This window comes from Eubacterium sp. OM08-24, from assembly GCF_003438075.1.
Taxonomy (GTDB): domain Bacteria; phylum Bacillota; class Clostridia; order Oscillospirales; family Acutalibacteraceae; genus Ruminococcoides.
Genome location: NZ_QSTA01000001.1, coordinates 576,713 through 634,383 on the forward strand (window position 1 = coordinate 576,713; position 57,671 = coordinate 634,383).

Genomic DNA, 57,671 nt, shown 5'->3' on the forward strand with positions numbered 1-57,671 from the left:
GCCAGCCGAAAATACTTGACTATCTGCAAAATCACAACGGCTGTGTGCAAAAAGAGATTGCAAAAGGCTGCCACATTGAGCCTGCATCCATAACTGTTATTTTAAAGGGTATGGAAAGCAAAGGCTATATTGAGCGCAAAATGTTAAACGGTGACAGGCGCTCGCTGTATGTTTTTTTGACAGAAAAGGGCAAAAAATATATTGAATACCTAAATGAAAAATTTGATAAGGTAGAAAACACTGCGCTTAAGAATTTCTCGGAAGATGAAAAACATCAATTAAATGATTTGCTTATGCGAGTTTATGAAAATATGATAGCAAATGAAAAGGAGGAAATATAAATGAATTTAAAAAATATGAAAGTGCGATTGCCTATGTACCTAATCGGCTTGTTTATAATGACAATAGGCATAGCGATTTCGGTAAAATCTAACCTTGGCGTATCGCCTGTAAGCTCTATTCCCTACACAATGACCTGCATATGGGGAATTGAAATGGGAAAAGCAACAATATTGTTTCATATTGTTTTGGTGCTTATTCAGTTAATTATTCTCAGAAAGAATTTTAAATTAATCAGTCTTTTACAAATTCCTGTCGGAGTTGTTTTTGGATATTTTACAACCTTTTGCAACTACTTGGCAAGTTTCTTTCCCGATACCGACAACTTGGTTATAAGAATCATTATGGTTCTCATAAGTGCTTGCATTGTAGCAATCGGTATTTTTCTGTATCTGCCTGCCGATGTTATTCCGCTTGCAGGTGAAGGAGTAATGAGTGCGGTTTCACAGGTTACAAAAATAGAATTTTCAAAGGTAAAGATTGCTTTTGATATTACTATGGTTATTGTTTCGGGCGTATCTTGTCTTATTTTCATTCATGGTCTTGGCAGTGTTGGCATAGGAACAGTAATTGCGGCTTTCCTTGTTGGATTTATTCTCGGCATTATAAATAAAGCATTCGGAAAATACAGAGATAGGCTCTTAGGCAAGATTGAAGTCGCAGACGATATTGCTGAGTCAGACGACAACAAACCGACATATGTAATTTCTATTTCAAGAGAATACGGCAGTGGCGGCAGAGAAATCGGAAAAATTCTTGCAGACCGACTTGGCTATAAATATTATGATACAGAGCTTATCAAGCTCGTAATGGAAAAAAGCGGTTATTCACCCGAATACATAAAAAAGAATGAGCAAACTCTCGACAAATCAATTCTTAATGACTTTTTTGAATGGTATCAGCCGAACGGTGAAGATGCAGTTCCGAATATTAACAGCTTGTTTAATAAGGAAGAAAATGTAATTAAGAGTATAGCAAAAAGCGAAAACTGCGTAATCGTTGGCAGACTTGCAAACTACATTCTCAGAAATAAAAAACATCTGTATAATGTGTTTATTACTGCCGATAAGGAGAGCGAGATTAAAAAGGTAAGCGAACGAGATAATCTTTCAAAGGAAAATGCAACCCGTCAGGTAAGGAAAGTAAATCAAGAGCGCTCGGCTCATTGCAAATACTTTACAGATACCGACTGGGGCAATGCAAAAAATTACAATCTTACTGTTAAATCAAATGACTTTGGATATGAAAAAACCGCAGAACTGATTGAAATTTTATTTAAACAAAAATTTTCATTATAACAAAAAGGGCTGTCCACTACATAAGTGTGACAGCCTTTGCTTTGCTATTATTTATTTGATGTAAAATAAACTTCGTAATCCTCATAATTAAGGGAAATAGAGTCTATTTCTTCGCCTTTTCTATGAATTTTAAAATCGGTAGTAGTTTCTCCGTCGTCAAAAATGGCTGTAATTGTATCTCCCGATACAGAATATTTACCCGAATGAGTGCCGTCCTCAGCAGTACCCGGAGTAAGCCACAACGAAAAAGTACCGTCATCTTTAAAAGACAGCGAGCCTTTATATGTAGTGTAGTTTGTGTTGTAAACCTCTGCCATTTCTACCTCGTCACCGCTTGCGTTTACGGCACTTGAAGATACCCACTCGGTATTAGAAATGTCACTTTTATTATTCTTAATTGAAAGCAAAAGTGCACACACAACTACCGCAATCAAAAGTACGGCTATTGTAGCGATAATCGCTTTTTTAGTATTTGCTTTGCGCTTAGAATTTACCACAGGATTTACATTCTTTTTCTTTTTGGATTTTTTACTTTTGCTCATTAATCTGCACTTCTAATTTTAAAATAAACATCATAGCCTACATAATCAATTTTAATCTCACTCGGAACATTTCCGTTATACGAAATAATCTCCGCCGATTTATTCTTATCATTTGAATATGTCATATTGATAACACCGTCAGTCACTGTATAAGCACCAAAGTTATACTCAGTTTGTGTAATGTTATCAGAGAAAAGTCCGTTTTTATCAAAGGTAATTCCCTCGCCGCCATAAACAGAACCGAACACCTCTTTTAGTGATGCGTCACGCTTTCCCTCATTATCAAAAGCCTTATACGGATACATCTCAGCATCAAAGTTAAGATCTTTATCCGCACTTTCAGCACCGCTTACCGCAATAGACTGTGTAGTCTGCTCGGCAGTAGTTTCTTCTGCTTTTGTTTCAGGCTGAGTAGTTTCAACTGCTGCATTCTCAGTAGCCTGCTCGGTTGTGGGCTGGGTAGAAATATTTGTAGTCTGCACCTGTTGTGTGGCAGTTGCAGTGCTGTTATTCTCGGCATTAAGCTCACGATTAACCGAATAAAAAGTAATACCTACAATAAGCAAAACCAACACGGCAATGATTGCAATAAAAAGCCAAAGACTGATTGTAATTTTATGCGTTTTTTCAGCGTGTTTAGCTTTCATCAGACTTTCCCTCTGCTTTCTCTCTTTTCATCTTTATAATTACACTTCTCTTAACCATTTTTCCGTTATAGAAAATATACTCGTCACCGTCTTTGTTTTCTTCAATGTCAAGGTCAAGAAATTCATCATTAATATGATTTTCCTCTTCCTCGTCATCAATAAACTGTCCCTTACGGCGATTATCCATTTTCTTATCAATCTTCTTAGAACGCTTTTCCTTTTCTGTCATAAGATTATACATACCGGGATATACCGAGGCATTAATTACATAAGAAACAATCGTAGGCACAAAAAACGCCATTAGGATTGCCGTTGTTATGATAAGAGCTATACTGCTGTTTGCATTGCCGACAAAAAGAAGTATTGTAGCGCATAAAAGTGCGACCACAAAAAGTCCGAAGGTGGCGATTATATTGTGCTTAAACTCACCAAATGACATAAGCGCACTGTTTTTATAGATATTTTTAAGCGACAGTTCAAAGGTTACCGTCATTGACGGCACATAGTAAAAAATAAAAAGAAAGGCTACCGTAATAATTATTGAAATAATCAAGCAAACATAAAGCATTACCAAAAAGAAAGAATCCATATTCGGATTAGAAATCATAGCACTGTAAAGCCTTATAGAAAAATAGCTGAAAATTACAGCAAAATATGTAACCACACCATGGAACAAAAATCTTTTCCAGTTGCTTTTTACACCCTCAACAAATGTAGGAAATACCTCAAGTTCCTCTTGCCCTCTTGCAAGTCGAGAAGTAACAAGCGTTACACCTGCAAAAAACGGTGAAATAGGAATTATTGCAAGTAATAAAATGAAATATCCGTTTAACTTGAGCGCACTGTCAAGAAAATAAAAAGCCACGGTGAAAACCGCAAGCGGCACTGCAAAAATAAGATTGGTAAGAACGATTCTGCCAAAATTAGAAAATAGGTTGCTGAAAAAATCAGCCAAAGCAAACTTTGCTTTTTTACCTGCCATTGTTCGACCTCCAAAGGATTAAAAATTAAAATTCCCCGCAAAAACTCCCCATAACGCAGCGTCAAGGACGGCAGAAAGAAAAGCAAGTATCAAACAGCTTACTCCTCTTGAAAGAAAGTCTGAAATATACCTGTGCGAAGACCCACCGCCGTTTTTATCTGCAATAATCTGGAAAAAGATTTTTCCGGACGAATAAAAAGCGGCAGCAGCAAACAATATAAGTGCCAGACAAAACAAAAATGTGCCGGGAAGTAATACAAAAAGATAAAAGACTATTCCCTTAACAGAATGCACCGAAAATAAATATCCGGCTGTTATTCCCGTACCAAATCCTCTTAAAAGTACAACAAAAGGCATAACAGGTATTCCCCAAGGGGTTAATCCAAGTAAAAATATTGAAAACAAAAATACAAAGTCTGACGCAAAGCAGGCGCAAAATGTACTTATAACATTTTGTGTAAGCCTTGCATCAAGGTTTGTAAAAAACAAAAAATCAAGCGAACTGAGCATTTGACTGTCAGTTGAAATCGCATAAACAGTACCGCAGGCAAGTCCGACTATCAGCACAAAAATAAAAGCTGCATATACCCCATATCTTTTTATGTAATATTTAATATCCTGCGCCGAAAATGAAAACCTGCTGTTGTGTATTAAATCTGTTTTTCTTTTAAGTGAAAATATAAAGCCTTTCACAAAACATTCCTCCATATAATTATCCTAAATAAAAATATGCAGAATGTTTTGCGTGTATGCTCATTATTTAACGCTTATTTGCCAAGCTCCTCTGCTCGCTTTGTGCAGGCAGCCATACCTTTTTTAACGGCATCATAAAAGCCGAGGCTCTCAAGGCAGTCAAGAGCCGCTATTGTAGTGCCGCCCTTAGAGCTAACCTTTTTAATAAGTGTATCGGCGCTGTCGCCACTCTCTTTGAGCATTTTAGCCGAGCCCTCAAGTGTAGCGCAAATAAGGTTCATAGCCTTGTCATAATCTATGCCGCACTCCTGAGCATAATCAGCCATAGCCTTTGCGAAAAGATAAATATAAGCCGGACTGCTGCCGTTTACAGATATAATCTCGTTCATATGCTCCTCTGTAATGTATTCACATACACCGCTGCCTGCAAACATATTATAAACTATCTGCTTATCTTCCTCAGAGATATTGTCTGACGGGCAAAGAGCCGAGGCGCCCTTGCCGAGCAACAACGGAGTGTTTGGCATAACTCTGACAACAGGGCATTTGCAATCAAGAAGAGTCTGAACATAAGCGATAGAAATACCTGCCGCAATAGAAACAAAAACTTTATTCTCTGTAACCTCAGGTTTTAACACCTCAAGCACCTCAGGATAATTCTGTGGCTTAACTGCAAGTACGGTAATGTCGCTTGCAAGCATTACATCGACCGCAGATTTTTTGATATTAATACCTTTTTTGCTCATAATATCACATTTGTCTTTATCAAGGTCAAATACATTGATAAAATCCGCTTTGCCGTCATTTTGTCCCATAAGGCTGCCGATAATGGCTGTTGCCATATTTCCTGCACCTATAAAACCGATTTTCTTCATTACAATACTCCCTTTCATTATATCATTGCGAAAAAATCCGAAATGATTTATAAACCAAAGCTCGGGTTACTTACACAAGTATAACTAAAGCCATATTTGTTTTCGTAGCCGTCCCTTATGTAGTCACCGTAAAAGAACACCTCTGCCTCGTCAACTCTGCGGTACAACAATCCCTCATAGCATCCGCCTGCGGCATGATGATATGCAAAAAAGTTTCTCGCAAAAGCCGACTTACTTACATTATCAAGGCTTCGGCTTGCCGATACAACCGACGCATAATCGGAATATATGTACCCGACAGTACCGTCTGTAAGTCTTATTTTATACCAATTACCGTTATACAGATTTCCGTCTGCAAATGTAAAGCTTGTGCCGTAAGACATAACGGTTACAACCGAGTATGAAGTTGACGCACCGCTCCTAAGATTTACGCCGTCGCCGCTTACATAACCCTGCACATCTGCGGCAGGACTTTGTGAAGGCAAAGCCGTTGTGTTAAGCAAAACATCAGATAAGTCGCTGTCATTATCTATTGCATATGCTCCTACATTATATGTAAAGCACACAAGTGCGTCAAATTGCTGTTGATTGCATTTTACATTATTTGTAAGCAAAAATCTGTTTACTCTTGTTGTGTAGCCGCCGCTGTTCACCGTCTGACAAAGGTAGGCATATGCCTCTGTTCTTGTAAGATTATTATAGAACTGTTCGCCTGACCATACCACCTTGCCATAACCCAAGGTTGCGTCACCTGTGATATAATCGGGAGTTACATTTGGTAAAAATCCCTCATAGTTTGCAATAAGAGAAATTATATCATCACTTGCTCTGCGTTCGCCGAGTACCGCAGTGGTAGTATCGGTAGATGAGGTAACAAATACCTCACCATCTGCGTCATCCTCTACCGTTTTATAAGAATTTTCATTCTCGGCAAGAGAGTAAGCTGTGTAGCTCCACTTGCCCGATGAGTTAAGAACTACTCCTGCCGACCATATATAGTGATTTCCCTCTTTTTGAATGGAATCTGCATGAAGTGTATAGCTTTTTGTGCCGTTTGTAATAATAAAGTACAAACCTCGTTTTGTATTATCAGTAATGGCATTCAGCGTAACAAGGCTGTTCAGCGGAGCTGAATTAGGAGATGCGTAAACAAAACGGACAGGCGCAGTTTTAGTTACCGTTACTATGCAAGTACCAGCACCGTCGCTTGTTTCTGCCGAAATTACGGCAACACCTTCATTTTTTGCATAGACAATGCCGTCATCAACAGTGGCTACATTTGGATTAGAGGTTTTCCAATCAACATATGAATCTGTGGTAAGGAAAACTGACTTATCTTTGTTTATGCTAACGGTTGAATCTGAAATACCTACATAACTGCCGCTTGAAACCGTTACATAGCATGACTCAGAAACACCGCCATATCTTGCGGTAATAACTGCCGAACCTGTGGCATTTGCATACAAAAGTCCGTCTGATGTAACCGACACAACGCTTGAATTTGACGAAGAATAGCTTACGCTGTTTGCGCCGTTTACATACAAGCTGCTGTAATTGCCACGATACATGGTAAGACTTGTTTTAGAAAGTCCTTTTCTTTGCGGCTCGTCACTCTTAATTGTTACATAATCGGCATAAACATAGCCTTTTATGCCGCCGTCAAGCTCAACATAATACCAGTCGCCGCTCTTTGAAATTGCCGTCAAAGCAGTGCCGTAGTCAAGAGTAGTAATAACAGAATAACCCGTACCTGCTCCCGACCTCATATTTACATCGCTTGCATTTATGTAGCCACTGCCAATAACCTTATCGTTTTGGCTTTCCTTTACAGAGGCGTACTCATAGTAAATATAGCCTTTTGTGCCATCGGTAAGGGTTATTTTGTACCACTCGCCGTTGTAAAGTGTTGCGTCATCAAAGGTAAACTCCGTATTGTACGGCATTACAGTCACAACGGCATAGCTTGTGCCTGCACCCGAACGAAGATTTACACCGTCATCGTTTACATAGCCTTGTGCTCCGCTTGTAACGCTTGCACTTACGGTTTGAACCGAATCGTTAATCTCAGCCGCATTTACAGGCAACGAAAAAAGCAGTAAAACAGCAATAAGAAAAGGAATTATTAATTTTTTGGCACTTGCTTTTTTCATAAAATTACCTCTGTCATTTTCTGTATTTAGGTTTAATAAGTTTGTTTCTCAAAATAACTATGTAGTATGTTACGAGCTTTGTTGCCGCAAGGTCGTAAATTATAAAGAATACATTACCTGCAAGCAAAAACAGCCACGGAACATACATACCGGCTATTGTATATTCCTCCATAGGTACAGCCAATAAAAATGCCGCTATAAAAAACGCACCGATTACAGCCGCGTTAAACACAAGATATTTTAAGACATACTGCGTGATTTTGTTTTTAATTTTTCCCTCTATTGCTCCTTTTATTATCGGATAATAGCCGAAAAACATTATATAATAAACCACTGCCTCCTTGTCACCCGCAAGGAAAAGCGACAGTAGAGAAACGCATAAATACGCTCCCCATGCCCAGCTGTGACCTGCCTCAATTACAACAACCATCAGCACAATGCCTGCCATACATGGAAATGCAAATGTGCCGAGCGGCACTAAAGATGTTAGCATCATCAGTACAAGTGAAAACGCACAAAGCACCCCGGAAATTGTAACCTTAAAGGTTGTTTTTAAAGGACTTGAAGATGATTTTTTCATATCAGCAACCCATTCTGCAACAGTTGCAAAGGCAATTAGTAAGACAGTTTATGCACAAACAGGTTGTGCAGGCATCACACATTGCACCTTCGCTCGTATTTGGAGTGCCCTGAGTATAGCCGCCGTAATTATAGCCCCTTTGACTGTTCATATTGTTGAGTGCGGCACGATACTCCTGATTATTAGGGTTCATATTTACAGCCTGTGTAAAATAAGAGTATGCCTGATTTGCCCAACCCTTGCGATATGCGCACATTCCCTTGAGATAGTGCCATTCGGCATCACGATACTGCTGTTCTGTATTGTCGAGAATTTGCTCAGCCTCGCTTATCATATTGCGCTGAATATAAATTCTTACTCCATGAAATCTTGTAGACTGATTAGAATATCCGCCTGCATAATTAGACGAAGAGCCTGTACCTCTGCCCTTTTGTCTTAACTGATTTATAGTATCATACGCCTCATTGATTTCCTTCATTTTCTGCTCGGCAACATCTGCAAGCGGACTGTCCGCATAATTGTCGGGATGATATTTTTTAGCTAACTTTCTGTAAGCCGCTTTTATTTCTTCATCGCTGGCATTTTCAGATACACCGAGTATCTCATAAGGATTATTCATCTTTACTTCCTTTCTTTGGCTCGTTTTTTGAGTTTGTTTTGCTTGTTATTTTATTCTGAATTTTCGGGAAACCTCTGAGCATCATATTGTCGAGTATTCCCTTAAATGGTTTTATATCAAGTAAAATATAAGCATCATATGCCCGAGCAAGGCATTGATTTAATGTAAAAGTAATTGTGTTGCTGTCGGCTGCCGAATTATCTTGCATTATAAAAGGGTTAAAGCCAGAAGATTTTAAATCTTTTTCTATATCGTCAGCCGCATCTATGAGATAAATCCACCTGCCTATATTGTAGCCGAATTCATACAAAACTCTGCTTTCGGTTTCATCTTTACCGTCATGTGCAAGAATTTTACCGAGCATTTGAGCGGTAGGGTCTGCCGAAATATCAACAGATGAATTACTGTCCTGCTCTATAATTGCCTGCTTGTCCATCATTTCAGCAACATATTCGTCAATCCATGGGTATAGTTTCTTGGCTTTTTTACGCTGATGAGAGAAAAACGGCTTTATCAATCTTGAAAAAAACGACTTAAAAAATCCGCTGTCATTTATATCGTCAATCAGCTTATAGTAAACGGTTATAATCGAAAAAGCCGACGCTTTCGAGAAATCATCGCTGTTACTGCAAGCAAAATTACAGCTTTTTAAAGGATTGCAGGTACACCTGCCCTTTTTAAAGCCGCCGCATGAGGAATGTAAGGACATTAAAAGCATTGCATAAAAAGTGCAGTCGTAGCTGAGAGTAAGACGAGTTAAAAATGAATAATCCTTACCCATTTGCTTGCACAATCCGCAATAAATAGCTTTGTATGTTTCAAATTCCTTTACAAGAAGTTCCTCTTTTTCAATCTGCAAATAACCGAACACTATATTACTCCCATATTATTACTCACAATATACTATACTATATTTTAAGGTAAAAAGCAACAGTAAGTATGCTGAAAATAAGTGATTATTAGGTGAACAAGGGTATTGCAAAACATTTGAATTGATTATAAAATATAAGTATTTGACAAACAAGAATTGTTATGGGGATTATTTATGAATGTTTATGACTTTGACAAAACGATATATGACGGCGATTCAACCGCTGATTTTTACATTTTTTCTCTTAAAAGGCACAAAAAAATACTTTTGCTTGCGCCATCGCTTTTCTGTGCTTTTTGTAAATTTTATGTTTTTAAAATTGGCACAAAAACTCAGTTTAAAGAAAAAATGTATAGATTTTTAAAATACTGTGATATTGAAAAGGATATAAAGGATTTTTGGAGTATTAATCTCGGCAAAATCAAGCCTTTTTACAAAAATCAGCAAAAGGAAGATGATGTTATTATATCCGCCTCGCCCGAATTTTTACTTGCTCCTGCCTGCAAAGAGCTTGGTATTAAATATCTTATGGCATCTGTGGTTGATAAAAATACAGGTACATACAGCGGAATTAACTGCCATGGCGAGGAAAAGGTAAGACGATACCGAGAAGTGTTTAAAAGCAAGCCGATAGATGAATTTTATTCTGACAGTTACAGTGATACTCCGCTCGCCAAAATTGCGGATAAGGCTTTTATTGTTAAGGAGAACAAATTATCCGAATGGGATTTTACAAAATAATTTACACAAACGAAAAGACAGACAGTGTGTACTGCCTGCCTTTTTGTTTATCAGCCGTTGCAACTGCACTCAAAATTACATTTTTCTCTTTCCTCTGCCCTTGCGTTAGGCGGGAAAAATGAATCATTCGGAAAGTCTACCCTATTAAATACTTCGCATGGGTCGTCGCTTTCAGGCTTACATTCCTTGCGAGGAATACAGAAATCATATGACGGAATCATTAACTGCACATTTCTCTCAAGCTGTGTAATTGTAAATATACCGATTGTTGCTCTTACGCCTGCATCTCCCGTAACGGCGAAATCATCACCAAAGTATGTTATTACACATTCGGGTATCGGAGCGCATGGAAGCGGAGGAACACAATCCTTTCTGAGCCTTGCGGAAAGTGCCATTGGCTCGGAAATCTGAACGGTGGCTTTTGGCATAATCTCTGAGCAAGCACACGCTGTCGGAGGCTGTGAGCAAACTATACAGCTGTCACTTGAAAAGCTCTTTGAATTTGATTCACTGCCATAGAGAACAGATCTTTTACCGTAAATTGCAAGTCCGTTTACCTTTGACGGAATGGTTGAGCCGCAGGTATAAGCCTCAAGCATTATATCAAAATAGAATGTAACATCAACAGCATAACAGCCTCGATGAAATGCAACCGACTCGACATTTACATCGGCGGTAATAACGCTTGCTTTACAGATTTTTACTGATGAGGCGTTGTTGATAATGCACTGATTGCAAGGAGTAAAAAAAACATCAAGATTACTAAGGCAATCCTTAGAGCCGCAGCTGTCATAAATACGGCTTGCGTTTATACATACCGCATCTGTGCATTTGTTTTCGGCAGACGGTTCACTGCCCGACTGCCTCGGAACTGTGCCGTATGATACATCTGGCATAAAATAACCTCCATAATAAGTATTAACAGGCTTACGCTCTGTAACAATACATTTTATGAAGGTTACGCTTAATTGTGAATATTCAGTTGATTATTTTAAATATGGCTGTAAAATTTCGTCAAGTTTTTGATTTATGTTTTTAGGGTTTGACAGTGTGTAATTTGAAAAGGTAATAAACACCTTGCTTTGGTCTTGTGCAAACAAGAATTTTGCATTAAACCTGTAAAATGATGTTTCATTGTAATAATTTCCGTATTCATCAACATACAAACCGTAAGCAAAACCTGACTTATAAGGTGTAAACATTTCTTCTCTGGACTCGGCAGTTAAAAACTGTGTATCGGTAAGTGCATCTGTCCATTTAAGCATATCATTAAGATTGGAAATCAACCCCATTGATGAATAAGCAACACCCGGATATAAATTCCACTCGTCATCATAAATATCTTGATAGCCTGTTGCGAGTTGATCTGTTTTTTCAAAAGTGGTAGAGGTCATAGAAAGCGGTTCAAAAATATTTTCCTTTAAAAAATCTTCATAGCTTTTACCGCTTGTCTTTTCGATTATGTCGCCGAGAATAAAGTAATCGGAATTTGAATACTTAAACTCATCTATTTTCTCTTTGTCTACATCCTGCGAAAAAATCCACTTCATTATAACCGAGTGATTTTCTTTAGCAGATTTATCATCTGCCACATCGTAAAGTGATGAATTTGCCCTGATACTTTCGTTTGATTTACCAAGATAGTCGGGCAAGCCCGTGGTCATAGTAAGCAGATTGCGGATAGTAATATCAGAACCGTACTTATAATCGGAATAATATTTATCAAGTGTATCTGAAGTGCTGAGTTTGCCCTGCTCCTGCAAAAGCATAATGGCGGCGGCTGTAAACTGCTTTGTAAGAGAACCGACATAATAATTTGTATTGAGTGAGTTATCGGTATGTGAGCCCTTGTCGGCATAGCCGTTATTGCCTATATATTCAAAGTCATTGCCTATTTTATAATAAACAGTGCCTCTGAATTTATTTTTTACAAGCGCATTATCAAACTGCGCCATAACAGTATCGCTATCTTGCTTAAGCTTTGCATAATTAAATACAGGATTGGTAGGCACTTCGTCAGCAGTGGCGGAAGCAGTAGTAAGTATCTGTGTAGACGCACCTGTGGAGTTTGTTGTCTGCGGTGCTGTTGTGTCGGTGGTCTGCGAATCTGTGCCGCAGCCTGTAAAAGCTACGGCTGAATATGCCGCCATAGCCACACACATAAAAGATTTTGCTAAAGCTTTCAAAAAAATCACCTCATCAGATTTTTTCCATTTTACTGAAATTAGCCATAAGAGTTTTTGTTCCTGCTTTATCGAAAGCAACCTCAAGCATAGTATCGTTACCCATTTTTTCGGTTTTCATAATCATACCTTTACCAAACACCTTATGGAATACGCAGTCGCCCTTTTTGTAAACAGTGCCTGATTTAACGGCAGGCTTTGTAAAGGTATTAAAGCTCTTATTCTGAGTATATTTTGAGCCTGCGCCGAAGCTCGATCCTGCTCCAATATTCACTCGACTTGCAGAAGTAGAAAATCCGTTTGCAGATGCAAAAGTTTTTCTCTCTCCTGTGTACTCAAGGAGCTCAGGCGGAATTTCATTTACAAATCTTGAAACCTTGTTATAGCTTGTATGTCCCATCAACATTCTTGATTTTGCCTTTGTGATATACAGCTTTTCTTTGGCTCTTGTAATACCTACATAGGCAAGTCTGCGTTCTTCGTTAAGCTCATCAGGGTTCATCATAGTAGCTATTGACGGGAAAACACTCTCTTCCATTCCTGCAATAAATACAACAGGAAATTCCAGACCTTTAGCGCTGTGCAAGGTCATCATAACCGATGAATCCGCCTCAGCGTCGTAGTTATCTATGTCAGTCTGCAAAGAAATTTCTTCAAGAAAGTTTGAGAGCGACGCCTCCTCGGCATAATCCTCCTCAAACTTAATAATGTTTGAAGAAAGTTCTTCGATGTTTTCTATTCTTACATCCGGATTATCTTTTTCTGTTTTAAGATATTTTTCATAGTCGGTATGCTCAAGAATTAAATTATATAATTCTGCAAGCGAATAATCGCCGCTCTGTTCAGCCTCGATAAGACCGTCAATGAGTGCAACAAAACCCTTGAGCTTTGTCGCCGCCCTTGTAAGCTGAGGATAGACATCGGCATCCTTAATTACAGAATAAATGCTTTCGCCAAGACCTGCGGCAATCTCCCCTGCTTTTTCAAGGGTAGTAGCGCCTATTCCTCGTTTTGGCACATTGATAATACGGCTAAGTCTTATATCATCGTGCGGATTATTGATAACCTGAAGATACGCAACCATATCTCTGATTTCTTCTCTGTCATAGAATCTTCTGCCGCCGATTACTCTATGCGGAATACCACTTCTTGACAATGCCTGCTCAATGGCATTTGACTGTGCATTCATTCGGTAAAGAATTGCAAAATCAGAGAATTTTCTGCCGTCTGCAACACCGTCAAGAATAGTTTTAGCTATAAATGCCGCCTCGTCACGTTCTGAATCCGAGGTGTGCACCTCAATTTTATCGCCAACGGCATTTTCTGTCCACAATGTTTTGCCTTTACGCATTGTATTGTTTGAGATTACGCCGTTTGCGGCATTAAGAATATTTTGCGTACTACGATAATTCTGCTCAAGCCTTATGATTTTAGCGCCCTTAAAGGTGTTTTCAAAAGATAAAATATTCTCAATAGTAGCGCCTCTGAATTTATAGATACTTTGGTCATCATCACCGACAACGCAAATATTACCGTACTTAGCGGCTAACATACTTACAAACTTATACTGTACCTTGTTGGTATCCTGATACTCGTCCACCATTATGTATTTAAACTGATTTTGATAATATTCAAGAATATCGGGACAGGTTTCAAAAAGATGAACCGTATTGCAAAGCATATCGTCAAAATCCATTGCGTCCGCTGTTTTGAGTCTTGACTGGTAAATTTCATACACCTTTGCAACAGACTGTTTAAGATTATCGTAACCAGCCTCTTTGAGCATTTCCTGTGGTGTAAGCATTTTATCCTTAGCTTTTGAAATCTCGTTGATAACCCTTTTTACAGGCAACATTTTCTCATCATAATTGAGCTGTTTTAAAATATCCTTGACGAGTTTTTTCTGATCGTCAGTACCATATACGGTAAAATGACTTGTAAAGCCTATTCTGTCACCGTATCTTCTCAATATTCTTGCGCAGGTAGAATGAAAAGTAGCCGCCCATATATTAGAGCCGCCGTCGGGAACAGCGTTGCAAATTCTCTCTTTAAGCTCGCCTGCCGCCTTGTTAGTAAATGTAATAGCAAGTATCTGCCAGGGTCTGCAAAGCTCAGACTGCAAAATATAGGCAATTCTGTTTACAAGAACAGTAGTTTTTCCCGAGCCTGCACCTGCAAGAATAAGCAAAGGGCCTTCTGTGCAAAATACAGCCTGCTGCTGCATATTATTCATATGTGAAAATTGTTTTTTTATTTCTGCTTGTACCATATCAAATACCCGTTTCGATATCATATGTGGCTAACACATATTTTAATTAATGATATTACCACTTGTTTTGGAATGTGACTTTGTTTTTACATAGGAAACGGGCGAACAGAGTCCGCCCGTATAATCTGACGATTTTATTTTATGTAACCGTAGAATGTTTCAAGAATTTCAGGACCCTGATCGGCTACGATCATTGTAACATAGTTACCGTCCTGAGTAACCTTGCAAGCCTCAACCATTGGGAGCTTTTCGGCATTATAACCTGAATACTGGGTAACGATTGAAGTGTATGTCTTTGAGAGAGCCTCGTTTACTCTTGCAGCTGCGTCTGAGTCAACAGCCTCTACAAGCACGATTTCTACTCTTGAATTACTGTCTGAATTGATTTCAGCTGCAAACTGCTTTACATCGGCAGTATCAATGCTGTAATACTTTTTAAGATCGTTTGCCTCTGTAAGCTCTTTTAAGTCTAAAGAATACTTAGAGTTAATGTCGGAAAGAACAGTTTTTAAGTCAACCTCTTTACTGCCCGAACAACCGACGAGAGCTGTAAGGCAAAGTACAAATACGGTTACCAAAGAAATTATCTTTTTCATAATTAACCTCCAAAACAAATTTAATAAAAAAATTACGCCGAATCTGATTGACTCGGCGTATTCAGATGGTCGAGGTGACAAGATTCGAACTTGCGACCCCATCGTCCCGAACGATGTGCGCTACCAAACTGCGCTACACCTCGATAAAAACAGCCCCGATCACTCGGGGCTATATTGGCTGAGGAATAGGGATTCGAACCCCAACAAACAGAGTCAGAGTCTGTCGTGCTACCGTTACACTATTCCTCAATGTTTATTGCTTATTGCTAACAGCCTTGCAATCAACGATGTACATTATATATCATTTGGTTTGATTTGTCAACACTTTTTTGAAAATATTTTTTAAATTTTCAAAAGTAAGTAATTGATTTACATCTGCTCACTGTGAACACCCTCGCAAACAACGATATTTATTATATAGCACAAAGTATGTTTTGTCAACACTTTTCTGCAATTTTTTCAAAAATTTTCCAAAAAGTTTTCAAAAAGCCAAAATTGCCCGATAATCACCGGCTTTTACTGAAAACTTCTTTTTAATCTGATATCGTCACCTACAAAATTCAGTCTTACTCCCTCGCCGTATATTCTTGAAATAAATCTTGCGGTATAGGTTTTTTCAAGTTCATTAACAGAAAGATTTGTATTTATAATCAAAGGTTTTCTTAAAAGCATTCTTGAATTGCAGAGATTATAAAACTGTGTATTAGAAAATGATGATGAAAATTCAGTGCCGAGATCGTCGATAATAAGCAAGTCGCATTTAGTAAGCATATCAAAATACTCTGAATCGCTTTGTTCCCTCGAAAAGTGCATATTACTTAATGTAGACATCAGCATAGGAGCAGATACATAGATTACTCCAAAGCCACGCCTTGTAACCTCATTGGCTATGGCAAGCGAAAGGTGAGTTTTGCCAAGGCCTGTGCCGCCACGCATAAGAATTGACTTTGACTGGGTTGTAAAGGTTCTCGCATACTGAACGCAGTAATTATAAATTTTCTGCATTTTATCGTACGGAGATACTCCGCTCTCTTTGTCAACTTCGTGACTGTAAAAATCAAGATTAAAGCTATCAAATGTAGAAAGTCTGAGAGGCGCAGTGCGGTTAAGCTCCTCACAGGCTGTGGCTACAAGCAGCCTTTTAAAGCAGTTGCAATATACGGTTTTGCCGTCTTTTTCTATATATCCCGTATCCTTGCAAAGCTTACAGTTGTAATGCGGTTCAAAGCAATTTTCATCGTAGCCGTTTTCAACAAGCAATTTTTTAACTTCATTTTGCATAGCAATGCTTTTGTCACGCAATTTTTCGGTATTCGCCTTTACATCTCCGCCATTAAGTACGGCACGAACCGCAAGTATTCCGCAGGAAGATATTTCCCTCTCAAGCTCCTCTATTTTCGGTACTCTTTTGTATACCTCATCACGCACCTGTTCTGCCCTTCTTTCGGCTTTTGTGCGCCTTTCTTCCATTCTTGCCCTTGTAGCTCTGAAAATTTCTTTGCTGTATCCCATTTATATCACCACACTAAATACTGTCGATTGTATCTAATCTTTGCAAATCATTTATATTATATGAAGCGTTAGATCCGTTTTTGCTGTTATTTCGGTTAGAATACTTACTTTGATTAGAATCAAGCCTTTTCAAATCATCAACATTAAATATTCCGCTCGAATTCCAGCGTTTTAAAATTCCGTTTATGTATCTGAAATCGCAGCTGCCCTTACTGTCTACACATCTTTCGTAAGCCTCTCTGAGCATTTCCGGCGAAAATTTCCACTCATTCACCCACAAATCAGCGTACTCCATCTGTTTTTTAGTAGGAGAGCCAAAATTTTTAAGACCGAAAGCCGCCGATACAACGGTAAAACTTTGGCTCGCCCTATGCGCCTGCTTAATTTTATTTTCGGCTGCCTCAATAGAAAACACTCCTGCATCTGACCAACGAACGCCTATGGTTTCTATTGCCCTAATATTTGATTTTCCTATGCTTATGCAATACTGAATAAGCATAATAATTACCTCGGCAGGAAGTCCGCAGGTGTTTTTTAGCATCAATAATGAAGACGCATCGGAATTTGATATTGTTTTGCCTAAGGCTGTCTGTGCCTCATTTACAAGCATTTTAAATTCTTCGTCCACCGCAAGCTGCTGTGCAACATAAACATAATCGGGGCGCTGTGGTCTTACAGGAATATGCTGTGGCTGCTCCTCACGCTTTTCTGTGCTGATTTCGTTATTTATGCTTTCTGTCTGATTAGTTACAGTTTCCGTTTCAAAATTTTCCTGCTGTGCAGGTGCAATTTCTCCGTTGCTTTTGCAGAAAATTCCTTTCATAACCCAATATTCAACTGCCTCTGGAATATCGGTTTCGTTTACACCTGTCGCTCTGCTAATATCTTTCTCACTTACATCTTCGCCGCTGTGCCTTAAAAGATACAAAAGCACCTTTAATTTAACTCCGTCCGAAAACTTAAGTCCCTCATCAACAACAGATGACGGAACGGCAAATATTGAATTCCAAGCTCCAAGATTAATTTTCATAGACATTTCATATACCTCTGACCAAATTTATTTATATCTTATCGTACCCATTATTATATCACACTAATTTTAAAAATCGACACATATTTTAAAATTTTATGGATTTTTTAAAAGAAATATGTTAGAATACATTTGAAATGTTTTAAGGAGGTAATATTATGAAATATACATACATCCCAAAGGGCGTTTGCTCAAGACAGATTAACCTTGAAATCAACAACGGTATTATTGATTCCTGCGAGTTTGTCGGCGGTTGTGCAGGCAACACTCAGGGCATTTGCGCACTTGTAAAAGGTATGGATGCTGAGGAGGCTGTAAAAAGACTTAAAGGTATTGACTGCCGAGGCAGAGGTACTTCTTGTCCTGACCAGCTTTCTTATGCTATTGAAGAGGCACTTGAGCTTGAATAAGCTAAAAGCCGATTTATAATTTAATATCAAAACTTAAAGCTCTCTTTATTTTGTGTAAAGAGAGCTTTGTTTTGCTTTATTTTGTACCTAAAACGGCAATTAATTTAAAAGTGCAATCAGTCTGCTTTAAAAGTGCCTGCCTCAATCTCGTCAATCATAGCAAGGCGCTTTAAATGTCTGTCGCCTTCTTCGGGAGTATTGAGGAAAATATCTGTAAACTTAACTGCGTCCTCTTCGCTTGTTACTCTGCCGCCCATGCAAAGAATATTTGCGTGGTTATGTCTGCGTGTCATTTCAGCGCAGAACTCATTGCTTACAACAGCCGCACGAATACCCTTGACCTTATTTGCAGCCATAGAAATACCTATGCCTGTGCCGCAGCAAAGAATACCAAGCTCACATTCACCGCTTGCAACTGCTGTTGCTACTTTGTAGCCATATACAGGATAATCTACACTTTCTGTGCTGTAAGTACCAAAATCCTTATACTCAATACCCTTTTCGTCAAGATATTTTTTGATTGCGCAGATAAGGTTATATCCGCCGTGATCACAACCGAGTGCTAACATTTCTTTTCCTCCATTTTCTTTTTAAGTTCTCTTTCAGCCTGTGGCAGTCTTAAATACATAGGCATTATCTCTGCCGCTGAAAGCACTTCCCCATTATTAAATTTTTCAATAGCTATTTCTGCTGTTGATGACGCTCTTTGAAATCTTACATTGATTGGTGCAAGCTCAACATTTGAGAGGGTTTCTTTCATTGCATTAAAGCAAAGCTCAGCGCCGTCACCCACAAGAATGATTCTTTCATTGTAGCCTTTAAGTTCTTCACAAAGCTCGGCAATAGATAATGCTCTGTCCTTGCAAATCCTTTCAAGTTTTTCGCCGTCACACTTAAAAAGTGCGTTATACACCTGTGCACAGCGAGCGTCCATAACCGAGCAAATTATACCTTTTGCAGACTGCAAATTATAGGCAAGGCTTTCAAGAGTAGATACCTCAATGCAAGGCAAATCATCGGCAAAAGCAAGTCCCTTTGCCGCAGCCACACCGATTCTAACGCCTGTAAATGACCCCGGCCCGCAGTTTACGGCAATAGCCGTAATGTCTGAGGTTTGCAAATTTGTATTTGTAAGCAGGCTTTCCACCATAGGCATAAGCGTCCTGCTGTGAGTGAGCTTTGTATTAATAAAGAACTCGCCTATTATTTTGTTTTCGTCACAAATTGCGGCTGACGCAGCTGTGGCGCTTGTATCTATTGCAAGAATTTTCATTGCAGATCAACACCTTCAATTTCAAAAATTCTGTCATCATCATTTTCGCCCTTGCTGATTCTTATTTTAATGCAGTCAGCAGGCAAAGCCTCTTCTATATTTTCGCTCCATTCAATTATGATTATGCCGTTGTCTATATAATCAAAAAAGCCTGTTGAATACAAATCGTCCCAGGTGTTGACACGATACATATCAAAGTGGAAAATATTAAACTTGCCAGAATATTCATTAACAAGAGCAAATGTAGGGCTTGAAACATTTTCTCCTGCTCCGAGCGCACCGGCAAGCCCTCTTGTAAAGGCAGTCTTACCCATACCAAGACCGCCAAAAAGGGCAATTACCTCTGTACCGCACAATTTTTCGGCAATTTTTGCACCGAGTGCCTCTGTTTCCTGTGCGTTATGAGTATTTATAGTAATCATCAGAATAAACCGTTAATTTTACCCTCGGCTGTAACATCAATTTTCTCTGCCGAAGGAACTTTTGGAAGACCCGGCATTGTCATAATGTCGCCTGTATATACAACTACAAAGCCTGCACCGTTAGAGAGTGTAAGATTTTTAACTGTGATTTCAAAATCCTTTGGAGCTCCGAGGAGTGTTGGGTCATCAGAAAGAGAATACTGTGTTTTTGCAATACATACAGGGAGCTTATCTCCGCCGAGTGTCTGAATCTGCTTTAATGCTTTTTCAGCAGCCTTTGTATAATTTACTCTTGACGCACCGTAAATTGTCTTTGCAATCTTGTCAACCTTTTCTTTAATTGTAAGGTCGTTTGAATAGATAGGAGCAAAATCGGCAGGCTTTTCGCAAGCCTCTACTACCTTTTTAGCAAGCTCTGTGCCGCCTTCGCCGCCCTTAGAGAATACATTTGAAAGGGCAAAGTCTGCGCCCTTAGACTTGCAGTAGCTCTCAATAAATTCAAGCTCCTCTGCTGTATCTGTACCAAACTGGTTGATAGCAACAACAACAGGAACACCGTATTTTCTCATATTGTCAATGTGAACGCCGAGGTTTTCAATACCCTTTTTAAGAGCCTCAAGATTTTCTTTTGAAACCTCTGTCTTTGGCACACCGCCGTTATATTTTAATGCACGACAGGTAGCAACTATTACAACGGCAGACGGAGTAAGACCTGCGTATCTGCACTTGATGTCAAAGAACTTTTCAGCGCCGAGGTCAGAGCCAAAGCCTGCCTCTGTAATGCAGTAATCGCCGAGCTTTAATGCGAGCTTGGTAGCACGAACACTGTTGCAGCCATGAGCGATATTTGCGAACGGGCCGCCATGCATAATAGCCGGAGTGCCCTCAAGTGTCTGAACGAGGTTAGGCTTGATTGCATCTTTAAGAAGTGCTGTCATAGCGCCGTCAGCTTTAATATCTTTTGCGTAAACAGGCTCGCCTGCGTATGTGTAAGCGATAAGAATATTGCCGAGTCTTTTCTTTAAATCTGAAATATCGTCTGCAAGGCAAAGAATAGCCATAACCTCAGATGCAACAGTGATAATAAAGTGGTCTTCTCTCGGAACACCGTTTACTCTGCCGCCAAGACCTACAACAATATTTCTCAAAGCTCTGTCATTCATATCAAGACATCTCTTAATGAGGATCTGACGAGGGTCAATGCCGAGTACATTGCCCTGCTGAATGTGGTTGTCAAGCATAGCGCAACAAAGATTGTTTGCTGAAGTAATTGCGTGCATATCACCTGTAAAATGAAGGTTGATATCCTCCATAGGCAATACCTGAGCATAACCGCCGCCGGCAGCACCGCCCTTAATACCGAATACAGGGCCGAGTGAAGGCTCTCTGAGTGCGATAACAGCCTTTTTGCCAATTTTAGCCATAGCCTGACCAAGACCGGCAGAAGTAGTTGTTTTACCCTCTCCGGCAGGTGTAGGGTTGATAGCTGTTACAAGAATAAGCTTTCCGTCCGGCTCATTCTCAAGTCTTTCGGCAAGCTCATCCGAAAGCTTTGCCTTGTATTTACCGTAAAAATCGAGTTCGTCCTCTTTAATTCCGATCTGTGCGGCAACCTCTTTGATAGGCAGTAAGGTCGCAGCCTGAGCGATTTCAATATCACTTAACATATTGAAAATACCTCCGTCTAAATATATTTCTTTAATTATAACAAAATAATCGGTCGCTATTATTCTAATATGTAATTATTTTTTACAATAAAATGCAATTTACACCGCTTTTTGCACTGTTATTTAAAATTAGTTCAATAAAACCATAGTTTTGAGATTACTATATCAAATTAAAATGAATTTCAAAAATTATTTTTTCTCCTCATTTTTACGCTCTTTCAACCATTTGAATTCCATTCTTAAGTCATGTATATTATCCTTAAAACATTCTATGGTTATGCGAGCAAACAAATAAGTGAGAGCTATCCCAAGCACTGCGATAAAAGCAATCATAAGAATTAATGATATTAATGAAGATATATCGTCAAAGCCTTGATTAACAAGTGTACTAATGCCAAGAACAGTTCCTAAAGCACATAATAGGACTTGACCAAAATACACTATATATTTAAACACAAAAAATAATATTTTTTTAGCCAATGCAAACGACCTCCTCATACTGTAAAAGACAAACTATAAGAGCACAAATCCATAGCGTAAAATTAAAGACTATTAATCTCTTTTGCCTTTTGTATAAGAATTGAGTTTTTATTTTCAAGCGTTTCGTCCATTACCATACCAAGCAGTTTATTAAGGGTTTCGCCGATTTGTTTTCCATCGGTTATTCCCATTTTAATTAAGTCGTGACCGTTAATGTCAAGCTGTTTTAATGTAAAGCAATCCTTTCCTTTTACGATTTCATCAAACGACTTGCAAGCCAAGTTGAATTTTTCGAGCTTTTCATCTCGCTTATACATTGACTGCGCCATTAGGTCGGCATACTGTACCTTTAACAAACGGCGCATATTTGTTTCACCGATTTTATTCATAACACGCCTAATCTGCGGTTTACTGCCTGTAAGTCTTACATCATGATAGGCAATCAATGTTACGCAATCATCAATAAACTCTCGTGGATATTTCAATCTTTCAAGAATTTGACGAGCCATTACAGCGCTGAATTTAGGGTGTCCTTTAAAATGCGACGTTCCGTCAGGATCTTTTTTGCAAGCCATAGGTTTGCCTAAATCGTGCAAAAGCATTGTAATTCTCAAAAGCGGTTCCGGGTCGATATTTGTCATTGCGCAGGTGGTATGCCGCCACAAGGTTTTATTGTGGTGCGGTGTGTGCTGCTCATAGCCAAACATAATGGTTATTTCAGGCAAAAATTCAGCAAACACGGTTTTAAATCTTCGCAAAATATACTCGCAGCTTTCTCCGCACACAAGTTTATTAAACTCGGATACAATGCGTTCGGCAGCAATGTTTTTCAAAAGATTTTTACATTCAAATATTGCTTGCGCAGTGTGCTTTTCTATTGCCATATTATAGCAAGACGCAAAGCGCAAGGCTCGCATAATACGCAGTGCGTCCTCATTAAAACGCAAAACAGGATTGCCCACGCAGCGCACTGCCATTAATTCAAGGTCATACGCACCGTCAAACGGGTCAACAAGACCCGTGCGTTCGCTGTAAGCCATGGCATTCACCGTAAAATCCCGCCGTGAAAGGTCGGTTATTAAATCATCTGTAAATTCTACATTTTCGGGGTGACGGTTATCAAAATATTCTCCGTCAATGCGAAAGGTTGTGATTTCATACACAACACTGTTTACCACAACAGATACAGTGCCATGCTTTATGCCGGTATCAAAGGTATGAAAATCTTGAAAAATTCTGAGAATATCGGTTGGCAAAGCATTTGTGCAAATATCCCAATCGTTAGGCTCTTTTTGAAGTAACGAATCACGCACACATCCGCCGACTGCATAAGCTGAAAAGCCGTTTCTCTCAATTCTGTCAATTATCATTCTTACATCAACAGGCATTTTGATTTTCATACCCTCAACCCCTTTCTTAGTTTTTATATTTATTTTTATTTTTTTCAATCAGCTTTTCTGCATAATTATACAGAAGATTGAAAAGCACAATAGTAAATGCCGATAATAAGCCGAAAAGAATTAATCCGTCAACCGAAAGCCATACAAGCGAGAAAAATCCGGCAAAGAAAACGCATCCAAGCACGATGCCGACAAAAGAAACCGCAAGCATGGCAATTCTGAGTGCATTAAACGGATAGGAAAGTCTTAAAATAAGCATATATGCACAAAGCGCTGTCATATATACGCAAATTGTAGAATATTCATCAGGCGCAAGTGTGGTAAATTTTGTAATTATAGCCATTCCGATAATATTCAGAACGGTGCAAAATGCCGCAGGAACGGCTCTTGCAATAATATTGTAGGTAAAATTGCCTTTGATTCTGTTTTTATTTGGCTGTAAAGCAAGTACAAACGACGGCAATCCTACTGTCAGAGCGCCTACAAGTGAAAAATGTATTGGCTCGAACGGATATGGCATATGGAAAAACACAAAGAATACAGAAAGTATAATGGTATAAATTGTTTTTACAATATACAGAGCAGAACTTTGCTCAAGGTTATTGATTGTTCGTCTGCCCTCTGCCACTACACCCGGCATAGATGCAAAGTCGTTATTAACAAGTACAAGCTGTGAAACATTCCTTGCCGCATCACTTCCTGCCGCCATTGCGATTGAGCAATCTGCTTCCTTGAGTGCAAGAACATCATTTACACCGTCACCTGTCATAGCAACAGAGTGACCGTTTTTCTTTAGCGCAAGCACAAGCTGCTTTTTCTGCTGAGGTGTAACTCTGCCGAACACACTGCAGGTTTCAGCAGCCTTTTCAAGCTCTTCCTGCGTTTTTACGGTTGTCATATCAACTGCATTTTCAGCGCCGAGAATACCTGTATCCTTGGCAATATTCTGAACGGTTTTCACGCTGTCGCCCGATATAACCTTTAGAGCAACTCCCTGCTCCTTAAAGTAATTTATAGTTTCATTTACATTTTCTCTCAGCTTATCTTTAATAAGCACAACGGCAAGCGGTGTAATGTCATCCGGCAAGCCGTTATTAAGAGATTTATCGGTAGACGCAAGCACGATAATTCGTACTGTATCTTTAATGTTTTCAATAGTTTTGAAAAGGTCTTTATACTTTTCTTTGTCTTTAAAAATAAACTCTGCCGCACCGATTATATAAGATTTGCCGTTGTCAAATTCTCCGCCCGACCATTTGGTTTCTGAGGAAAAGGCATAGAATTTTTTACAGCCTATATGCTTTTCATTCTTAACATATTTTTCGATTGCAAGCAAGGTAGCGTTTTTATCCTCGGAAAAATATGCAATTGATGCAAGCGCCGCAGTGATTTCATCTTTATTATTCAAAGGGATAATATCGGTTACATTCATTTCGTCTGTGGTGAGTGTGCCCGTTTTATCAAGGCAAAGCACATCTACCCTTGCAAGGGTTTCTATGCAATACATTTCCTGCACAAGCACCTTTTTTCTTGACAGTCTTATAATAGAAACGGCAAGAACAGAACTTGTAAGCAAAATCATTCCCTTTGGAATCATACCGAGCAATGCCGCAACTGTGCTTACAACAGTAGCCTGCAAGTTGCCGTCATTAATACCAAACTGTCTGATAAAGAAAGCGATACCGATTGGGAAAAGAATAAAAGTACAAATTTTTATAATTAAATTAAACGAGCGCAGAATTTCAGAATTAACTTTCTTTATGTACTTTGCCTCGTTATTGATTTTTGCGGCATAACAATCCGCACCGACCTTATCGGCTTTTGCGTAACATTTGCCAAGGCTGATAAAACTGCCCGAAAGCAATTCATCACCTGCATTTTTTTCTATAAGGTTTGATTCACCTGTAAGCAGGCTCTCGTTGACCTTGCACTCGCCCTCGCAGACTATGCAGTCGGCAGGAATTTGAGAACCTCTCGACAAAACGATGAGATCGTCCTGCACTATTTCCTCACGACTGATTTCGCACTCTGCGCCGTCACGCACAACGGTTACTTTCTTTTCAGAAAGAATTGTCAGCTTATCTACACTTTTCTTTGAGCGGATTTCCTGCACAATACCGATTGTAGTATTGGCTATCATAATTCCGATAAAAAGCATATTTTTGTATGAGCCTACAAACGCAAGTGCTACAAGCAAAACCAAATTTATTGCGTTAAACAGTGTGCAGATATTATCTCTGAAAATTCTGCCGATTGATTTTGTTCTGATATTTGAGGTAACATTTACCTTTCCCTCAGATATTCTCTGACTTACCTGTTGAGAAGTAAGTCCTTTTAAATTAGTTGCCATTTAAAATCCTTCCTATGTAATTATGTTTAATTTATAAAAATAATTACATTTTGCGCTTAATAACCCGATAAATCAAGTTTTCACTGCCAAATATTATTTTAATATTTTAAATAAGATGTTTTCTTATATTATAAATGCAAAAACTAAGATTGGCAACGGAAAGAAGGTGGTTTTTTGAAATTTTTTGAAAAATTTTTATCAGTTGCCCTGACAGCTATTATTTCCGTTTCAGCCGCCTGTATTCCCTGCAACAGCGGAGAACTGCCCGAATATGTATATCTCGGCGGCGAACCGTTTGGACTTAAAATGTATGCAGACGGCGTAATGATAGTAAATCTTGAAAGCTATTTTGACGGTTACAGATATGTTTGTCCTGCCAAAGAGGGCGGTTTAAAGGAAAGTGATATAATAAAGGAAATTAACGGAACGGAAATTACAAGCAATGAAACCCTGCGTGAAGTCACGCTTAATTCCTGCGGAGAAACACTTGATGTAACCTTTGTGCGAGATAACAAAACGCTCAGCAAGCAAATTACACCTGTAAAAAATACGGCAGGCAATTATCTTATCGGCGCATGGGTGCGTGACAGCAGTGCAGGAATAGGCACTGTAACCTATTATAACAGCGGTGAAAATTATTTTGCAGGTCTTGGTCATGGCATTTGCGATTGCGACACCTGCACTCTTATGCCGCTTGCGTCAGGTGAGGCTGTTGTGGCCGAAATAAGCAGTGTAACAAAGAGCAAAAATGGCAATCCGGGAAGTCTGAACGGATATTTTTCCGACAGAACTATTGGAGAAATGCTAAAAAACAGCGAAATCGGCATTTACGGTTCTTATAATAATTCGCTGATTGAAAGCAAAAACAAGATAGAGGTTGCCGACAAATCTGAGATAAAAACAGGCAAAGCAACCGTTTATACTACAATCAGCGGAAACAGTCCGCAGGCATACGAAATTGAAATAACAAGTATTAGCCGCAATGAAAATTCCAACGAAAGTTTTACAATTAAAGTTACAGACAGCCGACTGCTTGAGCAAACAGGCGGCATTGTGCAAGGTATGAGCGGAAGTCCTATTGTAATGAACGGAAAGCTGATTGGTGCGGTTACCCATGTGTTTATAAACTCTGTAAACGAGGGGTACGGAATATATGTCGGCAAAATGATAGAAAATTATCAATAAATGCTAATTTTTGTCATTCTTTAGCAGTTAATTATTTTAACTAAAAAAATTTGCTTTTTTATCGAAATTTTTTGCGTGGAAAGTATTGCCAAATTTACCATTTTATGGTAATATAATCTCACAGAATAATTACTGGGGGAAATTATCAATGGAAAAAGCAATCAAAATAATCATTACCGAAGACGCATCCGAATTTTCACAGGAAAGCAACGCAATAATGGAGAATTACAACATTTCGCCTGCTTTCTGTTCAAAAGACGGAGAAGAACTGCTGAGCCGAATTAAAGCCGAACTGCCCGATGTAGTCCTTATGGATTCTTTTATGACAAGGCTTGACGCAATAGGCGTAATGCGCAGTGTAAGACGGGAAAAGCTGAAAGCACCGCTTTTTATAGTTTTTTCATCTTTTCACAACGCTATTTTGGAACAGCAGGTTATGAATTCAGGCGCATCTTACTTTGTTTTAAAGCCGTACGATATTTCTGAGCTTTGCCAAAACATTGTAAATATGACAAAGCGCAGTAAGGAAAGCTATATCGGCAATCCTGTAATGTTCGACTCTTTCGGCATTGAGCTTAAAGTAACTGAGATTTTGCACGAGATCGGCGTACCTGCCCACATTAAAGGGTATCACTACCTGAGAGATTCTATCATAATGTCGGTAGAACATCCAGAAATTATCAATGCGGTTACAAAACAATTATATCCGTCGGTAGCCAAGAAATATGAAACAACATCATCAAGAGTAGAAAGAGCTATACGCCACGCAATAGAGGTTGCTTGGGACAGAGGCGATGTTGATGTGCTGAACTCATATTTTGGTTACACAATCCACAATGACAGAGGTAAGCCAACCAACAGCGAATTTATTGCAATGATTTCTGATAAGCTCAGATTGCAGATTAAAAACGCAAGCTGATTTAAATTCTTCAAGGGCTGTCCTAATGGGCAGTCCTTGAAAATATTATGACATTTTATGCTTAGAATATTCAAAAATTATTATCAAGCCCCCTTTTTGCATAAAAATCGCTAAACATTATGTCAATAATTTAAATGCGGTATACAATCAAATTAATATTGCAGCAACGAAACGAGGTTTTTATGAAAATAAGCAATATAACTATTTTCCAAAATATGACCGAGCAAGAAATAACTGCCCTTAATAAAAGCAAATTCACTAAAAAGCGAATATACGCAAAGAACACGCATATATTCCATATGGGAGATGTTGTTGACAGTATTGGCATTGTGCTTTCGGGAAATGTGATTATAGAAAATATTGACATATGGGGAAACAAAAGCATTATTTCCTATGCAGGCGAGGGAGAAGTTTTTGCCGAAACCTATGCCCTCACAAGCACTCCTATGATGGTTGATGTTGTATGTGCGGAATGCTGCGAAATTCTTTTTATAAACTTAAAAAACATTCTCAAACCTGAAAACAGCCATAATTTGTGGTATCCTAAGTTTATGAATAACCTGCTTATGCTATCTGCTCAAAAGAACCTTGCGCTTTCTCGCAGAATATTTTTCACATCTTCAAAGGCAGTGCGCACAAGAGTTCTCGCCTACCTTTCTGAGCAATCCGTAAGAGCGCAATCGACCGATTTTGAAATTCCGCTTAACCGTCAGCAAATGGCGGACTACTTAAACCTCGACCGCAGCGGTTTATCGAAAGAGCTTAGCAAAATGAAATCAGACGGAATTATTGAATACAGAAAAAATCATTTTATCCTTTTGAATATGGAGAATAATTTATAACGCAACAAATAAAATTACATATATAAGCACAGAAAGGCATTGGCAAAGAAAATGTAGTATCTGTTCTTATACCGAGATGCGAATATATGGTGATTGCATCTTTGGGTGTATTAAAGGCAGGTGCTGCTTATCAGCCGCTTGACCCGTCTTATCCGCCTGAAAGGCTTAGCTTCATGATAAACGATTCATCAGCAAAGTTGCTTATTGCTGACGAAAGCCTGCTTGAGCTTTTGCCTGATTACAAGGGAGATATTCTCCTTACAAGGGATATTCTTAATCTTCCAAAATCAGATGCAATTATTGAAAAACCACATCTGGATGATTTTTGGCTTTGAGGCAAATGTCAAGAAAATGATGAAAGGCTGTACTGTAATCTCTATTGAAGATGAGCTGCAGGAGTTTATGCTTACTGCGGCGGTAAGAAAACCACAGGCTGAGGAAAAGGAAAAAGTGCACAAGGCTCTCTACCCTCTCTCAAAAACACAGCTTACCTTATTTATAGCTCAGGCTCAACAGGAAAGCCAAAGGGTGTTATGCTCAGACACATTGGCATTGCAAACTATCTTACATACAGTGATGCTAACATTCAGGTAAAATATGTTGTTGACAACTGCAAGGTTTACGGTTCTGTTACAACAATTTCATTTGATATGTCACTCAAAGAAACTATGCTTTCACTCTGCAACGGACTTACCCTTGTATTTGCAAGTGACGAGCAAACTGTAAATCCAGTTTCACTCGCTAAGCTCTTTAAGGAAAACAATGTTGATGTATTCAACTCTACCCCATCAAGATTACTGCAATATATGGAGTTTGACTACTTTGACTGATAAAATTTAATAAACAAAGTGTAGGATTAATTACGCTTTCGCACGCAAAAAAGGTGACTGAGTTTCAGCCACCTTTTTTACTAATTGTTTATATTAAATGTTGCAATCGTCAAGTATACTGCGTAAGGTATCTGCGGATTTTTTTAAATTTACTTTCTCTTCGTCACTCAGAGAAATCGGCACCTTTGTTTCAAGGCCGTTTGCTCCGACTATTGACGGCATACTAAGCACCACATCATCTATGCCAAATTCACCATGCATCATTGACGATATAGGCAATATTGATTTTTCGTCACGAATAATCGCCTCGCAAATTCTCTTAACCGCCATAGCTACGCCATAATATGTAGCTCTCTTTTTAGCAATAATTTCATATGCGCTGTTTTTAACCTTTTCTGCAATATTTTCCTGCGACTTATCATGGTTATAGTGACCTCTCATCTCGCAAAAATCATCAAGCGCTATACCTGAAACATTTGCACTGCTCCATACAGCAATCTCGCTGTCGCCATGTTCGCCGATTATATAAGCGTGCACACTCTGACTATCAACCGACAAATGCTCTCCAAGCTGATACTTAAGTCTTGCGGTATCAAGCACTGTGCCCGAACCGATAACTCTGTTTTCTTCAAAACCCGAAAGCTTGAGCGCTGTATATGTGAGTATATCAACAGGATTAGCTACTACAAGCAAAATACCTCGGCAATTTCTTTTTGCTATTTCAGGGATAATACTCTTGAAAATCCCTACATTCTTATGAACAAGGTCAAGCCTTGTTTCTCCCGGCTTTTGACCTGCACCGGCTGTAATAACGATAATTGATGCGTCTACTATATCGTCATAGTCGCCTGAATAAATTTTCATATTGCCTACAAAAGGAATACCATGGCTTATATCCATAGCCTCTCCTTCCGCCTTATCTTTGTCAGCGTCTATCAAGACAATTTCTGAAAACATTTTACTCTGCATTAATGCAAACGCAGATGCTGAGCCAACAAAGCCACAACCGATTATTGCAATTTTTCTTAAATTAACTTTATCCATAATTTTACCCCCTAAATATTATTATGTTCAAAATAAGTCAGTAATTATTATTGATTTTACTCTATTATAACACATATTTTCAAAAAATCAAGTAAATTAATAATAATTCTCATTTTTATTAATTATTTTTGAATGGCTTGACAACATATATTAATATTTTATATAATTAAAAAGTATCTTGTTTTTTAGGAGATTGATTATGGAGAGAGAAAATTTTAAATCCAAACTTGGATTTATACTTGTAAGTGCAGGCTGTGCAATAGGTATCGGCAATGTATGGCGATTTCCTTTTGTTACAGGACAAAACGGCGGTGGAATTTTTGTACTGCTTTACCTGCTTTTCCTCGTAATTATGGGAATACCTGTACTCACAATGGAACTTGCTATTGGCAGAGCAAGCAAAAAAAGTGCCGTACTTGCCTATAAAACACTTGAAAAGCCAAAAAGCAAATGGCATATTCATGGCTGGTTCTGTATTCTCGGCTGTTACCTGCTGATGATGTATTACACACCTGTTTCCGGTTGGATGCTGAGCTACTTTTTCAAATTTGCTACCGGCACATTTGAAAGCGGAATGAGCTCCGAAGATGTAAGCAATGTATTTTCTAACCTTATGTCTAACCCTACCGAAATGATTATTTGGATGGCAATTATGGCAATCGCAGGATTTTTTGTATGCAGCAAAGGTATTCAGAACGGCATTGAAAAAGTAAGTAAAGTTATGATGATTTTATTGCTTACGCTTATAATCATACTTGCGGTAAACAGTCTTGCGCTTACAGGTGCAGCAGAGGGCATAAAATTTTACCTTGTGCCTGATATGGAAAAGGTTAAGTCCATAGGAATCGGACATATAATTACTTCTGCAATGAGTCAGGCTTTCTTTACACTTAGCCTTGGCATTGCGTCAATGGAAATATTCGGCAGTTATATGACAAGAGAAAAAACACTTCCGAGTGAATCTATTAAAATATGTATTCTCGATACCTTTGTTGCAATTACAGCAGGTCTTATTATCTTCCCTGCTTGTTTTTCTTACGGAGTGCAACCTGACCAAGGCCCTGCGCTGATATTCGTTACATTGCCAAATGTATTCGTCAATATGGCAGGCGGCAGAATATGGGGTACATTATTCTTTTTGTTTATGACATTCGCTTGTTTTTCAACGGTAATTGCCGTATTTGAAAACCTGATCTCATTCAGTATTGATATGTTCAATCTGAGCCGTACAAAAGCGGTAATAATTAACGCAATAATTATGCTTATTGGTTGTTTGCCATGTATATTCGGATTTAATATTTTAAGCGGATTTAGTATTTTTGGCAAAGGCGTACTTGATATTGAAGATTTTATTGTAAGCAATCTTCTTTTGCCTGTCGGTGCATTTTTGTATTCACTGTTCTGCTCAACAAAATTCGGTTGGGGATTTGACGGCTACTTAAATGAATGTAACCAAGGTAAGGGCATTAAATTTCCAAGATTTATAAAGCCGTATGTAAAATATATACTTCCTGTTCTTGTATTGATAGTATTCATTTCAGGATTTATACCGCAATGATAATCTAAGCAACACCACACAAAGGGAAATAATCTCTTGTGTGGTGTTTAATTTTGGATGAAAATGTTTGATACAAATTATTTTACTCAAATAATATAGGTTCATAGTCAATAGTTGGTGTTAAGAACATAGTTATTAAGTCTTCCCCTTGAGGTATTCCCTTGATAAGGAAAATGTCGCATAGCGACAAAGGGTTTGCCGTTTTCGCAGAAAAAAGCTGTCATGCAAGTGACTGATGAGGTGTGGAACTCGTTAAGAGTTCTTTTATATCAAAGTTTAGATTAGAAAAAAGCGCCGTAAATGGTGACACCACTTCCGTCATTTTCCCAGAAAATGCCATCTTTCCCTCAAAGTGGAAGGCTTTTTAGTTTGATAAAATTTTTATGATAACATCATTACCCCAACATTTAGAATAGAACCACTTTTAAAAAGAGTCCAAACAAAAAACGGGCGACAGCCTAAGCTATCGCCCGTAATTATAATAATAACAATTATCAGTATTTAATACTATTAACCAGCAAGTTCTTCGCCTGCATGACCTGTGCCTGTGAAGCCACCTGCAACATACTTCTGAAGAGCTGTTACATCAAGAACATTGACTTTGCCATTGCCGTCAACATCAGCAACTGCCTCATTAACAGTTACATCAGCATATTTAGCAATATACATCTGGAGAGTTGTGGTGTCGTTAGCATCAATCTTGCCGTCGCCGTTTACATCACCAATATATGTCTTAGGTACAGTATCTGTAACAGTTACAGTTATAACTGCACCTGTCTTTGAAGCATAATTGAAGTTTGAAAGGTCAATTCTGAGTGTTACATCAGCAAGCTCATATGGTACATTAACGATGAGGTTCTCACCATTGTATACAGCGTCAAATGCAACGCCGGATTCAGGTGTGAATTTCTCTTCTGCACCGCCCCAGCTGTCAGCCCATGTGCCGTTAGCTGCGAACTTAACCTGGTAGTTGTCAAACGCAGTTACATTGTGATATGTAATCTCATAAACCTTATCTGCAACCTGCTCCATCTCATTAGCTGTCTCATCCCAAGCTGCACCATTTAACCATGATGCATCATCAGGATCACCGTTACCAACAGCATGCATACTTGTGATTACAATATCTGTAACAAGCTTTACTGCATCGCCTGTTACTGTAATTTCGCTTGTTGATGGGTTGTATGTAACAGTAACATCACATGTATCTGTTACATCAAATGTTATATTATTGCCTGTAGCATCGCCAATCCAGTTCTGCTCGCCGTCAGCTGTATTTTCTACAACTTTAATCTGGAGCTTTTCAGCAGGAGCAACTCCGCTAAATACCTTTGTATATGTACCGTCAGCATTCTTTGTCATTACATTTTCAGGTGCTTCAGCAGGACTACCCTTCCATAAAACACCGCAAATCTCTTCTGAACCCGCTACTACATATGTAGATTCAGCTTCAGGTGTAACGCCGAGGTATTCAGCAATTTTTTCAGCAGATGCTGTGTTAGGATATGCTTCAGGATCAGCAAGCTCATCGGCATACTTAGATACATATAAATCGTAAACATCCTTAGGAGCTGCATTGATGAACTCGTTTGCACAAGTCTCCTGTACCTTTTCAGGAGTAAGCAAAGAAGCATTCTTTACACCATAGTCATGGAGGAACTGAGCTACCATTTCTTCAGCTGTGATACTTGTAGGAATGCTCTCGCCTACTACACGACCTGTTGATGTGATTTCGAGCTTAGGACCGTAAACAGCGGCATTAGCCTCGCTCTTCCAAACTGATCTATAGTCCTTTTTCTGTGAGTCTTGAGAGTTTTCGTATGTTTCGCCTGTAACAACGATTGTATCGCCGTAGCATGACTTGCCCATGGTTACATTACATGTCTGATAGCCCTTGTCGCCTACAATTGAGAAAATAGCTACATAATCCGCACCATCTTTAAGCGTTCTTTTATATTTTGCATCAATATCGTACGAATAGATGTTGCCACTGACATATTTACAGACCTCACCCTTTGTCTGCCATGAAGTTTCCTTATAATCAGGATCCCCGGCAACTGCATATGTATGAGCGTAAACCTTAAGTTCGCTTACATCTGTTTTTACTAAAGCGTCTGCCCAAATCTCGGTCGGAACTTCAAAATAAATTTTTGTGTCGGTTACATCTTCAGCTGCTGATACTGAAAAAGCGGTTACGGCAGATGTAGAAAATGCCATAAGTCCTGCAACTGTAAGACTGAGAACCTTATTTGTTTTTCTCATTGGAAAATCCTCCTTTTATTTACTCAAATTTGTGAGTATAATTATTATACACTATTTTTTAAAGAAATGCAAGGTATTTTATATAAATTAATAATTTTTTTATAAAAATTTTAACAACTAAATAAAAGTATATTACCACATTTTAATTGACATAAGCGGCAGTTTGTAGTATTATTTAATAGTATAATTTTATGTATATGATTTTGTAAATATTTGAAATGAGGTTACAGATATGGACAATTCAAAAAAGACTATGGAAAAAATTGTTGCTCTTTGTAAAGGCAGAGGCTTTGTATATCCGGGTTCGGAAATATACGGCGGACTTGCAAACACATGGGACTACGGCCCACTCGGTATGGCTCTCAAGAACAACATCAAGCAGGCTTGGCTCAAAAAGTTTGTTCAGGAAAACAAGTATAATGTAGGGCTTGACTCTGCAATTCTTATGAATCCGCAGACATGGGTAGCGTCAGGTCACCTCGGTGGTTTCTCTGACCCGCTTATGGATTGTAAGGAATGTAAAACCCGTCACCGTGCAGACAACCTTATCGAAGATTTTGACGGTACAAATGTAAGCGGCTGGTCAAACGAGAAAATGACTGAATATATTAAAGAAAAGCAGATTCCTTGCCCACAGTGCGGCAAGCATAACTTTACGGACATTCGTCAGTTCAACCTTATGTTTAAAACATTTCAGGGTGTTACAGAGGACAGTAAAAACGAAATCTATCTCCGTCCTGAAACAGCACAGGGTATCTTCGTAAACTTTGCAAACATTCAGAGAACAAGCCGTAAGAAAGTACCTTTCGGCGTTGCGCAGATCGGTAAGTCTTTCAGAAACGAGATTACACCGGGCAACTTTATTTTCCGTGTTCGTGAATTTGAGCAGATGGAACTTGAGTTCTTCTGCAAGCCGGGTACAGACCTTGAGTGGTTTGAGTATTGGAGAGGTTTCTGCCGTGATTGGCTCTATTCACTTGGTATGAAAGCTGAAAATCTCAGACTTCGTGACCATGCAAAAGAAGAGCTTTGCTTCTATTCAAAGGCTACAACCGACTTTGAGTATCTCTTCCCATTCGGTTGGGGCGAACTTTGGGGCGTTGCTGACAGAACCGACTATGACCTTACACAGCATATGAACACAAGCGGCAAGTCACTTGAATACTTTGACCCACAGACAAACGAAAAGTACATTCCATATGTAATTGAGCCGTCACTCGGTGTTGAGCGTCTGTTCCTTGCTATTATGGTTGAGGCTTACGATGAAGAAGTTATCGACGAGAAAGACACAAGAGTTGTTCTCCACCTCCACCCTGCGCTTGCACCGTTCAAGGCAACTGTTCTTCCTCTTTCTAAAAAGCTCAACGATAAAGCACAGGAAGTTCATGATATGCTTGCCAAAGACTTTATGGTTGATTACGATGATGCAGGTTCAATCGGTAAGCGTTACAGAAGACAGGACGAAATCGGTACACCGTTCTGCATTACATATGACTTTGAATCTGTTGATGACGGTTGCGTAACTGTTCGTGATCGTGACACAATGGCTCAGGAAAGAGTTGCAATCGACAAGCTCAACGAGTACATTGCAGAAAAAATTAAATTCTGATTTTTCTAAAATCAGGAGCACATAAATTAAAAGGCAGTAACATTCTACTCGGAGTGTTACTGCCTTTGTTTTTACAAATTATTCGTCAAGATAAGAATTAAGGAAAATTGATGCGAGGCTGTCAGGCAAAATATTCTTTCTTGCCTCTTCCTTTTCAAACCATTTATATTTATCAATTTCGCCGTTAGTGTTCAATTCACTGTCATCTTTCACAAATGCCGTAAAATTGCACATAAGGGTATTTGACGGTTCATAGAACTTAGTGCGATTAAATTTTATATGCGAAACCGTCATACCTGTTTCCTCTTTTATTGCTCTTGCAACAGCGTTTTTCTGACTGCTCGCCACGATTAATATAGCCTGCCACAAGAATATACACGGGCTTTCCGTAATGCTGAAAAAGCATAATTTTTCCGTTCTGCTCATTTACAACAATCATACTTACGGCGACATTATACACAGGAAATCTATACTGATTGCATTTCTCACAAAAAGGCACAATGTCCTCGCCTTCAAGCTCTTATTCAATAAGCTTTGCACCACATTCAAAGCAAAAAGCTATATGGTGATTTGATAAACAATTTATATATCATCAACTCTTAAGGTATTACTTTAATTATCCATTATATAATTACATAACAAAAACTCAGTAAATAAGCTAACTCAAATAGCTTATCTGCTGAGTTTTTTATTTACAAAAATATTTTTACGCTGATTATACGCATATTCTCACGCCCTTGGGTTGGTGCTTTCGGGCTTGCGAATATCTGTCAGCAGGAACTGCTCCCAAAGGTACCACTTGCCATCCTTGGCTTTGCGTAGTTTTATCGGACGGGGACTGTCTGCACCGCCAGAGCTTATGAAAAGCTTTGCTATTCCCTGTTCCTCATAGGAATACTGATTTTCGCTGACCTCAACGGTATATGGAGCATTTGGCTGATAGTCGTTTTCGGGTGTTGCCCCCACGAAATACGAGCGAGGTACATAGTCCTTTGCACGAAAACGGTCGGCGATGAATTGCTTATCTGCGCCGTTTAGCGGTCGAGGTCCACGCAAAAAATCAAGCATTTTTAATGACAGTTCACTGTTCTGCGGATAAAAGCAAAGGGCAAGCACCGTCATTGCCGCTGTCTGAAACGGAGTAGACATTGCCGCTGACGGCAAATTTATAAATTGCTCATAGCTTTGCGGCAAAGTATCAAACACAATTCTTTCGGTTTTGTTTCCTGCGTTTTGCACTGCTTGCTTTACGGAATTACCGACTTGGTTAATTGCTTTGCCGGCAAACATATCAAATAAGCCCATACTTAGCACTCCTTTACATCAAATTTATATAGCCCTGAGCAAAACTCCAAAAGTGTGATAAACACTGGATTTTTGCAGGGCGTTTTTTAATTTTATCACTATAAAATATAGAAACAGCCAACCAAATATCGTATAATTAAATTGCAACAAACCAACGAAAGGGGTTGGCTGTCATCTATCGCCAAGAAATTTTACAGGATATTACACTTTTCACTTCACAACCGAAAGCAAAATTCTATTCCGATTTTAGCTATGAACAAGGACGGAAAGTGTCGCAGTGAGGGAAGAATCAGGCAAAAATACTGCTGTCCCTTCAGAAATTCAAAATTCGGTTGTTGTCCCTGTAATCATAAAAACCGGAACAACGGTAAAAAACATAAAGGCTGTAAAAAATACATTACCGTTCCCGATGATTACAGACTTTCCATTGACCGTAACTGTAATCTCTTTTAAGAAAATTTATTCGCTTAGAACCGAAGCTGAACGATACAATGCTCGTTTCAAACAGACCGGTCAGGAGCGGCTTTGGGTTCACAGTGAAAATGCTGCAAAAAATCTCAATACCATTGCTCATATTGCTTTGCTTGCCGTTGCTTATGCTGCTTTCATCACTAATTCGAATTATTCTGTTCGTTGCTTAAAATCTGCTAAAAGAATTGCTTAGCTCGAAAGACTTAATATTTCAAGGTAAGTTTTGAACATTTTGTTCAAGGCTTGCTTTGCTGTGCACTTGTGTTTGCTTTTTATCTCATAAGCTCTTTATTTAGTTTTCAATCCATGCGTTTTGCTCATCACTATTTAATTACGGTATATTTATATTATACCTCATTGTCTAACAAAAGGGGAGCATTTCATTTTATACTTTGATTATCTTTTCAAATTTAATTCCGGATGTCTTTTCGGCAATCTATCCTTAATAAAACATCGGGGTAAATAAAACAAGATAATTCTTTAATATTTTGAAAATTGTCGTTTTGTCAATCGGATAGATATCCGTTAAGATGTGTACTGTGCCACTTCCACGCAGTTTCTATAATTGTTGAAAGATCATCATATTCGGGCTTCCAGCCAAGGATATTCTTTGCCTTGTCGCTTGAAGCGATAAGTATGGCAGGGTCGCCTGCTCTGCGTTCTTCTTCAATTACTTTTATCTCTTTTCCTGTGACCTTTTTAGCCGTTTCAATAACCTCTCTTACCGAGAAGCCGACGCCGTTGCCGAGGTTAAAAATATTGCTTTCGCCGCCGTTTAACAGATACTTAACAGCAAGGATATGTGCCTGTGCAAGGTCTGTAACATGAATATAGTCACGGATGCAGGTTCCGTCAGGTGTGTTGTAATCGGTTCCGAATATGCTTATATGGTCCCTTGTACCGTTTGCCGCCTGCAAAATAATCGGGATAAGATGGGTTTCCGGGTTGTGCGCCTCGCCGATTTTTCCACTGATATGAGCACCGCAGGCGTTGAAGTAACGCAGTGAAACATACTTCAAGCCGTGTGCCTGCTGAGTCCAATAGAACATTCTCTCCATTGCTTTTTTTGTTTCACCGTAGCAGTTAGTCGGATTGGTCGGATCATCTTCAAGAATAGGTGTATGTTTTGGTTCGCCGTAGGTTGCCGCTGTTGATGAAAATACAATATTTTTGATATTGTGTGCAACAAGCGATTCAAGCAGTACCTTTGTTCCGCAAAGGTTGTTGTCGTAGTACTTAAGCGGATTTATCATACTTTCGCCGACAAGTGAATTTGCCGCAAAATGAATAACTGCGTCAATGCCATTCTCCTTGTCAAGAACAGCGTCTATTTCCACTCTGTTTCTCAAATCGCCCTTGTAAAACTTTGCCTTTGGATGCACAGCCTCAATATGACCCGTTTCAAGGTTGTCGAAAATTACAACCTCGTTGCCCTGCTCGATAAGTCTGTAAACAGTGTGCGAGCCGATATATCCGGCACCTCCGAGCACAAGAATTTTCATGGTTTTTCTCCTTTCCGGAAATTATCTCTGTCATTTTATTCATCAAGTAAAAGCCAACTAAAACCATATGGCTTTAGTTCAATGGAAATACTGCACACCTCATCATCAGTGAATAAATCTCTTCCGCTTTTTACACCGTCAAGAAATACGGATTGATGGTTATCACTAAAATTAAAATATGCAAGCAGCTTTTTATTTTCATATTCTCTGCAAATTCCCAGAACGCTGTCAGAACCTGTATCCACTGTCTGAAAATCTGCTTCTGCTCTGAAAACCTCGTTTTCGGCTCTGCATTTTTCAAGTTTCTGAATACTCTGAAAAATCCTGCCCTGAACCGTATCTGAGTCATCGCAGTTTTCGGCAAGTTTCCAATTAAACTTTCCTCTGTGCAGATAACGGCTGTCAACACTCTTTTCGGGATTATCGTGATAGCTGTAATCATTGAGCTGTCCTATTTCATCGCCGCTGTAAAGAACGGGAATACCGCTTTGCGTGAGCATATAAGCGTGGAGCATAATATCACAGTCAATTGATTTTTCAAGCTTGTCCGTATCTTTTTCTTCAAGTGCAGCTTCTATTCCGCAAAGACTTGCCGTTGTTCCGCAAAGCCGAGCGTCACCGAGCCTTGGGTCATTATTATAAAGCTCTCCCCTTGCGTTGCTGTCGGGAAACTTTCCCGTAAAATAATCATTAAGGAATTTTTTATGCGGTATCTCGCTTATGCCGAATTGCTTTAGCCAATCATAATCCAGTCCCCAGCCTATGTCATCGTGACAACGCAGGTAGTTTAAAAAGATATAATCTTTCGGCAACTCGGAAAGCTGATTCATCTGACGTTTAAGAAGTCTTACATCTTTTGTTGCAACGGTGTGCCATGTACTTGCCATCGTTGTTACATTATAAAGCATATGACATTCAGGCTTTTCAACAGTTCCGAAATAAGGCACAACCTTTGACGGCTCCATAACAACCTCACCCAAGAGCAGTACGGAGGGACAGACAATTTCCGTTATTATTCGCATCATTCTGACGAGTGAATGAACCTTAGGAAGATTACGGCAGCTTGTTCCAAGCTCCTTCCAGATATACGGAACAGCATCAAGTCTTATAACATCAATTCCTCGGTTTGCAATTGAAAGCATATTTCCGACCATATCATTGAACACTACGCAGTTTCCGTAGTTCAAATCCCATTGATAAGGATAAAAGGTAGTCATCACAATTTTATCGCAGTCGTCAAGATAAGTAAAATTACCCGGTGCTGTTGTCGGAAAGACCTGCGGAACAGTCTGTTCAAACTTATTGGGATATTCCCAATCATCAAAGAAAAAATATCTTTTTTGAGCTTCAGTATCGCCGTTTCGTGCTGCTCTTGCCCACTCGTGGTCCTCACTTGTGTGATTCATAACGAAATCAAGACAACAGCTTATTCCGTTTTTATGACACTCGGCTGTCAGCTTTTCAAGTTCAGCCATTGTGCCAAGCTCGTGCTGAACCTTTCTGAAATCAGATACGGCATATCCGCCGTCACTCCTGCCCTTTGGAGTTTTCAGTAATGGCATAAAATGCAAATAATTAACCCCGCATTTCTTCAGATAGTCAATTTTTTCTCTTACACCTTCAAGGTTGTCTGCAAAAGCGTCAACATACAACATCATACCGATTATATTCTTCGTTTTATACCAATCGGGATTTTTCTCTTTTTCTATGTCAAGCTTTTTCAATGAGCTTTTTCGGCTCTTGTAATACTCGTATAATGAATTACATAACCAGGAAAAGGCTTTCATATCATTGTTATAAACTTCACAATACAGCCATTTCAGCTCATCATAGCGTTTTGAAAAGCGTTCAACAAATTCCTTTTCCCACTTAGCTGATTTATTCACTACTCATCACCTCAATTTATGGTAATCTGTCAATCTCTCCGATAGTAGGCATAGCAGGTATCGCACCGCTTCTGCTTGTTGTAATTGCCGCCGCATTGTTTGAAAATGCCAGCATATCCTTTATTTCGTCCTCCGTCAGGTCTGACGGGTTGTATTTTTCCATATATGCCATACGGCTTAAAAATGCGCCGAAGAATGTATCGCCTGCACCGTTTGTATCTGCAACCGTAACGCTTACGCCGTCAACAATTCCTGCGCAATCTTTAAAGCGATAATATGCACCCTTTGCGCCGAGAGTTACAAGAACGAGCTTAATATTATACTTGTCACATAAGTATTTTGCTCCGTCTTCAACATCGGTTTTTCCGCTGATAAGAGGTAATTCCTCATCTGATACTTTTAATATATCTACTAAATCAAGCGGTTTTTTCATCTGTTCAACTGCTTCATCTAAGCTGCTCCAAAGGCTCTCTCTGTAATTCGGGTCATATGAAATTACCGCTCCGAACGATTTTGCACGCTTGACTGCTGAGATTGTTGCCGTTCTTGATGGTTCAGCGGTAAGGCTGACAGAGCCGAAGTGAAGTATATGCGTATTGCTCAGATGCAAATCGATTATTTCGTATTCAGATAACAATGTGTCGGCACTGTTTTTTCTATAGAAAGCAAAGCTGCGCTCTCCGTTTTCGTTTACCGAAACTACCGCAAGCGTTGTGTTGGCACTTTTATCGGTAATAACGCCGTCTGTACTGACATTGTACTTTTTTAGTGTATCGCACAGAAATTTTCCGAAAGAATCGTTACCGACCTTTCCGATAAACGCAGTTTTTGCGCCAAGCTTTGAAGCCGCTACTGCAACATTGGCAGGTGCTCCACCTGGATTTGCTGTGTATATCGGAATTCCTTTATCCGAAATTCCCGTTTGTGTAAGATCAATCAGTATTTCTCCCACAGTAGTAATATCAAACACTTTAAAGCACCTCTGTAAACCTTATAAAATCGGAAACTCCCTTTTCGGTTCTCTTGAATACTCCGGCATCACAAAGCACCTGTTCAAATACTTTTCCGACCTCAAGCCGAAGTATGTCTTCTGCATTAGCTTCGGAAAATTCCGGATAACGCAATAAAATATCCTTTGCCCACCGGGCATGTGAAGCTGTTGCAGGATTTGAGTTAAGGTCTGCTCCTGCAAGCATTGCCTTCTTCACTTCTTCTAATTCAACTGCAAGCCTTGCAGGAAGAACGGCAAGTCCCATCACCTCAATAAGACCTATATTCTCTTTTTTTATGTGATGCAGTGATTGATTTGGGTGGAACACACCGAGAGGACGCTCATCGGAAGTAATATTATTGCGAAGTACAAGGTCACACTCGTAGTTATCGCCGTTCATTCTCGCAATAGGAGTTACCGTATTGTGCGGCACTCCTTCGGTTTCGGCAAATATTCCTGCATTCGGATCACTGTAACCTCTCCACTTTTCAAGGACATAACTGCAAGCCTTTGAAAGTTCTTCCCTATTCTTGCTTTTCAGTCTAATTACGGACATAGGCCATTTTACAATGCCTGCCGTTACTTCAGGGAAATCCGACAAGGAGAATTCTTTTTCTATCTCCGCTTTAGCCATTGCGAATGTGTAATTTCCGCCCTGAAAATGCTCGTGGCTTAAAATTGAACCTCCGACAATCGGCAAATCTGCATTTGAGCCTACAAAATAATGAGGAAATTTATCTATAAAATCAAACAGCTTTTCAAATACGGCTGAGTCTATCTTCATCGGAATATGCTTTTCATTGAACACAATACAATGCTCGTTGTAATAGCCGTAAGGAGAATATTGAAGCTGCCAGCTTTCACTGCAAATATCAATAGGAATCGGACGGAGATTTTGTCTTGCAGGGTGATTTTTGTTTCCTGCAAAGCCTGCGTTTTCAGGGCAAAGCTGACATTTCGGATATGCTGTTGCCTTTGCTGTTCTTGCCGCCGCAATATCACGGGGATCTTTTTCCGGCTTTGAACGGTTTATGGTAATATCGAGCGTGCCGTATTCCGACTCATACTGCCATCGAATATCCTTTGCGATTCTTCCTGCTCTTACATAATTAAGCTTTTGGCTTATATCATAATACCAGTCGGTAGCCTTTTCAGGCGACTGCGAGCAGAGCTGATTGAACTTGCCGATGATCTCCCTTGGGAATGGTGTGACAATTCCCATAAGCTTTGTATCAAACAAATCACGTGATGCAGTTGTGTCATCAATTATTTTGTTTTCGCAAGCATAATCTGTAAGCCTGTTCAAAATATCATCAATTACGAAGTTATTTTCGATAACTTCAGGTTCTTCCCAGTCATAAACGCAGAGTGCGTCCATAAGCTGATTTCTTATTACATATTCATCTTCTTTTTCAATCAGTCCGCTTTTTATTGAATAATTTATCAGTTTCTGAATTTCATTACAAATCATAAAAACCACCCTTATGCAGTAATTTCAATTCCGCCTACAGGTCTTATGCGAAGAACATAACAGCTGCCCTCGCCGAAAATCCTGTTCATTTCATCGGAATATTCATTGATTTTTTTAACAGGAACAAATGCCTGAATCGTTCCTGCAAAGCCTCCTCCGTGAACTCTTACTGCACCGCTATCCTGTAAAATTCGTTTACTCATCATTATTGCAAGCGGTATTCCCTGTTCAGTCGGCTTTTTGTAGGAATACAGATTTTGCAAAAGGTTTGCAGACGACTCACCCGACTGACGAACAAGCTCAAAAAATCTGTCGGTATCACCGTTTTCAAGTGCCTGTGCCTCTTGTTCAGCTCTTGTGTTTTCACCGAAAAAGTGTGCGGCTCTCATAATTTCACGGTCTGTGCAGGTGTTTCGTAGTTTCGGAACAGCCTCATAGAAGCTTTCCTCATCGACCTCACGCAAAACATTCTTTCCGAAATAAGCTGCAACCCTTTTCATTTCGGACGGTACGGCAACATAGTCCTCGGTTAAATCAGAATGACTGCCCTTTGTATCGGTTATGCAAATACTGTAACCTGCCTTTTCAAAATCAAAGCTGTGTTTTTCGATAATCGGCTCTGATGTATTGAGAAAGTCGATATAAACAAATCCTCCGACCGAGCTTACCATCTGGTCCATAAGACCGCTGCCCTTGCCGAAATATTTATTTTCTGCATATTGTCCGATTTTTGCAATCTCAACACTGCCTGCATTGCCGCCGTTGTAGTGCAAATCAATAATTGTACCTATGAGCGTTTCAAACGCCGCTGACGATGAAAGTCCGCTTCCGCTCAACACATCTGAAGTCGTGTAGGCATCGAAACCACCCATAGCAACGCCCTTATCATTAAAATATGACGCTATACCCCTGATGATTGAGGCTGACCTTCCCTTTTCTTCGGTATGAACACTAAGGTCGGATAAATCTATTAAATCCTTCTCATAACCCTTTGATTTCAGTCTTATTACTCCGTCATTATGAAAAGATACAACCGCAATAACATCAAGATTCACTGCTGCCGCCAATACACATCCGTGCTGATGGTCTGTGTGATTTCCTCCGATTTCCGTTCTGCCGGGGGCAGAATAGATTTTTATATCTTCACGCTCCGGATAAAGTTCTTTAAAGCTTTTTACCGCTTCTGTATAACGCTTCTTCTGTTTCTCAATTTCAAGCTGTGACTCACCGTATAATTTTTTCAGTAAACTGTCAAATTCACCGCTGTTTAGTCTATCAATAAAAGCTTGTGGTTTCATATTGTATTCTCCGTTCCGTATAATTATACTTCTTTGAGATGCAGTTCAATCGGGAAGAAATCTCCCCAAGGCTTCGGAAGAAGGATACCGCCTTCCATTAATGCCTTTCCTGTATAAATTGTGTTATCGCCGTCAACAACATATTTCTTATTGGAAATCAATCCACGCAGCTTTACGGAATATCTTGTCATATTAGGCTCTGTTCGGAATATCATTCCGTGAACAAGTACCTCACCGGAATTTTCAGACACAAACGACCAGATTGCAAATTTATCCGTCATAGGATTGCTTAATCGGTAGTATCTGCCGTTATGAATTAACGGGCCGTATTTTTTAAAGCGTTTATTCTGCTCGATAACCGCATTTTTTTCTTCTTCCGAAAGCGTGTTTAAGTCAAGCTCATAGCCAAAGCTGCCGCTCATAGCCGTAACTGCTCTTGTTTCAAAAGGAGTAATTCTGCCTGTCTGATGGTTTGGTACAATTGAAACATGAGAACCGATTGTTGATATTGGATAGAAAAATGAGGTTCCGTACTGAATCTTCGTCCTCTCGTATGCATCGGTATCATCACTGCACCAAATCTGCGGGCAATAGTAAAGTATGCCTGCATCAAAACGACCTCCGCCGCCGCTGCAGCCCTCAAAGAGAATGTGCGGAAATTCAGAAGTGAGTCTGTCCAAAAGTTCATACAATCCCAGAACATATCTGTGCTGCATTTCTCCCATATTTTCAACAGGAAGCTCTGCGCTGTACCAATCGCAGATACTGCGGTTCATATCCCACTTCACATACGAAATATCGGCACTGCTCAATACATCACTGATAACCTTGAATAAATAGTCACGAACATCCTGACGTGTCATATCAAGAACAAGCTGATAACGGCTTCTTGTCGGCTTTCTGTTTGGTATCTGAATCGCCCATTCAGGGTGAGTTCTGTAAAGCTCGCTGTCCTCGGATACCATTTCAGGCTCAAACCATATGCCGAACTTCATACCATAGGACTTGACCTTTTCAACCAGAGTGTTCAAGCCGCCTTTTAGTTTTTCTTCATTGACAAACCAGTCGCCAAGACCGGAAGTATCGCTGTCCCTCTTACCAAACCAGCCGTCATCCATTACAAACATATCAACACCGAGCTTTGACGCTTCCTTTGCAATGTTCTCCAAGCGTTCTTCATTGAAATCAAAGTAGGTAGCTTCCCAGTTGTTAATAAGTACGGGACGCTCGGACTGCTTATATTCACCTCTGCAAATGTTGTTTCTTATTACATTATGAAAATTATGTGAAAGCGTTTCCATACCGCTGTCGCTATAAGACAATATAACCTCGGGTGTACTAAACTGCTCATTCGGCTTTAACTCCCAGCTGAAACACTCGCTGTTTATGCCCATAAGCATACGCACCTGATTAAGCTGAGTAAGCTCAATTTTTGTCTGAAAAGAACCGCTGTAAACAAGTAACGCACCTATACACTCTCCGCTTGTTTCCGTACAATCGTTACTGCAAAGCAGAACAGAAGGGTTTTGCTGGTGGCTTGAAGTTCCTCTGTTGCTTGAGCTTTCCTGAACACCGTGAAACAGACTTCTGCGTTCAACTAATCTCTCCATTATGTGACGGCCGTGAAAATGCACCCAATCCCAATCGCCATGAGGAATATCCAGACACAAGCTGAACGCCTTTGTAATTTTACACGGAGCGTCACCCATATTGCAGAAAACCGCACTTCTGGTAATTATGTCCTTCTTCTCAAGTACGCCGTACTTTAGAATCACACGAATATCCGACGAAGTATCCTTGAGGTATATTTCGAGTGTTTCCGCTTCATCTTCATCAGCGTAAACAGCAGGCAACCCTGAAATTACATACTTTCCCTTTTTGATTTCATAACCGTCAAAACGCAAATCAAGGGCGTCACTACCGTTCGGGTGAGTGATTGCCGCCGCCGGAATTCTGTGATCGCCTATTCCTTTGCAGGAGTATTCAAGCGGCATTGTATCAAGAGAATAGTCTCTTTTGTTTTCTGCCTCATAAATATTACCCGAGAAACCGAGATCGGGATAATCAAGCAGATATTCCATATCGCACTCCGTGCGTGAGCCGTACCATATATGCTTAAGCACTCCGTATTCGTCTGCCTTTATCTGATACATAGAGTGAAGTGTTTCCAAATAAAAATTTCTGCCTTGTTCTGTAACTCTGATAGCCATAAATATCACCTTATTGTTTAATATTAATTCAATGGGAGAAGCTTATATAAAACTTCTCCCCTTTTACTAACCCTTTACTGCACCGTTTGCAACTCCGCCGATAATCTGCTTCTGGCAGACTACATAGAATATAAGAATAGGAATTAACGAGAGCAGATATGATGCAAATGCAAGATTGTAGTTTGTTCCGAATTGCGTCTGGAAATTAAGCTGTGCAAGCGGAAGCGTTGTATTCTCCGAGCCTGACATAATAACAAGAGGTGTCATTACATCGTTCCATGTACCCAATGCCGTAAGCACTGCAACGGTAGCGTGCATAGGCTTCATCATCGGGAAAATAACCGTCCAATATGTTTTCCATGTTGAAGCGCCGTCGATTTCAGCCGCTTCCTCCATATCAAGAGGAATATTCTTTAGATAGCCGCTGTATAGCATAACATTCATAGGCATATAGAAAACAAGATAAAGGAGAATTACACCGATAGGATTTGCAAGTCCGATTTGTGCAGTTTCCTTTACAAGAGGCATCATAAGGATTGCAAACGGAACAAACATACCGCTTACTATGTAGAAATAAGCTAACTTGTAGCCCTTTTTTCTTCTCATATTTCTGCCGATAACATAACCGGCTATTGAGTGAATAAGAACTGATAAAATAATTGTGATGCCTGTGATTATCAAGCTGTTAGAAAGTGCACTCCAGAAGTTTGTCACCCTCATTGCCTCTGCAAAGTTATCAAAACTCCAGCTACTCGGCGGAGCTAACGCACCGGCAACATCGTTTGTCATTTCCGAAGGATTTTTAAAGGCGATAATAACCGTCATATAAAGAGGAAACAGAACTGTAAGACAGCCTAATATAAGCACAAAGGTCAAAAACCAGTTCGTTCCCTGTTTTCTTTTTAGTCTTCTCATAGCTGTTCCTCCTTTTTACCTGTCATTCTCATCTGAATAACGGAAATAGTAACAATAAGAATAAAGAATATTACGGCATTTGCACTTTGGAAACCAAACTGACCTCCGTCCATACCGTTTCTGTAAATCAGGTAGGATATTGATTCGGTGCTCTGTGCAGGTCCGCCCTTGGTCAAGGACATAATCTGGTCGAAAACCATAAGCATATTCTTTGTACTTAAAACAAGATTTATTGAGATAAACGGCATCAAAAGCGGAAGCGTTATTTTTCTGAATGTAAGAAATTTTCCTGCACCGTCAATCCTCGAAGCCTCATACACATCCTCGGGAATGGTCTGCAAGCCGGAAATATAAATAATCGTATTCATAGCAACCGCCTGCCATACACCTACTATCAAAACGCCTATCCACGCATAACGCTCATCTGCAAGAATACTGTTCTGAATCCACTCAATGTTGAAGGTTTCACCGACAGCAGGAATAATGTATGTAAAAATGAAGCTGAAAATGTAACCTACAATCAATCCTCCGAGAATGTTCGGAACAAAGTAGATACCTCTTAATGTGCTTTTAAATCGAATCTTGCTGTTTAATGCAAGTCCCATAAGAAGGCTGATAACATTTACAAGTATTGTTCCTACAATCGCATATTTAAATGTAAAGAAATAAGAATTCCATACCCTTGAATCTGTAAACAAATCAAAGTAATTTCTTAAACCTACAAAATCCCAGCTGCCATAGCCTCTGTAGTTTGTGAAACTGTAGAAAGCACCGATTATAAGCGGCAAAGTATTAAACGCAAAGAACAGAATTACTACCGGGATAAGCATACCAAGATATGTTCTGCTCTTACTTGACAATCGTCTTCCGGATTTCATTTTTTAGCCTCCTTTTCATAGTCCTGAACCTTTTGAATCAGGTCACGGTTATAGCGTACCCATTCATCATCAAATCGTTTCAGGAATTTATCGGTTGCGTCACTGCTGTTGTCCATAAGATAGGTCTGAATCATAGCGTCAACGCTCATCTCACTGGGATAATGGTGATCCTGATAGTCAGTCATTCTGCCTTCCTCAATATAACTGCTCATTCCGTCAAGAATTGAGGGCAGCTTAAAATCTCCGTTCTTGCAAGGGATTGAATTCTGTTCGTCAAGATAAATCTGTATTGTTTCATCCTCATACAGATAACGAAGCACCTCATACACAGCCTCTTTATTCTTGCTGTTCTTCATAACACAGAATTGAAGGTCAACACCCGAATTAAGCACATTGTCTTTCTCATCGTCATTTGCAGGGAATACAAATGAATCAATGTTAATATCGGGATTAACCGATTTAATCTGAGGAACGGCATAGCTGCCTATGGGATACATTGCTGCCTGTCCTCTTGCAAAAGCTGTACAGGCATCGTTATAGCCGTAAGCGTACGGATTCGGTTCGCAGTAGTCAAGCAGAGTTTTTATCTTTTCGGCTGTTTCTCTGTACTCCTTGCTGAAGGTGGTTTTGCCTGCATTCACCTGTGCGCAGGTATCAGATGGTGAAAGACCGACAGCAAGAGCATTCCAAGGAGCAAGACAAGTCCACGTATCTTTATAGCCAAAATATAACGGTTGAACTCCCGAAGCCTTGATTGTTTCGCAAAGTTCTGTAAACTCCGTCCATGTCTGCGGTATTTTCCAACCGTTTTTCTCGAACATATCCTTGTTGTAAAGGATACCTGCCGCATTTGCTACATAGGGCAATGCGTACACACCGTCTGTAGGAATAAACTCAAGCTCGTCCTCAATATCCATATAAGCCTGCTTAATATCGGATACACCCTCAAAATCTGATATATCCATAAACATATCGGCGTCAAGGAAATTTGAGTAGTTAATATCTCCGCCTATTCCAACAATGTCAGGATAATCCTCACGAATAAAGCGTGTCTTTAATATAGTCATTGCTTCATTAGGAGATTGAATTGTGAGGTGGATATTGTCGTGAGTATTATTGAAGCCTTCCTCAATTTTCTCAAACGCAGCAACCGCCTCTGGTTTGTACTGTACAAGCTCAACTTCGATTTTATCTGTACCTTCTGAATTACAACCGCTCAACATCAGCGAGGACAGCATAGCAACTATCAAAAATGAACTCAACAGTTTTTTTGTCTTTCTCATAGCATTTCCTCCTTTAATTTTCATATTAATCTGTATCTTTTGTATAAATTGTACCAATTTTTTCGCATACGGTAAATATCAAATTGCAACATAATTATGTAAAAAATCTGCAATTATGTCCGTTTTTATAATATATAAGTTGCATTTTGGCATATTTTATGGTATATTTAGCATAAATAAAATATAACGAGGTTAATAAATCATATGCAACATTTTGAATTTAAGGTATTTCCACAGAATAATTATATGGATCTTACCCTAATACAGTTTGGCAGAGAGATCTGCAAGGGCGGCTATTCCTTTGGTCCGGCTGCAAGAAACCACTATCTTTTTCATTTCGTAATATCAGGTAAGGGCACTCTGTATGCAAATAATTCATCAGGCACAACCGATGTCTATAAAATAAATGCCAACGAAGGCTTTATGCTCTTCCCGGGTCAGGTATCTACATATATAGCCGATAACGACGAGCCTTGGGAATATATCTGGCTGGAATTTGACGGATTTCAGGCAAAAGCTGCTATCAATGCAACCGGATTATCGCAGGACAAGCCTATATACCATCCGTTATCAATTGAGTTGCGTGAACTCGCATTAGACGAAATGATTTACATTATTGAGCACAAGGAAGCTGCTCCTCTGCATCTTATGGGGCATCTTTATTTGTTTCTTGATTACCTGACTCGCTCTGCAGTAACAAGCCAATCGCAAAACAAAAGAAAGAATAATTCGAGTCATTATTATATCAGTGAAGCAATCAATTTTATTGAGCTGAATTATCAAAAAGATATTACTGTTGAAGACATTGCTGAAAACTGCGGACTTAACAGAAACTATTTTGGAAAGAAGTTTAAAGAAGAATTCGGAAAAACACCGCAGGAATTTCTTATGCGCTTCCGAATGACTAAGGCAACCGAGCTTTTGGAACACTCCCAACTTTCAATCGGAGAAATAAGCTGTGCTGTGGGATATAACGACCCGCTCCACTTCTCCAGAGCATTTAAAAACACATACGGCATTTCACCCCGTCAATGGCGTGATAAATACAGCTCTGATTAATTAAACAAAGCATAGTTCAGACACCGCTGAACATAAAATCTCGTTGGCAGTCTTTTATAATATTTTCACCGAATTGGTGTAATCATCCTCTCATACTTCTGCCACGTTTACGCCGCAGAGTTCGGACAGTATTAAACTTTGCTTTGTGTGGCAAGCTCGTCTGCTCTGCATATGCCTTATATGTGATTTCTGTTCATTAGACCGAGAGTTTGCATTAGGTTTACTTCATACTCCACCTCCCGATGGACACACTTGCCCTCATCTAACAGTTCCTACTGCCAAGCCTGAAGTGGACTTTCACCACCAAGTCACTGCCCATTACGGGCAAACAAAAAAAATGCCCGTTGGAGAAATCAATCTCCGACGGGCATAAATGATTTAAATATATTCAGTTAAATTTTTGTTGCGTAGTCAAGCGCAACCCAGCCTGCACCGGATTTCAGTTTGCCCCAGACTTTTGCAGAGCCTGTGCCTTGTTTTGTTTCAACAACGGTAAAGACTCCCTTGCCTGTTGCGGCATAGTTTGCGCCGTGGCCTTTGCGGATATTCAAATCTGAAATTGAAATCTGCACCTTGAATGAGCTTGTGGTATTCGTGGTTTTTGATGTGTAAGGAAGACACCTATATTGCTGAACGCCTTTATCAGGATCTGCATAACCGTTCTAAATAAATCTAAGTCCGAGCAAGGTGCACCATGTGTTCAGACTTTCGGTTTTCCTTACCGACATCGCGTATAATGAAAGGCAGATCTTTCGTAAAGGTTGATAGATTTGCATAAACTTTTATAGCAAAATCATCTTCCACACGATTACCTATCTTTCACACAAATACCCATCTTTCACACGAATACTTTTAAATAATTATATTCAAAAGTCATTATGAACGCAAAAACACCTCGGCAGAAAGTCAATCTGCCGAGGTGTTGTCATTTGTATTCGTGTGTAAGAAGTCAGAAAAGGCTTGAATACAAGCACTTTAAAAAAAGTCACGAATGCATATGCAATCGTGACTTAGGTGGTGGAGATGATTCGGACACGGAAAAACTCACACTCTTAAAACATTTTCTTTTAAGGAATAAAAATAAGATTTCTTAGTGTATAAAGTAAATGCTTTATATAAATGCTATAAATCATACTCTATACTACTATCCAATCTCGGCAACAAAAACAATATTGCAAGACAGTTAAAACTGTAAAACACAACACTACACGCTTTATGCGTGTTGCGGTGTTTTGGCTTGCAATAAGGTTTTTGTTGCCGAGTCGTTTTTATATTGATGTACTCTTACAATGATTTATATAAAGTACAAAGAATTTTAAAAATATATAGATTTGGTAAAATTAAATAAATATTCCAATAGTACTGATTTACTTTAATTTAATAACAGCAAGCTTTTTCCCTATTTGGGGAATTTTACAAGGAACAAGACAAGGTCAGTATAACTCTATACTATTCCATAGCATTATAATATAATTTGAGAGGAGATGTCGAAATGCAAGGAGTGATATTTGAAATGGATGTAAGTAATATTAAGTGTGAATATCTAAACGGAGCATATAGTGAACTTGCTAATCTGTTAGGTATTGAAGCAGTCTTGAAAATACATTCAGCATACAGAGGTCAGCAAATCACTTTTCCTGTGCAACTATTTAGTAAAGAATTTTTAAAAAAGCAAATTGTTGATGAATACAACGGATATAATATCAAACAGCTTGCTACTAAATACGGATACAGTGAAAAATGGGTACGACAAATTTTAAAAGAACACATTGACAAGCAAAAGTCTGATTAAAGAGGTGATTTTATGCCAGATAACACAAAAAATAAAAGTAGTATCGTTATTTTGATTATCATAGCATTAGTAATTTTCGGTGTGCTTGGATATGGTATATATCAAAATTACCCTAAAAGCAAAAATAGTACACCAGATGAAATACATACTACACAAATTGCAACTACTCAAGTACAAACAACTATGCAGAATACCACTGTAGTTCCGACAACAATAGTGCCGACTACTGCAGAGCCTACAAAAGTTGCTCCTACAACAATAGAAGTAACAACTGTTCAACCTACCACCAAAGCCGAAATCAATAAAGAAGATGTATATCAAGCCTATCTTGAAACAATTAATTCAAACGAAATAGAAGGCTATTACATTTATGATGTTAATCACGACGGTATATCAGAACTTATTATTAGCATTGGAGATAATTTATCAAAACTTCATTACGATTTTTATACTTACGATGATAATAAGGGACTTTACTATGTAGGTACAATTAATAGCAGTAGAGTTTTTTATGAATCTTATGAGGGTTCTTTAAAAACATTTTGGGCAAAACAAGGCTCATATTGTTTTGCAGAAGTCGAACTTAATAATGGAAGAATTAATGAAAATATCATTATTAACGATTATACATCAGGTGCTTATCCTGATATTGACGGTGTTAAATTAACTGAATCAAGTCCTTATGACACCAATCTTTTAGCTAATGAATTTAATTAATAAAAAGGAGAATATAAATGGACAAAATAAATTCTAATACAATCATAAAAAATCTTACAGGCATATTATGCGGTACAATTATCATATCTCTGCTATTTCCTTTTGTTTCAATAGGAGCTTCAGCAAATGCAGGAGGTATGGGAGAAGCAGAAGAAAGTACTGTATTAAATGGGTTTCAAATAATTACGGATGGTGGATTCTTAGGAATACTACTTATTGTCTGCCCTATTGCTATACTTATTGCTAATTACTTACCACAACTTCAAAAATATAAAAAGATTGTATCACTTGCTTTATCTGTTGTTGGTATTGTAATGATGTTTTTAGTATCAGGTAATATATCTGCTGGTGCAAATGCAGGTGGTGAAGCAGTAGGTCAAATGACAGGAGGTTCAGTATCAGTAGAAATGAAAACCAACTATTTATTAGGTTTTTGGCTTATGCTCATATTCTTTATCGGAATAGTTATTTTATCAGCTATACAGTTTTTCAATCTCAAAGGAAATAAAGTTTTTGACGCAGTAAATAATGGCACTTCTGACGAAAATGCACCTGAAATAAATTTACAAAAGATTGCAAATATAGCTAAAAGCAAAACAAATTCATCTACAGAAAATGCAAAAAGCAGTTCAAATGATTCGCAAAGAAATACAAGTATTATTAATGAGTCTTCAACACCACAAAGTAACATTAATTACATATCAATGAATGCAACTGACAGTAATAGCTACACATCAAGCGTATCTCAATCAAATCTTCCCATAAATCAAACAAATGCAGAAAAAGAAAATCCAGAAAAAATAATGGAATTGATTAAAAAGCTTTTTGATATGAAAGAATCGGGAATTTTGACTGACGAAGAATTCAATATAAAAAAGCAAGAATTATTAAATAAAATGTAATATAAAATGAGGTAAGTACATATGAAAAACGGTTTTGTCTTTATAAAATTAATGGTATTCTTTCTTATAATTGCAGGTATTAGCTTTGGACTGTATTATTTTCTTAAAATGCCAATGTTATTCTATACTTGTGATGGATGTATAATTATTGCAGCTATATTCTTTATTGCATGGTTATTCAGACTTTTCTTTAAGAAAGATATTGACCGTAGCTTAAGTAGTGTTGATACAACAAAATGGAATTGTAACTACTGTGGAACGGAGAATCCAACAGAAGCAAGATTCTGCACAAATTGCGGCAAAGAACATTTACAAGAGGTGAATATAAATGACAAGTAAGGTATCACGCAATGCCAAACAATGTGTTACCTGTGAATATTGGAGAGGTCGCAGTGTTGAAGTTGATACACCTAATTTCATAATATGTGACCCAAAAGAGCGTGCTAAATGCAATCAAACTGGCTTTATTAAAGCTGTTTGGCAATCTTGCAGTAAACATCAGAAAAGGCATAATCTTTAATTTAATAGTTTTTTATGTACTCGCCAATTTATTGGTGGGTGCATTTTTATATAAAAAACAAGAAAGGAGCAGAACAATGGAAGCATTATGGTTTGTACTTGGATTTGCTGTGACAACAACAGTTGTACTTGCAACAGAAAAACTCATCATCAAAAATTAATTTGGAGGAAAAAATATGTTTGGACTTATTATGGCACTTACAACAAAAGTAGCGGTAGAAATGTTTGCAACAGGTGCAGGAACTGCTATTACACTTCTCTGCACAGGAACAAAGCTGAGTAAAAGAAAATGATTGAAATATTAACACCTGATGATGTATCAAAAATCAAGGACTGTTACATTGCAGAATATATTAAAAATCTTCTCACAAATCTTCTGATACAAACCTCTGACTGTTCGCTTGAAACGGTCGGAGGTATTTTTTATGTTGAAAATGAAAAAGACTTTGACGATTACAAAAGTTTTGGTTTATCCTCAAAAATAACAGAAAGCAGATTTGAATGGATTGACTTGATAGGCAATGATTTTCTTGACGGATGTATTGTTCTTGACAATGACAGGGCAATAAACATTGTCGGCAAAGCTGACTATTTCAGAAAAGGAGTATTGAACAATGAGTATGGCGAACACAATTGAAACAAACAGCACAGTAAAAACAACAGCGGTCTTTTCCAAAAACAGAAAAGACCGCTATTTATTGAAAGCAGAATGGGACAGCAATAAAAAGTCGTTTGCAATAATAATGACATTTCCCTCATCAGCAGATGAATTGACTTTAAACCAAACAACAATGCTTGTTAGTAACGAAGCAATAAAGAATGATTTTGGTTCAGTTTCAATAGTTAATGTATTTTCAAGTATTAATAATGAAGCACCAAAGATTGACAAGACAAACACTTCTATTGTGATGAGAGAGTGCGAAAATGCCGATACAATAATTGTGGCATACGGCAGAAATACAAGTCACGAAGAAGAAAAAAGAACTTTTTGAGTGCATTGAATGAACATTACAAAGACAAACTCTATACAATCATTGACTCAAAAGGACTGATGTTCTCACACCCTCTTTCCCCTTTGGCACATCGTTGGAATATTCAGAAATTGGAGTGGAAAAGATGATTGCTTTGCCTTGAGATTTTCTCTTTGTGTGCAAGTATGCATTGCTTGAAAAAACGGGATTTCGGAGAAGAAGATTTTTGAGGAGGTTTTTCAAAGCGAAAAATCTTCCGAAATTTTCTCTCCTTTTTCGGTTCGTTCCGAAAACATCTTTTTTCTTCCTGGGAATTTTGATTGGCAAAATGTCCGTCGATTTGCACAAAACCTATTTTTTATTTTTTTGTCAAAAACAGCCTCTGTCAGGATTTTTCAGAAAATTATCAGTATAACAAAATCACATTACATTGTCGATAAGGAAAATAACTTCATCGGTGTTGTTAAGAAGAATAAATATTCTTACGAAATCCGATACATAATGACCTATTGCAAGATATTGCGAAAAATTATTGATATAGGTACAAAACAAATAAAGATTGAATATGAATACCACAACGGTATTGAAATTGATACTGTAAAACTTGACGGTGAATCTCTGTCAAAGTTTGGTTTAAAAACACTCTTTTCATATGGTGTTAGATTCAATGAAACCGATATTGATGAAGTAAACAAGTATCTTATGAATACCGATATGAAAGCTGAAATTGTATATGGCTACTCTAAGCTTGGCTGGGATAAAATTGACAATAATCTTGTATTCAGATATAACCATCTAATTGCCAATGAACAACTAAGTAAAGAATACATATACAACGGCAGTCTTTGTCTGAACCATAAAGGTACATTAGACGAGTGGTGCAATATGATTCAAAATGAAGTATGCGGAAATATTCCAATGACCTATCTTTTAATGGCTTCTTTCTCTTCCCCATTGCTTTCAATGTTGAATTATACACACGATTTTGGTTCTGTACTATTCTGTCTTTGCAACAGTTCAAGCAAAGGAAAAAGTACAACCGCAATGCTTTGTGCAAGTATTTATTCTTCCCCTGTGCTGAATAAAGGTGTGGCAATAAGCTTTAACGTAACAGAAAATGCACTGCAAGAGTTTTTAAGTCAAATAAATGGTCTTAGTGTAGTATTTGATGAACTCGGTGCTTCTACAATATCTAACCTTGAAAGAGTTTTATATAGCTTTTGTTTAGTCAGAAGTAAGCTAAGACTAAACGGTGATGCTTCACTTCAAGATGTCAAAGAATTTTCTTCTGTGATATTCACTACATCAGAAATAAGCTTTATA

The 57,671-nt window shown here is 38.7% G+C and carries 58 protein-coding genes and 2 tRNA genes (2 of these 60 running past the window's edge); 22 read left to right on the forward strand and 38 right to left on the reverse strand.

Annotated features, from left to right (window positions below; all coding sequences use genetic code 11):
• Together DXC23_RS02855 and DXC23_RS12365 are read left to right on the forward strand one after the other, a co-directional pair.
• A protein-coding gene (locus DXC23_RS02855; RefSeq protein ID WP_242997384.1) for a MarR family transcriptional regulator crosses the window boundary here: on the forward strand, window positions 1–341 show its 3' portion. 91 nt of this gene lie to the left of the window's left edge; only the last 341 of its 432 coding nucleotides appear in the window; its start codon lies off the left edge, out of view; its stop codon occupies window positions 339–341.
• Window positions 342–1,637, forward strand: coding sequence for a cytidylate kinase family protein (locus DXC23_RS12365; protein WP_158552414.1), 1,296 nt, complete (start codon window positions 342–344; stop codon window positions 1,635–1,637).
• Between the two features lie 47 nt (window positions 1,638–1,684).
• Here the strand turns inward: DXC23_RS12365 and DXC23_RS02865 are convergent, their stop codons facing one another.
• The 9 genes from DXC23_RS02865 to DXC23_RS02905 all read right to left on the reverse strand — a co-directional run bounded on the left by DXC23_RS02865 (window position 1,685) and on the right by DXC23_RS02905 (window position 9,596).
• The gene (locus DXC23_RS02865; protein WP_117704679.1) at window positions 1,685–2,179 is read right to left on the reverse strand and encodes a lipocalin family protein; all 495 of its coding nucleotides are present in this window, start codon (window positions 2,177–2,179) and stop codon (window positions 1,685–1,687) included.
• On the reverse strand, window positions 2,179–2,826 hold the full coding sequence (locus DXC23_RS02870; protein WP_117704680.1) for a hypothetical protein: 648 nt from the start codon (window positions 2,824–2,826) through the stop codon (window positions 2,179–2,181). Before DXC23_RS02870 ends, DXC23_RS02865 begins: the two co-directional genes overlap by 1 nt.
• Window positions 2,816–3,808 (reverse strand): DUF624 domain-containing protein, encoded by a 993-nt coding sequence (locus DXC23_RS02875; RefSeq protein WP_117704681.1) that lies wholly within the window; start codon window positions 3,806–3,808, stop codon window positions 2,816–2,818. Before DXC23_RS02875 ends, DXC23_RS02870 begins: the two co-directional genes overlap by 11 nt.
• Before the next feature lie 18 nt (window positions 3,809–3,826).
• The gene (locus DXC23_RS02880; protein WP_158552415.1) at window positions 3,827–4,501 is read right to left on the reverse strand and encodes a stage II sporulation protein M; all 675 of its coding nucleotides are present in this window, start codon (window positions 4,499–4,501) and stop codon (window positions 3,827–3,829) included.
• Window positions 4,502–4,575: 74 nt separating this feature from the next.
• A complete protein-coding gene (gene proC, locus DXC23_RS02885; protein WP_117704683.1) occupies window positions 4,576–5,376 on the reverse strand; it encodes a pyrroline-5-carboxylate reductase in 801 nt (266 codons plus the stop codon).
• Between the two features lie 47 nt (window positions 5,377–5,423).
• A complete protein-coding gene (locus tag DXC23_RS02890) occupies window positions 5,424–7,526 on the reverse strand; it encodes an SH3 domain-containing protein (protein WP_117704684.1) in 2,103 nt (700 codons plus the stop codon).
• Between the two features lie 13 nt (window positions 7,527–7,539).
• Entirely contained in the window at window positions 7,540–8,106 is a 567-nt protein-coding gene (locus tag DXC23_RS02895) for a hypothetical protein (RefSeq protein ID WP_117704685.1), read from the reverse strand.
• Between the two features lies 1 nt (window position 8,107).
• Window positions 8,108–8,725 (reverse strand): DnaJ domain-containing protein, encoded by a 618-nt coding sequence (locus DXC23_RS02900; RefSeq protein WP_117704686.1) that lies wholly within the window; start codon window positions 8,723–8,725, stop codon window positions 8,108–8,110.
• Window positions 8,718–9,596 carry a DUF5685 family protein gene (locus tag DXC23_RS02905; protein ID WP_117704687.1) on the reverse strand — a complete coding sequence of 293 codons (879 nt, stop codon included), beginning with the start codon at window positions 9,594–9,596 and terminating at the stop codon, window positions 8,718–8,720. Before DXC23_RS02905 ends, DXC23_RS02900 begins: the two co-directional genes overlap by 8 nt.
• 174 nt (window positions 9,597–9,770) lie before the next feature.
• Here DXC23_RS02905 and DXC23_RS02910 point away from each other — a divergent pair, with 174 nt between their 5' ends.
• On the forward strand, window positions 9,771–10,337 hold the full coding sequence (locus DXC23_RS02910) for an HAD-IB family phosphatase (RefSeq protein WP_117704688.1): 567 nt from the start codon (window positions 9,771–9,773) through the stop codon (window positions 10,335–10,337).
• Between the two features lie 50 nt (window positions 10,338–10,387).
• Here the strand turns inward: DXC23_RS02910 and DXC23_RS02915 are convergent, their stop codons facing one another.
• From DXC23_RS02915 to DXC23_RS02950, 8 genes are all read right to left on the reverse strand, one after another.
• Window positions 10,388–11,233 carry a hypothetical protein gene (locus DXC23_RS02915; RefSeq protein WP_242997385.1) on the reverse strand — a complete coding sequence of 282 codons (846 nt, stop codon included), beginning with the start codon at window positions 11,231–11,233 and terminating at the stop codon, window positions 10,388–10,390.
• A 90-nt stretch (window positions 11,234–11,323) separates the two neighbouring features.
• A complete protein-coding gene (locus DXC23_RS02920; RefSeq protein ID WP_117704689.1) occupies window positions 11,324–12,523 on the reverse strand; it encodes a serine hydrolase in 1,200 nt (399 codons plus the stop codon).
• Between the two features lie 13 nt (window positions 12,524–12,536).
• Window positions 12,537–14,789, reverse strand: a complete 2,253-nt coding sequence (locus DXC23_RS02925) for a UvrD-helicase domain-containing protein (protein WP_117704690.1) — start codon at window positions 14,787–14,789, stop codon at window positions 12,537–12,539.
• Window positions 14,790–14,923: 134 nt separating this feature from the next.
• Window positions 14,924–15,385 carry a DUF4358 domain-containing protein gene (locus DXC23_RS02930; protein ID WP_158552416.1) on the reverse strand — a complete coding sequence of 154 codons (462 nt, stop codon included), beginning with the start codon at window positions 15,383–15,385 and terminating at the stop codon, window positions 14,924–14,926.
• Between the two features lie 66 nt (window positions 15,386–15,451).
• A tRNA-Pro gene (locus DXC23_RS02935) sits at window positions 15,452–15,528 on the reverse strand.
• A gap of 32 nt (window positions 15,529–15,560) precedes the next feature.
• Window positions 15,561–15,634: transfer RNA gene (locus DXC23_RS02940), tRNA-Gln, on the reverse strand.
• Between the two features lie 267 nt (window positions 15,635–15,901).
• On the reverse strand, window positions 15,902–16,897 hold the full coding sequence (locus tag DXC23_RS02945) for an ATP-binding protein (RefSeq protein WP_117704692.1): 996 nt from the start codon (window positions 16,895–16,897) through the stop codon (window positions 15,902–15,904).
• 13 nt (window positions 16,898–16,910) lie between these two features.
• On the reverse strand, window positions 16,911–17,933 hold the full coding sequence (locus DXC23_RS02950) for a DnaD domain protein (protein ID WP_117704693.1): 1,023 nt from the start codon (window positions 17,931–17,933) through the stop codon (window positions 16,911–16,913).
• A 152-nt stretch (window positions 17,934–18,085) separates the two neighbouring features.
• Between DXC23_RS02950 and DXC23_RS02955 the strand changes: the two genes are divergently transcribed.
• A complete protein-coding gene (locus DXC23_RS02955) occupies window positions 18,086–18,337 on the forward strand; it encodes a TIGR03905 family TSCPD domain-containing protein (protein ID WP_117704694.1) in 252 nt (83 codons plus the stop codon).
• A gap of 116 nt (window positions 18,338–18,453) precedes the next feature.
• Here the strand turns inward: DXC23_RS02955 and rpiB are convergent, their stop codons facing one another.
• The 7 genes from rpiB to DXC23_RS02990 all read right to left on the reverse strand — a co-directional run bounded on the left by rpiB (window position 18,454) and on the right by DXC23_RS02990 (window position 25,929).
• Window positions 18,454–18,906 carry a ribose 5-phosphate isomerase B gene (rpiB, locus tag DXC23_RS02960; protein ID WP_117704695.1) on the reverse strand — a complete coding sequence of 151 codons (453 nt, stop codon included), beginning with the start codon at window positions 18,904–18,906 and terminating at the stop codon, window positions 18,454–18,456.
• Window positions 18,900–19,610, reverse strand: coding sequence for a tRNA (adenosine(37)-N6)-threonylcarbamoyltransferase complex dimerization subunit type 1 TsaB (gene tsaB, locus DXC23_RS02965; protein ID WP_117704696.1), 711 nt, complete (start codon window positions 19,608–19,610; stop codon window positions 18,900–18,902). The genes rpiB and tsaB overlap by 7 nt, the downstream gene beginning before the upstream one ends.
• Complete coding sequence (gene tsaE / locus DXC23_RS02970; protein ID WP_117704697.1) at window positions 19,607–20,032, reverse strand: tRNA (adenosine(37)-N6)-threonylcarbamoyltransferase complex ATPase subunit type 1 TsaE; 426 nt, start codon at window positions 20,030–20,032, stop codon at window positions 19,607–19,609. Before tsaE ends, tsaB begins: the two co-directional genes overlap by 4 nt.
• Window positions 20,032–21,699 (reverse strand): formate--tetrahydrofolate ligase, encoded by a 1,668-nt coding sequence (locus tag DXC23_RS02975; RefSeq protein ID WP_117704698.1) that lies wholly within the window; start codon window positions 21,697–21,699, stop codon window positions 20,032–20,034. Before DXC23_RS02975 ends, tsaE begins: the two co-directional genes overlap by 1 nt.
• A 189-nt stretch (window positions 21,700–21,888) precedes the next feature.
• Window positions 21,889–22,179, reverse strand: a complete 291-nt coding sequence (locus DXC23_RS02980; RefSeq protein ID WP_117704699.1) for a hypothetical protein — start codon at window positions 22,177–22,179, stop codon at window positions 21,889–21,891.
• 62 nt (window positions 22,180–22,241) lie between these two features.
• Complete coding sequence (locus tag DXC23_RS02985; RefSeq protein WP_147329117.1) at window positions 22,242–23,579, reverse strand: HD domain-containing protein; 1,338 nt, start codon at window positions 23,577–23,579, stop codon at window positions 22,242–22,244.
• Between the two features lie 16 nt (window positions 23,580–23,595).
• Window positions 23,596–25,929, reverse strand: coding sequence for an HAD-IC family P-type ATPase (locus DXC23_RS02990; RefSeq protein WP_117704701.1), 2,334 nt, complete (start codon window positions 25,927–25,929; stop codon window positions 23,596–23,598).
• Window positions 25,930–26,103: 174 nt separating this feature from the next.
• On the opposite strand from DXC23_RS02990, the gene spoIVB reads away from it, so the two are divergent.
• The 6 genes from spoIVB (at window position 26,104) to DXC23_RS03015 (ending at window position 29,705) form a co-directional block, all read left to right on the forward strand.
• The gene (gene spoIVB / locus DXC23_RS02995) at window positions 26,104–27,114 is read left to right on the forward strand and encodes a SpoIVB peptidase (RefSeq protein ID WP_117704702.1); all 1,011 of its coding nucleotides are present in this window, start codon (window positions 26,104–26,106) and stop codon (window positions 27,112–27,114) included.
• 148 nt (window positions 27,115–27,262) lie between these two features.
• Complete coding sequence (gene spo0A, locus DXC23_RS03000; protein ID WP_117704703.1) at window positions 27,263–28,033, forward strand: sporulation transcription factor Spo0A; 771 nt, start codon at window positions 27,263–27,265, stop codon at window positions 28,031–28,033.
• Window positions 28,034–28,215: 182 nt separating this feature from the next.
• Window positions 28,216–28,875: a Crp/Fnr family transcriptional regulator gene (locus tag DXC23_RS03005; RefSeq protein WP_117704704.1), complete on the forward strand. Its 660-nt coding sequence runs from the start codon at window positions 28,216–28,218 to the stop codon at window positions 28,873–28,875.
• Between the two features lie 38 nt (window positions 28,876–28,913).
• The gene (locus tag DXC23_RS03010; protein ID WP_117704705.1) at window positions 28,914–29,210 is read left to right on the forward strand and encodes an AMP-binding protein; all 297 of its coding nucleotides are present in this window, start codon (window positions 28,914–28,916) and stop codon (window positions 29,208–29,210) included.
• A complete protein-coding gene (locus DXC23_RS12305; protein ID WP_147329118.1) occupies window positions 29,176–29,469 on the forward strand; it encodes a hypothetical protein in 294 nt (97 codons plus the stop codon). Before DXC23_RS03010 ends, DXC23_RS12305 begins: the two co-directional genes overlap by 35 nt.
• A complete protein-coding gene (locus tag DXC23_RS03015; RefSeq protein WP_117704706.1) occupies window positions 29,370–29,705 on the forward strand; it encodes an AMP-binding protein in 336 nt (111 codons plus the stop codon). Before DXC23_RS12305 ends, DXC23_RS03015 begins: the two co-directional genes overlap by 100 nt.
• Window positions 29,706–29,798: 93 nt before the next feature.
• On the opposite strand, the gene DXC23_RS03020 is transcribed toward DXC23_RS03015, so the two are convergent.
• Window positions 29,799–30,749: an L-lactate dehydrogenase gene (locus DXC23_RS03020; protein WP_117704707.1), complete on the reverse strand. Its 951-nt coding sequence runs from the start codon at window positions 30,747–30,749 to the stop codon at window positions 29,799–29,801.
• A 199-nt stretch (window positions 30,750–30,948) separates the two neighbouring features.
• Between DXC23_RS03020 and DXC23_RS03025 the strand changes: the two genes are divergently transcribed.
• The gene (locus DXC23_RS03025; RefSeq protein ID WP_117704708.1) at window positions 30,949–32,307 is read left to right on the forward strand and encodes a sodium-dependent transporter; all 1,359 of its coding nucleotides are present in this window, start codon (window positions 30,949–30,951) and stop codon (window positions 32,305–32,307) included.
• A gap of 510 nt (window positions 32,308–32,817) precedes the next feature.
• On the opposite strand, the gene DXC23_RS03030 is transcribed toward DXC23_RS03025, so the two are convergent.
• Entirely contained in the window at window positions 32,818–34,569 is a 1,752-nt protein-coding gene (locus DXC23_RS03030; protein WP_117704709.1) for a dockerin type I domain-containing protein, read from the reverse strand.
• Window positions 34,570–34,801: 232 nt separating this feature from the next.
• Here DXC23_RS03030 and DXC23_RS03035 point away from each other — a divergent pair, with 232 nt between their 5' ends.
• Window positions 34,802–36,178, forward strand: coding sequence for a glycine--tRNA ligase (locus tag DXC23_RS03035; RefSeq protein ID WP_117704710.1), 1,377 nt, complete (start codon window positions 34,802–34,804; stop codon window positions 36,176–36,178).
• 78 nt (window positions 36,179–36,256) lie between these two features.
• On the opposite strand, the gene DXC23_RS03040 is transcribed toward DXC23_RS03035, so the two are convergent.
• Both DXC23_RS03040 and DXC23_RS03045 read right to left on the reverse strand, forming a co-directional pair.
• A complete protein-coding gene (locus DXC23_RS03040; RefSeq protein ID WP_242997387.1) occupies window positions 36,257–36,604 on the reverse strand; it encodes an NUDIX domain-containing protein in 348 nt (115 codons plus the stop codon).
• A 303-nt stretch (window positions 36,605–36,907) separates the two neighbouring features.
• Window positions 36,908–37,483, reverse strand: a complete 576-nt coding sequence (locus DXC23_RS03045) for a hypothetical protein (RefSeq protein ID WP_117704711.1) — start codon at window positions 37,481–37,483, stop codon at window positions 36,908–36,910.
• Window positions 37,484–37,760: 277 nt separating this feature from the next.
• On the opposite strand from DXC23_RS03045, the gene DXC23_RS03050 reads away from it, so the two are divergent.
• Entirely contained in the window at window positions 37,761–38,147 is a 387-nt protein-coding gene (locus tag DXC23_RS03050) for a hypothetical protein (protein ID WP_242997388.1), read from the forward strand.
• Between the two features lie 313 nt (window positions 38,148–38,460).
• On the opposite strand, the gene galE is transcribed toward DXC23_RS03050, so the two are convergent.
• The 9 genes from galE to DXC23_RS03095 form a co-directional block, all read right to left on the reverse strand.
• Window positions 38,461–39,456, reverse strand: coding sequence for a UDP-glucose 4-epimerase GalE (gene galE, locus DXC23_RS03055; RefSeq protein WP_117704712.1), 996 nt, complete (start codon window positions 39,454–39,456; stop codon window positions 38,461–38,463).
• 35 nt (window positions 39,457–39,491) lie between these two features.
• Window positions 39,492–41,342: an alpha-amylase family glycosyl hydrolase gene (locus DXC23_RS03060; RefSeq protein WP_242997389.1), complete on the reverse strand. Its 1,851-nt coding sequence runs from the start codon at window positions 41,340–41,342 to the stop codon at window positions 39,492–39,494.
• A 16-nt stretch (window positions 41,343–41,358) separates the two neighbouring features.
• The gene (locus tag DXC23_RS03065) at window positions 41,359–42,312 is read right to left on the reverse strand and encodes a carbohydrate kinase (protein WP_117704713.1); all 954 of its coding nucleotides are present in this window, start codon (window positions 42,310–42,312) and stop codon (window positions 41,359–41,361) included.
• A 1-nt stretch (window position 42,313) separates the two neighbouring features.
• Window positions 42,314–43,804 carry a UDP-glucose--hexose-1-phosphate uridylyltransferase gene (locus DXC23_RS03070; protein ID WP_117704714.1) on the reverse strand — a complete coding sequence of 497 codons (1,491 nt, stop codon included), beginning with the start codon at window positions 43,802–43,804 and terminating at the stop codon, window positions 42,314–42,316.
• An 11-nt stretch (window positions 43,805–43,815) separates the two neighbouring features.
• Window positions 43,816–45,102, reverse strand: a complete 1,287-nt coding sequence (locus DXC23_RS03075; RefSeq protein ID WP_117704715.1) for a galactokinase family protein — start codon at window positions 45,100–45,102, stop codon at window positions 43,816–43,818.
• A gap of 23 nt (window positions 45,103–45,125) precedes the next feature.
• Window positions 45,126–47,312: an alpha-galactosidase gene (locus DXC23_RS03080; protein WP_117704716.1), complete on the reverse strand. Its 2,187-nt coding sequence runs from the start codon at window positions 47,310–47,312 to the stop codon at window positions 45,126–45,128.
• Between the two features lie 66 nt (window positions 47,313–47,378).
• Window positions 47,379–48,227: a carbohydrate ABC transporter permease gene (locus tag DXC23_RS03085; RefSeq protein ID WP_117704717.1), complete on the reverse strand. Its 849-nt coding sequence runs from the start codon at window positions 48,225–48,227 to the stop codon at window positions 47,379–47,381.
• A complete protein-coding gene (locus tag DXC23_RS03090; protein ID WP_117704718.1) occupies window positions 48,224–49,105 on the reverse strand; it encodes a sugar ABC transporter permease in 882 nt (293 codons plus the stop codon). Before DXC23_RS03090 ends, DXC23_RS03085 begins: the two co-directional genes overlap by 4 nt.
• Window positions 49,102–50,388, reverse strand: coding sequence for an extracellular solute-binding protein (locus DXC23_RS03095; protein WP_117704719.1), 1,287 nt, complete (start codon window positions 50,386–50,388; stop codon window positions 49,102–49,104). Before DXC23_RS03095 ends, DXC23_RS03090 begins: the two co-directional genes overlap by 4 nt.
• Window positions 50,389–50,592: 204 nt before the next feature.
• Between DXC23_RS03095 and DXC23_RS03100 the strand changes: the two genes are divergently transcribed.
• Window positions 50,593–51,447, forward strand: a complete 855-nt coding sequence (locus DXC23_RS03100) for an AraC family transcriptional regulator (protein ID WP_117704720.1) — start codon at window positions 50,593–50,595, stop codon at window positions 51,445–51,447.
• Between the two features lie 392 nt (window positions 51,448–51,839).
• On the opposite strand, the gene DXC23_RS03105 is transcribed toward DXC23_RS03100, so the two are convergent.
• Window positions 51,840–52,019: a hypothetical protein gene (locus tag DXC23_RS03105; RefSeq protein WP_199523037.1), complete on the reverse strand. Its 180-nt coding sequence runs from the start codon at window positions 52,017–52,019 to the stop codon at window positions 51,840–51,842.
• Between the two features lie 920 nt (window positions 52,020–52,939).
• On the opposite strand from DXC23_RS03105, the gene DXC23_RS03110 reads away from it, so the two are divergent.
• The 8 genes from DXC23_RS03110 to DXC23_RS03145 all read left to right on the forward strand — a co-directional run.
• Window positions 52,940–53,239 carry a Mor transcription activator family protein gene (locus DXC23_RS03110; RefSeq protein WP_022234631.1) on the forward strand — a complete coding sequence of 100 codons (300 nt, stop codon included), beginning with the start codon at window positions 52,940–52,942 and terminating at the stop codon, window positions 53,237–53,239.
• A gap of 12 nt (window positions 53,240–53,251) precedes the next feature.
• A complete protein-coding gene (locus DXC23_RS03115) occupies window positions 53,252–53,956 on the forward strand; it encodes a hypothetical protein (protein ID WP_117704721.1) in 705 nt (234 codons plus the stop codon).
• A 17-nt stretch (window positions 53,957–53,973) separates the two neighbouring features.
• Window positions 53,974–54,858 carry an SHOCT domain-containing protein gene (locus DXC23_RS12595; protein ID WP_242997390.1) on the forward strand — a complete coding sequence of 295 codons (885 nt, stop codon included), beginning with the start codon at window positions 53,974–53,976 and terminating at the stop codon, window positions 54,856–54,858.
• 21 nt (window positions 54,859–54,879) lie between these two features.
• A complete protein-coding gene (locus tag DXC23_RS03125) occupies window positions 54,880–55,197 on the forward strand; it encodes a zinc-ribbon domain-containing protein (RefSeq protein WP_022234628.1) in 318 nt (105 codons plus the stop codon).
• Between the two features lie 101 nt (window positions 55,198–55,298).
• Window positions 55,299–55,538: a hypothetical protein gene (locus DXC23_RS12310; RefSeq protein ID WP_147329119.1), complete on the forward strand. Its 240-nt coding sequence runs from the start codon at window positions 55,299–55,301 to the stop codon at window positions 55,536–55,538.
• A gap of 128 nt (window positions 55,539–55,666) precedes the next feature.
• On the forward strand, window positions 55,667–56,014 hold the full coding sequence (locus DXC23_RS03135) for a hypothetical protein (RefSeq protein ID WP_117704723.1): 348 nt from the start codon (window positions 55,667–55,669) through the stop codon (window positions 56,012–56,014).
• A complete protein-coding gene (locus tag DXC23_RS03140) occupies window positions 55,992–56,369 on the forward strand; it encodes a DUF1643 domain-containing protein (RefSeq protein WP_117704724.1) in 378 nt (125 codons plus the stop codon). Before DXC23_RS03135 ends, DXC23_RS03140 begins: the two co-directional genes overlap by 23 nt.
• A 345-nt stretch (window positions 56,370–56,714) precedes the next feature.
• Window positions 56,715–57,671, forward strand: the 5' portion of a protein-coding gene (locus DXC23_RS03145) for a DUF927 domain-containing protein (RefSeq protein WP_147329120.1). 99 nt of this gene lie beyond the right edge of the window; 957 of the gene's 1,056 nt are visible here — the first part of the coding sequence; the start codon lies at window positions 56,715–56,717; its stop codon lies beyond the right edge, outside the window.

Coding starts and splice junctions, on each gene's coding strand:
- spo0A (WP_117704703.1), top strand. CDS start 27,263: ATGGAAAAAGCAATCAAAATAATCATTACCGAAGACGCATCCGAATTT.
- DXC23_RS02945 (WP_117704692.1), bottom strand. CDS start 16,897: ATGGGATACAGCAAAGAAATTTTCAGAGCTACAAGGGCAAGAATGGAA.
- DXC23_RS03040 (WP_242997387.1), bottom strand. CDS start 36,604: ATGAGCAGAACGGAAAAATTATGCTTTTTCAGCATTACGGAAAGCCCG.
- DXC23_RS03140 (WP_117704724.1), top strand. CDS start 55,992: ATGAGTATGGCGAACACAATTGAAACAAACAGCACAGTAAAAACAACA.
- DXC23_RS03030 (WP_117704709.1), bottom strand. CDS start 34,569: ATGAGAAAAACAAATAAGGTTCTCAGTCTTACAGTTGCAGGACTTATG.
- DXC23_RS02930 (WP_158552416.1), bottom strand. CDS start 15,385: ATGAAAAAGATAATTTCTTTGGTAACCGTATTTGTACTTTGCCTTACA.
- DXC23_RS03070 (WP_117704714.1), bottom strand. CDS start 43,804: ATGATTTGTAATGAAATTCAGAAACTGATAAATTATTCAATAAAAAGC.
- DXC23_RS03035 (WP_117704710.1), top strand. CDS start 34,802: ATGGACAATTCAAAAAAGACTATGGAAAAAATTGTTGCTCTTTGTAAA.
- DXC23_RS03080 (WP_117704716.1), bottom strand. CDS start 47,312: ATGGCTATCAGAGTTACAGAACAAGGCAGAAATTTTTATTTGGAAACA.
- DXC23_RS03090 (WP_117704718.1), bottom strand. CDS start 49,105: ATGAAATCCGGAAGACGATTGTCAAGTAAGAGCAGAACATATCTTGGT.
- rpiB (WP_117704695.1), bottom strand. CDS start 18,906: ATGTTAGCACTCGGTTGTGATCACGGCGGATATAACCTTATCTGCGCA.
- DXC23_RS02895 (WP_117704685.1), bottom strand. CDS start 8,106: ATGAAAAAATCATCTTCAAGTCCTTTAAAAACAACCTTTAAGGTTACA.
- DXC23_RS02950 (WP_117704693.1), bottom strand. CDS start 17,933: ATGTCTATGAAAATTAATCTTGGAGCTTGGAATTCAATATTTGCCGTT.
- DXC23_RS03125 (WP_022234628.1), top strand. CDS start 54,880: ATGAAAAACGGTTTTGTCTTTATAAAATTAATGGTATTCTTTCTTATA.
- DXC23_RS03110 (WP_022234631.1), top strand. CDS start 52,940: ATGCAAGGAGTGATATTTGAAATGGATGTAAGTAATATTAAGTGTGAA.
- DXC23_RS03005 (WP_117704704.1), top strand. CDS start 28,216: ATGAAAATAAGCAATATAACTATTTTCCAAAATATGACCGAGCAAGAA.
- DXC23_RS03095 (WP_117704719.1), bottom strand. CDS start 50,388: ATGAGAAAGACAAAAAAACTGTTGAGTTCATTTTTGATAGTTGCTATG.
- DXC23_RS03115 (WP_117704721.1), top strand. CDS start 53,252: ATGCCAGATAACACAAAAAATAAAAGTAGTATCGTTATTTTGATTATC.
- proC (WP_117704683.1), bottom strand. CDS start 5,376: ATGAAGAAAATCGGTTTTATAGGTGCAGGAAATATGGCAACAGCCATT.
- DXC23_RS02925 (WP_117704690.1), bottom strand. CDS start 14,789: ATGGTACAAGCAGAAATAAAAAAACAATTTTCACATATGAATAATATG.
- DXC23_RS12595 (WP_242997390.1), top strand. CDS start 53,974: ATGGACAAAATAAATTCTAATACAATCATAAAAAATCTTACAGGCATA.
- DXC23_RS02955 (WP_117704694.1), top strand. CDS start 18,086: ATGAAATATACATACATCCCAAAGGGCGTTTGCTCAAGACAGATTAAC.
- galE (WP_117704712.1), bottom strand. CDS start 39,456: ATGAAAATTCTTGTGCTCGGAGGTGCCGGATATATCGGCTCGCACACT.
- DXC23_RS02975 (WP_117704698.1), bottom strand. CDS start 21,699: ATGTTAAGTGATATTGAAATCGCTCAGGCTGCGACCTTACTGCCTATC.
- tsaB (WP_117704696.1), bottom strand. CDS start 19,610: ATGAAAATTCTTGCAATAGATACAAGCGCCACAGCTGCGTCAGCCGCA.
- DXC23_RS02910 (WP_117704688.1), top strand. CDS start 9,771: ATGAATGTTTATGACTTTGACAAAACGATATATGACGGCGATTCAACC.
- DXC23_RS02870 (WP_117704680.1), bottom strand. CDS start 2,826: ATGAAAGCTAAACACGCTGAAAAAACGCATAAAATTACAATCAGTCTT.
- DXC23_RS02865 (WP_117704679.1), bottom strand. CDS start 2,179: ATGAGCAAAAGTAAAAAATCCAAAAAGAAAAAGAATGTAAATCCTGTG.
- DXC23_RS03085 (WP_117704717.1), bottom strand. CDS start 48,227: ATGAGAAGACTAAAAAGAAAACAGGGAACGAACTGGTTTTTGACCTTT.
- DXC23_RS03025 (WP_117704708.1), top strand. CDS start 30,949: ATGGAGAGAGAAAATTTTAAATCCAAACTTGGATTTATACTTGTAAGT.
- DXC23_RS02915 (WP_242997385.1), bottom strand. CDS start 11,233: ATGCCAGATGTATCATACGGCACAGTTCCGAGGCAGTCGGGCAGTGAA.
- DXC23_RS12365 (WP_158552414.1), top strand. CDS start 342: ATGAATTTAAAAAATATGAAAGTGCGATTGCCTATGTACCTAATCGGC.
- DXC23_RS02985 (WP_147329117.1), bottom strand. CDS start 23,579: ATGAAAATCAAAATGCCTGTTGATGTAAGAATGATAATTGACAGAATT.
- tsaE (WP_117704697.1), bottom strand. CDS start 20,032: ATGATTACTATAAATACTCATAACGCACAGGAAACAGAGGCACTCGGT.
- DXC23_RS02990 (WP_117704701.1), bottom strand. CDS start 25,929: ATGGCAACTAATTTAAAAGGACTTACTTCTCAACAGGTAAGTCAGAGA.
- DXC23_RS02875 (WP_117704681.1), bottom strand. CDS start 3,808: ATGGCAGGTAAAAAAGCAAAGTTTGCTTTGGCTGATTTTTTCAGCAAC.
- DXC23_RS03045 (WP_117704711.1), bottom strand. CDS start 37,483: ATGGGCTTATTTGATATGTTTGCCGGCAAAGCAATTAACCAAGTCGGT.
- DXC23_RS03100 (WP_117704720.1), top strand. CDS start 50,593: ATGCAACATTTTGAATTTAAGGTATTTCCACAGAATAATTATATGGAT.
- DXC23_RS02890 (WP_117704684.1), bottom strand. CDS start 7,526: ATGAAAAAAGCAAGTGCCAAAAAATTAATAATTCCTTTTCTTATTGCT.
- DXC23_RS03020 (WP_117704707.1), bottom strand. CDS start 30,749: ATGGATAAAGTTAATTTAAGAAAAATTGCAATAATCGGTTGTGGCTTT.
- DXC23_RS03135 (WP_117704723.1), top strand. CDS start 55,667: ATGATTGAAATATTAACACCTGATGATGTATCAAAAATCAAGGACTGT.
- DXC23_RS03075 (WP_117704715.1), bottom strand. CDS start 45,102: ATGAAACCACAAGCTTTTATTGATAGACTAAACAGCGGTGAATTTGAC.
- DXC23_RS02900 (WP_117704686.1), bottom strand. CDS start 8,725: ATGAATAATCCTTATGAGATACTCGGTGTATCTGAAAATGCCAGCGAT.